The organism is Microbacterium hydrocarbonoxydans (assembly GCF_000956475.1).
In the GTDB taxonomy this organism is placed as follows: Bacteria; Actinomycetota; Actinomycetes; order Actinomycetales; family Microbacteriaceae; genus Microbacterium; species Microbacterium hydrocarbonoxydans_A.
This window is the reverse complement of record NZ_JYJB01000004.1, coordinates 110100-165858: the sequence shown is the minus strand read 5'-3', so window position 1 is coordinate 165858 and position 55759 is coordinate 110100. Positions and strand designations below refer to the sequence as shown.

The following is a 55759-nucleotide window of genomic DNA, read 5'->3' as shown; positions in this document are numbered from 1 at the left end:
GAGTTCGATGACGCGGCGCTGCATCGCATCGACGAACGCAGCTTCGTGCGTCGCCATCAGCACTGTCGTGCCTCCGGCATTGATCCGCGCGAGCAGCTGCATGATGTCGACCGAGGTGCCGGGGTCGAGGTTGCCGGTCGGCTCGTCGGCGAGCAGGACCTGCGGGCGGTTGACCAGGGCGCGGGCGATCGCCACACGCTGTTGCTCGCCGCCGGACAGCTCATGCGGCATCCGCTTCTGCTTGCCATCGAGACCGACCAGGGCGAGCGCCTCCGGCACGGCCTGCTGGATGAACCCTCTCGACGAGCCGGTCACCTGGAGTGTGAACGCCACGTTCTGGAACACCGTCTTCGACGGCAGCAGCCGGAAGTCCTGGAAGACCGACCCGATGTGGCGACGGAAGTAGGGGACCTTGCGATTGGCGAGCGAGCGCAGATCCCGGCCGAGAACCGCGACGCGTCCTGACGTCGGCACCTCCTCACGGAGGATCAGTCGCAGGCAGGTCGACTTGCCCGACCCGGAAGCCCCGACGAGGAAGACGAATTCTCCTCGCTGGACTTCGAAGTCGACGCCGGACAGCGCGGGCCTGGTGGTCCCGCGATAGCGTTTCGTGACGTTCTCGAACCGAATCATGGCGGTACGAGCCTAAGCTCCGCCTCTCCCCTGCCCGCGAGCGACACCCCGCTCACCTGCCTTGCGTCGAGCGTCACTGCTATACATGAACTGCTGATCCGCGCGATCGCGCGGGGACTATTCCGAGGGGGATGCTGATCATGACGACACCTGCTGGCTGGTACGACGACGGCTCAGGGCGGCAGCGCTGGTGGGACGGCACGCAGTGGACGGAGCACTTCGCCCCTGTCGCCGAACCCGAGGTGCCCGCCGCACAGGCTCCCGTGGCCGAGAGCGCAGACGCGAATCCGTTCCAGGCTCCCGAGGAGCAGGCGATCGCGCCCGTTCCGTCCTCACCGGAAGAGGGCGCCGCACCGAGCGCCGAGCCTGCCGCCGAGATCCCCGCTGTTCCCGAGATCCCCGCCGTTCCCGAGGGCTCGTCGTTCGAACAGCCGGGTGCCGACATGTGGGCGCCCGCCGAGGATCAGCCGACGACGCCGTTCGACGCAGCGGCTGCCGAGCAGCCCACGCAGCAGTACGACGCACCCGCCGAACAGCCCACCCAGCAGTACGACGCACCCGCCGAGCAGCCCACGCAGCAGTACGAGGCACCGGCCGAGCAGCCCACGCAGCAGTACGAGGCGCCTGCAGAGCAGCCCGCTCCCCAGTTCGAGGCTCCCGGAGGCGCAGCTCCGACCGCGCCCTTCCCCGGCGATGTTCCCCCGTACGCCGCGCCCGCTCCGACTCCTGGCTACGCCTCGGGCCCCGGATATCCGAGCGCCGCTCCCACGTACCCCGGTGTGCCCCAGGCCCCGGCCTACCCTGCCGCGCCCGGTGCGCAGAGCCCGGCAACCGGCTATCCCGCCGCTGGCGCCGCGCAGCCCCCGTACGGCACGGCCCAGCCCGCGTACGGCACCGCCCCGGGCGCGCCCGCGCCGATGTCGATCCTCGGCCTGATCGGTCTCGGCCTCGCCGCGCTCGGACTCATCCTCTCCTGCATCCCCGTCATGCCGGTGATGGTGGTCGGGTGGATCGCCCTGTTCGCAGGCCTTGTCGTCTCCGTGATCTCCCTGTTCCGAAAGGGTCGCAAGTGGCCCGGCATCACGGGCCTGATCGTGGGCGTGGTCGGCATCATCGTCGCCTTCGTCGTCGCGATCATCTTCTTCGCCACGATGGCATTCAATGAGGCGATCGACGATCTGCCCTCGTCGCCCCCGTCGAGCAGCTCTGAGGACACGCCCAGCGACGATCCGAGCGATGAGCCGACCGACGATGGCACGGCATCCGTCGGGCGCCCCACCGTCGACGAGCTCAAGGCGGGCCTCGCCATGGTCCTCGAGGAGTCGGGAAGCGAGCCTGGCGACTACACCGACGAGGAGATGACCTGCCTCGCGCAGGCCTTCGTGGATTCCGATCTCAGCGACGAGACGCTGCAGAAGATCGCCGGCGGAACGGGTGTCTTCGATGACGTCGAGGCGGCATCCGGCTTCCTCGAGGTCTACGCCGACAACCTCGGCACCTGCCTGCTGGGTTGATGACCCCGCGATGAGAGGACTGATCCTCTGAACGAGAAAGGCCCCGCGATCTCTCGCGGGGCCTTTCTCAATCGATCAGTCCTCTTCTTTGCGCTTGCGCCAGCGGATGCCGGCCGAGATGAAGCCGTCGAGATCGCCGTCGAACACGGCAGCCGGGTTGCCCGACTCGTGGCCGGTGCGCAGGTCTTTGACGAGCTGCTGCCCGTAGAGGAAGTAGGAGCGCATCTGGTCGCCCCAGCTCGCCGTGATGTTGCCGGCGAGTTCTTTCTTCTTCGCGGCTTCCTGCTCCTTCTGCAGCAGCAGCAGGCGCGTCTGGAGCACGCGCATCGCGGCCGCACGGTTCTGGATCTGCGACTTCTCGTTCTGCATCGAGACGACGATGCCGGTCGGAAGGTGCGTCAGGCGGACGGCGGAGTCGGTCGTGTTGACCGACTGACCGCCGGGGCCGGACGAGCGGAACACGTCGACGCGGATGTCGCTCTCGGGGATGTCGACCTCGGTCGCCTCCTCCATGAGCGGGATGACCTCGACGGCGGCGAAGGAGGTCTGCCGTTTGTCGGCGGAGCCGAAGGGGCTGATGCGCGCGAGTCGGTGCGTGCCCGCCTCGACCGAGATGGTGCCGAATGCGTAGGGCGCGTCGATCTCGAACGTGGCCGACTTGATGCCCGCGCCCTCGGCGTACGAGGTGTCCATCACCTTGACGGGGTACTTGTGGCGCTCCGCCCAGCGCAGGTACATGCGCATGAGCATCTCGGCGAAGTCTGTGGCGTCGTCGCCGCCCGCACCCGATCGGATCGTGATGATGGCGCTGCGCTCGTCGTACTCGCCGTCCATCAGCGTCTGCACTTCGAGCTGGTTGATCACGTCGGTCAGCGTGGCGAGCTCGACACGAGCCTCGTTCGCCGACTCCTCGTCGCCCATCTCGTTCGCGAGCTCGACGAGGACCTCCAGATCGTCGAGCCTGCTGCCGATCGCCTCGATGCGCGCGAGCGTCGACTGGCGGTGGCTCAGCGCGCTGGTCACCTTCTGAGCCCGCTCGGTGTCGTCCCAGAGATCTGGGGCACCGGCCTCTTCACTCAGGCGGGCGATTTCGGAACGGAGCGTCTCGACATCGATGACCTCGCGGATGTCACCGTAGGTGAGTCGCAGGGCCTGGATGTCGGCGGAGAGATCGAGTTCGAGCATGGCCTCCCCAGCCTACTCTGCCGAGTAGAGTCGCAGTGATGAGCAGTGCATCGGCGGTCCTGAAGAAGTTCGGGCCCATGGTGTACCTGCCGACCGTGATGTTCTCCCTCGGCGAGGGCGCGGTCATCCCGCTGATCCCGGTCGTGGCGTCGCGCATGGGCGCCGACATCGCTCTCGCCGCCCTGATCTCCTCGGCGCTCGTGGTCGGTCAGCTGTGCGGCAACCTGCCGGCGGGGTGGGCCGTGTCGCGCATCGGCGAGCGCTTCACGATGGTGATCGCGGGCATCGTCGCGATCGCCGCGGGAGTGGCGATGGTGTTCGCCGCGTCACCGGGCGTGCTCGCGGCATCCGTCTTCGTCCTGGGATTCTGCGCCGCGGCCTTCGGCCTCGCCCGGCATGCCTTCATGACGACCCGCGTGCCCCTCGTCTTCCGTGCCAGAGCACTGTCGCTGCTGGGCGGCAGCTTCCGCCTGGGCGTCTTCATCGGCCCGTTCGTGGCCGCGGGTCTGCTGCAGCTCTTCGGCTCGGAGTCGGCCGCGTTCTGGTTCTTCCTCGCGTGCCTGGTCGTGATGGTGCTGCTCGTGCTGTTCGGGCCCGACCCGGAGAAGACGGTCCCGGTCCCGGCTGCGGTCTGGCAGGCGGAGGACTCCGGTGAGGCCGTGAGCGGATCGATCCCGACGATCGAGCGGGCAGGCGTCTTGCGCACGATGTGGCTGCAGCGCGCGGTTCTCGGCCGCCTCGGCATCGCGGCCGCATCGCTGTCGGCGGTCCGCAGCGCCCGGCAGGTGCTGCTGCCGCTGTGGGGCATCTCCCTCGGGCTGGATGCCTCGACGATCGCTCTCGTGGTCGGCGTCTCCGGCGCGATCGACTTCGCGCTGTTCTACGCCAGCGGACAGGTCATGGACCGATTCGGGCGCCTCTGGGCCGCGATGCCCGCCATGGTGCTGATGGGCGGGGGCTTCCTCGCACTGTCGTTCACGCACGACGGCTCGGCCGCCGTGCTGTGGTTCGGCATGCTCGCCGCCGTGCTCGGCGTGGGCAACGGCCTGTCCAGCGGAATCCTGCTCACGCTCGGCGCCGACGTCGCCCCCAAGAGCGAGCCCGCGGCCTTCCTCGGGTCATGGCGGACGCTGACGGATGCCGGGGGCGCGATCGCTCCGCTGCTGATCTCGGGGGTGGTCGCCGCGGCATCGCTGCCCGTCGCCGCGGCGGTCATGGGCGTGGTGGGCGTCGCCGGCGCGGCCGGGTTCCTGCGGTGGATCCCCATGTTCGTGCCGATCGAGAAGAAGCCGGGCGATGACGCTCGCGGCTGATGTGCGGCGGCTCGTCGTGTCGTTCGCGCCCCGATCAGAGCACGATGAGGCAGCCGCGGCCGACTTCGCCGCCCACTTCCCCGATGACCACGGCCCCGTGTTCCGTGACGACGGGCCGAGTCATGCGACCGCCTCGGCCTTCGTCTTCGATGCGACGCTCACGCACACGCTGCTCGTCTTCCATGGGAAGGGGCGGTTCTGGGTGCAGCCCGGCGGTCACCTCGAAGACGCGGATACCTCGATTGCGAATGCCGCGCTGCGCGAACTCCGTGAGGAGACGGGGATCACGGCGTCCGTCACCGAGCCGCTCCTCTACGACCTCGACCACCACTCCCTGTCGTCGGCCTTCGGCCGGTGCGCCTCACATCTCGACATCGGGGTCGCCGTCGTCGTGCCGTTCTCCGACGCGCTCACGGTGAGCGACGAGTCGGAGGATGTGCGCTGGTGGCCGCTCGACGCGCTGCCCGGCGACGTGCCTGAGCAGTTCGATCGGCGCATCCGAGCGGTGCTCGAACGTCTCGGAAGCCGCCGGGCGAATGCGGCACTCAGCCCAGAATCACCTGAGCTTCACTGAAGAACTCGGCGACGGCGTCGTCGACGGTCTTGGTGCCGAGGCCCAGCTCCTTGCCGAGATCCCAGAACTTCTGCTCGAGCGAGCCGTAGCCGACGACGGCCGCCGGCGGAGCGTCGCCGATGCGGTCCTGGACGGACTCGATGTAGTCGGCGACCTGCTTGTCGGGTCCTTCGAGCGTCGTCCCGTCGAGCTTGCTGCTCGATGCGGGGAAACCCAGCGTCGTTCCGAAGATCTCCCCGGCCTCCGGGCTGTTGACGATGAAGTCGAGGAAGATCGCGGCGGCCTCCGGGTGCTCGGTGTTCGCAGAGATCGCGATCTGCAGACCGCCCTGTCGGTAGAGGTCCTTCGCGTCGGGGTCGTCGGTGGGCGGTGCCACGATCGAGATCGAGGAGGCCCCGGAGTCGGCGAGGTAGCCGCCGAGGAAATTGCTCCAGCTCATCTCGCTGGCCGTCTGGGCCGAGCCGAAGCCGGAGATCGGGCTGAGCTCCTCGAGCCGCTGCTGCGGGATCGTGATGCCGTCGCGCAGGTCTGCTCCCGAGTTCCAGAAGTCGGTCAGCTCCTTCTCTGTGAAGCCGAGCTCGCCATCCTCGGTGTAGAGGTTCTTGCCCTCGGCGCGCAGCTGGAGTTCGAAAAGCTGGATGCGCTGCGTGTAGTCGGTGCCTCCGAAGGGCGCTCCCCCGGTGGCATCCGTGACGGACGCCATCCAGTCGTTGAACTCCTCGTAGCTCTGACCGCCCTCCGGCGCCTCGATGCCCGCCTGCGCCAGGAGGTCGTCGTTGACGAAGTTCGCCCAGAGGCTGAAGCCGGTCGGCAGCGAGTACTGCGTGCCGTCGAGGCGGCCGGTCGCCAGAAGCGCGTCTTCGAACGTCGTGAAGTCGATGTGGTCCTTGACCGTGTCGAGGTCGAGGACGTTGCCCGTCTCGCCGTACTGGCGCAGGTAGCTGTCGGAGAACTGGAACACGTCGGGCAGGCTGCCGCTCGCGGCCTCGGTCTGGCGCTTCTCCCAGTAGCTCGGGAAGTCGGTGAAGCTCGAGTTGATCGTGATGTTCGGATACTCCTCGTTGAACTTCTCGATCAGCTGGTCGTATCGACTCGCCCTGTCGTCGTTGCCCCAGAACGCGAAGTCGAGGGTGACCTTCTCATCGGGGTCGAACGCGCTGGGCGACGCTGTCTCTGCGGCGGTACAGGAGGCCAGTACGAGCATGGATGCGGCGGCAAGGGCAGCCGTGGCGATGGTGCGCGTGCGGAACATCTTCGTCCTTCCCCGTCCGTGGGGACGAGATCAGTGCAGGGCGCGTCGGGAAAACGCTTCCCGCTCACCGTAGACGTGCTGCGGATTGGACCGCAAGACTTTTTTGAAACGATTCGGCGTTCGGCGGCCGGGACGGCTGCGTTCATCGCAGCGCCGTGCGGCTGGTCCCTCTGGCCTCCAGCGGCACACCATCGGGCACGAAGGGACTCAGCAGGGGCGGATGCCAGACACCGGCCACGACCACGCGCGCCGACACACCATCCGGAGTGCCCGCACTCACGAGTGTGGCGCCGGCGGGAAGCGCCTCGAGCAGCGCCTCCACCTGCTCGAGCACTCCCGCGTCGGTGAGCTCAGCCCGCGCCCCCGATCCGTCGATCGTGAGCGAGAAGCCGTCAGCCCCGGCGAGCGCCGCGGAGTCCGCGACGGAATCCAGACGTTTCTGGGTGATGTAGAGGTCGGTCGCGCAGACGCACACGAAGATCACCGCGATCGCAAGAAGCGCATACCCGAGCGCGAGCAGCAGCACGCTGCCCTCGTCATCGGGATCGCTGTCCGGCATCCTCTCCCCCATCTTCACCCTCCTCCCCACAGTCGCGAGATCTTCTGCACGGCAGACGCCTCGACGGGTATCGCCGTGGAGCGATCGAGCCCGAACAGGTCGGGCATCAGGGGCAGCGGGACTCGCGTCAGCACCGTGATAGTGACGGTGGCGCCCGCGGTCGGACAGTCCGACCGGGCAGGCGCGCACGACATAGTGATCTCGACGTCATCCGCATCGAGACCGTACTCGTCGACGATGCCAGCAAGCACCTGTTCGCTGCGCGCGAGAGCGGTCTCCGCATCCGGTGCCAGCGAGATCACTCGAGCGGTATGCCTGGCTGCGGCCTCGACGCCGAGGGTCTGCTCCTGGATGATACCCAGAGCCGAGATCAGATAAACCAGGGGCACGAGCAGGATCAGCCCGACCGTGATGAACTCGAGAGCCGCCGAGCCTTCGTCATCCGTCACCCAGCGATTCCACCGGCGCATGCGCTTCCACCTCCAACGCGTACGGCAGGCCGACGAGCCCGATGATCGGCAGGGTCGTGCGCACATGCACCTCGATGATCTGCTGGCCGTTCTCATCCGTCGTCGCCACGGTGACGTCTTCCGCGTACGACCCGCCCACCGCCCTCGTGATCGCCAGCCGTGTGCGCTCGGCCCCCTCTTCGGGCGCGGTGTCGGCGAGCGCGGCGTAGTACGCTCCTTCGACCGCCGCGTCGTGCACGACGTTGCGGACGTACGTGGCCAGAGCGAGCTGCAGCACCGCGAGCGTCAGCAGCGTGAGCAAGGTGCCCACGAGCACGAACTCCACAGGGCTCGAACCCCGCTCGTCCGCGAGCTCCCGACGCAGTCGCATGAGGCCTCAGAGTCCGGAGACCCGTTCGATGGCCTGCTGGAACAGTTCGCTGAGCGCCGGCCCGGCGACTGCCCAGATGACCACCACGAGGCCGGCGGTCATCAGAGTCACGAGAACCCAACCCGGCACGTCGCCGGCGTCATCGTCGGCGAGGTCGGCCACCCAGCCGGCGGTGTGCTTCCACCAGTGTCGGAGTGTCGTCATGGTCGTCCTTTCGTGAAGCGCTCAGCCGATGCCGAGTCGCAGGATGAAGAGTCCCGGCCAGACGGCGAACAGGACCGAGAGCGGCAGGATCAGGAAGACCAATGGCAGGAGCATGAAGATCTCCTTGCGTCCGGCCTGTTCGATCAGCGTGCGCTTCGCGTCTTCGCGCGCATCGCCGGCCTGCGCGTGCAGCACCCCGGCGAGCGGCGCTCCGTGCTCGAGTGCGGCGATCACCTGGTCGACCGCGCGCGAGAGGCCGGGCAGCTGCAGCCGGCCCGACATCTCCGAGAGCGCCTCGGCCAGGCCGGATCCGGTTCCGACGGCCAGCACCACCTGCCGCAGTTCGGCGGTGAGCTCTCCTGAGCCGATCGCAGCCACCCGGCGCAGTGCGTCGAGGAAACCCTCTCCCGCCGAGAGGCACAGGGCCAGGAACTCGAGCGTCGTCGGCAGCTCGTCGGTCAACCGCATCCGCCGGGCCTTCGCCCTCGCAGTGAGCTGCATGTCGTAGACGACCGCGCCTGCGGCGCCGCACAGCAGCGGAAGGAGCACGACGGGTGCCGACATGCGTCCGGCGATGACGAGAACCACCAGCAGGACAGCGCCCGCACCGATCCCGGCGAGCGCCCAGCCCAGCTGCCGGCCGCGGAACGCCGCCGCGTCCATCGCGACCCCGGCCTGCGAGAGACGGTGCCGCAACGCGTCCCCTCCCCCGAGCATCCGCTCGAAGGCGGCCTTGGCCCGCTGCCACAGAGTGCGCCCCGTGATGGGCAAGGTGCCGACGCGGGGAAGAGCCGATGCCGGCAGTCGCGCGTCATCGACGACATCGCGGACATACGGGGCGATGCGCGCTGTCAGAGAGATCGCGCGCCACCTCGGCAGGGCCGCGAGGATGCTGAGCACTCCGCCGGCGAACGCCCCGCCGATGAGGATCGCGATGGCGATATGCGTGATTCCGCTCATCCGAACCACCGCCCCGGCTCCGGCAGCCGCCCGATGCGGATCATCACCCGGTAGGCGATCACCGAGACGGCTGCGCCGATACAGATCACCAAAACGCCTTCGGGCGTGCCGTACGCATCGGCGCCTTCGGGCCTCATCACCAGCAGACCGAGGATCACCCAGGGAGCGACGGCTCCGAGCACGGCCGCTCCCCTGATCCAGGACTGCCGCGCCTCGACCTCGCCGCGCAGCGCCGCGTCGGCTCTCACTGACGACGACAGCGCCCGCAGCACATTCGTGAGCTCAGTCCCTCCGACCTGGCGAGCCATCCGCAGAGTCTCGATCATGCGATCGGCGATCGGGTCGGCGAGTGTCGTCTTCAGCCGGTCGAGGCTCGAGTCGAAGCGCCCCGTCGAATGCAGATCGCGAGCGAACACGATGAACGCCGGGCGCAGCATCGACGGCGCGGAATCGGCGAGCCCTGCGACGGCGTCGGGCAGTGACAGTCCGACGCGGATGGACGCGATGAGCAGATCGCACACGTCGGGCCAGAGCTGCCTGCGGGCCTTCCGCAGCCGCAGCCGTCTCGATCGCAGGTAGAGAATCGGCGCCCACCCGCCGGAGAGCCCGGCGAGCACTGCGAGTGCCGGCAGCCCGGTCAGCAGCCACACGACGGATGCCGCGGTGAGCGCGGCCACGACGATCACGACCACGATCGTGCGAGGAGCGACGGAGGGGAGCCCTGCTTCCTCGATCAGTCTGACCAGACGGCCTCGGGGCCCCGCGCTCGCGGTTCGCTCACGACGGGGCCATAGCCAGGGCGACAGGCACAGCAGGATTCCCGCGGCAAGCATCGCGCCGAGCAGAGTGCTCATCACCCCACCTCCATCTGGCGGAGATCGCCCCGCGTGAGTGAATCGTCATGAAGGTAGATCGGCCGCGTGACGATCCGCCCATCGACGACCTCCCCTGTGGGTGCGATCACCTCGTGCACGCGTCGGGTGCCGTCGGCGTCGCGACCGCAGTGCACGACCAGGTCGATCGACGACGCAAGGGCGGGGGCGATGAAGGAGCGGTCGATGTTCCGGCCGGCGAGGAGGGGAAGCAGAGCCAGCTTCTCGAGCGCCTCCGCCGCCGAGTTCGCGTGCACCGTGGCCGCCCCGGGCACGCCCGTGTTGAGCGCCAGCACGAGATCGAGGGCCTCGGCGTCGCGGACCTCTCCGACGACGAGGCGGTCGGGCCGCATACGCAGCGCCTCCTTCACCAGACGACGCAGGGTGATCTCCCCAGAACCCTCGAGGCTCGCCTGCCGTCCCTGGAGCGCGACGAGGTCGGGGCCGTCGACAGCGAGCTCGAACGTCTCCTCCACTGTGATGATGCGCTGCTGATCTGCGCATCCGTGCAGCAGCGCTCCGAGCAGAGTCGTCTTACCCGCGTGGGTGGCGCCGGAGACGATCACGCTCCGCCCCTCGCGCATCGCCCGCCGAAGCGTGGTCGCCAGCGCTTCAGGCATCGCCCCCTGCACCGTCAGCGCCTCCAGAGTCCGGTACATCGGCAGGAACTTGCGGATGTTGACGGCCCAGGAGCCCCGCACGACGTCGGCGATCGCGACATGCAGCCGCGAACCGTCCGGCAGCGAGGCATCGACGAACGGCTGGCTGATGTCGACCCGCCGGCCTGTGGTCTGCAGCATCCGCTCGACCAGATCGCGCAGCATCGCGTCGGTCATGCGCAGGTCGATGCGCTGGGCGACGCCGCCGCGGGCGATGTGCACACGATCGGGCCCGTTCAGCCACACCTCCTCGATGGTCGGGTCGTCGAGCAGCGGCTGCAGCACTCCGAAGCCGCTCACCGCGGCGAGCACGTCGCGCACGCAGCCGATCTCGTCGTCGATCATCGGCTCTCCGCGAGACAGCGCCGCGTCGTTGAAGCGGCGCACCTCGGCGAGCGCGACGTGCCGGGCGGCATCGGCATCCACCGAAGGATCGGTCCCCTCCGCGCGCAGTCGCAGCCGCACGCGCTCGGCGACCACGATGGACGGATGACTCACCGGAGCATCATCGCAAGAATCGCCGCACGGCCTCGGAAGTTATCCACAGGCGCTGATCAGGCGGATGCTCAGGATCGTCATCGTCGCCGATCAGTAGACTGAATCCACCGCGCGGGAGTGGTGAAATTGGCAGACACGCAGGATTTAGGTTCCTGTGCCCCAGGGCGTGTGGGTTCAAGTCCCACCTTCCGCACAGTTCGGTCGCGCAACCAGTGCACCGACCTCTGACCGCCGCACACCTTTCTACGACGGGACACCATGCACCACGCCGCCCTCATCCCCTGGCTCGACCCCGCCACCATCATCGGCAACGCCGGGCCGTGGGCGCTCCTCGTGGTGTGCTTCATCATCTTCGCTGAGACCGGTCTGCTCGTGGGCTTCCTGCTGCCGGGCGACACGCTGCTCGTGATCTCGGGGCTCTTGTCGCACACATCCGCCGCGCTGCCGCACGGTGTCTTCGGCATCAACGTCTGGATCGTGGCGCTGCTCATCGGGCTCTCGGCGTTCGTGGGCGGTGAAGTGGGCTACCTCATCGGGCACAAGGGCGGTCCGGCCGTGTTCGAGAGCAAGGAGTCCGGGCTCTTCAGCAAGAAGAACGTCGAGCGCACGAACGCTTTCTTCGAGCGCTTCGGCGGTCTCACCGTGATCCTCGCCCGCTTCGTGCCTATCGTGCGCACCTTCGCCCCGGTCGCCGCCGGCGTCGGCCACATGCCGTGGCGCCGCTATACGCTGTACAACCTGATCGGCGCGATCCTCTGGGGCTTCGGGCTGACGATGTTCGGCTACGTGATCGGGTTCATCCCCTGGCTCGCTCATTTCGTCGAGAGCTACATCGACCTGATCCTGCTCGCCGCCGTCGGCGGCACCGCCCTCGTCACGCTCTGGCACTACCTCTCCGAGCGCTACAAGGCCAAGAAGGCCCAGGCTGCGGGCGAAGACGTGGTCACCGACGCGGCCGAGGCGAACGCTCTGGCTCTCGACCTCGACGGCGACGACACGAAGAAGTGAGGCCGGTCGGCTCAGCCGGCTTTCTTCTTCGTCGACCGCTTCTTGGGCTTCTCCTCGGCTTCGGCTCCGCCTGAGCGCGACTCCTTCGAGCGCGCGACGCTGGCCCGCAGGGCCTCCATGAGGTCGATGACCTCGCCGCCCTCGGCTCCGGCATCCGCTTCTGCGAAGGTCTCGGCCGCGTCGAACGTGTCGCCCGCCTCGATCTTGGCGTCGATGAGGGTCCGCAGCTCCTTCTGGTACTCGTCGACGTACTCCTCCGGGTCGAAGTCGCTGGAATAGCTGTCGACCAGAGACGACGACAGCTCCAGCTCCTTCTTCGAGATCCGCACGTCTTCGTCGAGCACCGGGAACTCGGCCTCGCGCACCTCGTCCGCCCACAGCAGCGTCTGCAGCACGAGAACCTTGCCGCGCACGCGGAGCGCCGCGAGCCGGGTCTTCTGCCGCAGCGTGAACCGCACGATCGCGGTGCGGTCGGTCTGCTCGAGCGTCTTGCGCAACAGCACGTACGCCTTCGGCGACTTCGAATCCGGCTCGAGATAGTACGGCTTGTCGAGGGTCAGCAGATCGACCTGCTCGCTGGGTACGAACTCGACGACGTCGATCTCGCGGCTCTTCTCCGCAGGAAGGGACGCGAGGTCATCCTTCGTGAGAACGACGGTCTGCTCGCCGTCGACGTAGGCGCGGTCGATGTCGGCGTAGGCCACGGTCTCGCCGCAGACCTCACAGGTGCGCTGATAGCGGATGCGCCCGCCGTCCTTCTCGTGCACCTGATGCAGCGGCACATCGTGATCCTCGGTGGCGGAGTACACCTTCACCGGCACGTTCACGAGACCGAAGGTCAGCGCGCCCTTCCAGATCGTTCTCATCACACAAGTAGACACCAGTCACACCCGTCACGACCAGCCCCTTGACTACGCTGTGGTCATGGTCGCAGACGGTCAGGTGGTTCAGGTCGGAGGGCGCCGCCTGCGCGTGACCAATCTCGAGAAGGTCGTCTATCCCGAGACGGGCACGACCAAGGGCGAGATCATCGGCTACTACTCGCAGATCGCTCCGCTCCTGCTGCCGCTTCTCGCCGGTCGCCCTGTCACGCGCAAACGCTGGGTCGACGGCGTCGGGACGACGGATGCTCCGGCCGAGGCGTTCTTCACGAAGCAGCTCGAACGAGGTGCGCCGTCATGGGTGCCACGCCAGGAGATCATGCACTCCGACGGGCCCAAGGAGTATCCGCTCGTGGACGACGTGCCCACCCTGGTCTGGCTCGCGCAGATCGCCGCGATCGAGCTGCACGTCCCGCAGTGGCGCTTCGATGCCGACGGTCTGCCGGGCAAGCCGGATCGGCTCGTGCTCGACCTCGACCCCGGGCCCGGCGTCGGTCTCGCCCAGTGCGCCGAGGTCGCGAGGATCGCCCGTGGCATCCTGACCGGCATGGGCCTCGATCCCGTCCCTGTGACGAGCGGAAGCAAGGGGATCCACCTGTACGCGGCGCTCCCCGGCGCGCAGACGAGCGCGGAGATCTCGGCGGTCGTGAAGGAGCTCGCCCGCATGATCGAGTCCGACCATCCCGATCTCGCGACGAGCGTGATGGCGAAGGTGCAGCGCGGTGGAAAGGTCTTCCTCGACTGGAGCCAGAACAACGGCAAGAAGACGACGATCTCCCCGTACTCCCTGCGCGGCCGCGCGCACCCCTGGGTCGCGGCTCCGCGCACCTGGGAAGAGCTCGACGATCCGGCTCTGCGTCAGCTCTCGATGCACGAGGTGCTCGAGCGGATGGCCGACGGCATCGATCCGATGTCCGCACTTCATCCCCGCGACGATCAGCTGCTCGATGCGTACCGCAGCAAGAGAGACGCAGAGCGCACGCCCGAGCCGATGCCCGAGCGGGCGGCCCCCTCCTCAGCCGGCGAGACGCGACGCTTCGTCATCCAGGAGCATCACGCGCGTCGCCTGCACTACGACCTTCGCATCGAGGACCGCGGGGTCCTCGTGAGCTGGGCGGTTCCCAAGGGCGTGCCCGAGACCAGCGGCCGCAACCACCTCGCGGTGATGACCGAGCCGCACCCGATGGAGTACCTGACCTTCGCGGGCACGATTCCCGCGGGCGAGTACGGCGCGGGCGAGATGACGGTGTGGGACACCGGAGTCGTCGAACTCGAGAAGTGGCGCGACGACGAGGTGATCGGCACCTTCGTCGGACGCGAGGGCGGACCGTTGGGCAGCGCCCGCCTCGCGCTGATCCGCACCGAAGGCGAGGGCGAGAAGTCCTCGTGGCTGCTTCACCGGATGAAGGACGGCTCCGACCGGCGCCAGCGGCGCCCTCATCCGAAGCCGTCACCGGCATCCGCCTCCTCGGCCGAGCCGACGCTGAGCCCGATGCTCGCCGAGAACGGCACCCCGGCCCGCGCCAAGTCCGTCAACGCGAAGCCGTGGGTCGAGGTGAAGTGGGACGGAATCCGCGCGATCGGCACGTGGGCAAACGGACGGATGCTGCTGCATGCCCGCAGCGGCACCGACATCACCGCCCGGTACCCCGAGCTGACGGCCGACGGGGCGCCGCACCTCCCGGCGGACGAGGCGGTCATCGACGGCGAGATCGTCGCCTTCGACGACCGCGGCCGCCCCAGCTTCTCGCGGCTCCAGAACCGCATGCACCTGACCAAGCCGCGCGAGATCGAACGCGAGGTGGTGCGCACGCCCGTCGTCTACATCGCGTTCGATCTGCTGCGCCTCAACGGGCACGACCTCACCGGTCTGCCGCTCGAACAGCGGCGCTCGCTGCTCGAAGACGTGACGGCCGGCCTGGACGCTCCTGTCCAGACGCCGCCCGTGTTCGACGACGTCGATGCGGCCCTCGCCGCGAGCAGCGAGTTCGGCCTCGAAGGCGTGGTCGTGAAGGACCGTTCGTCGCGCTACCGCCCGGGGCAGCGGTCGCCCGCATGGGTGAAGCTCAAGAACACCCTGATGCAGGAGGTCGTGATCGTCGGCATCCGGCCAGGCAAGGGTGACCGAGAGGGAACGATCGGTTCGCTGCTCCTCGCCGTTCCGTCCCCCGCCGGCCTCCGCTATGTCGGACGGGTCGGCACGGGTTTCACCGATCGGATGCTGCGCGACCTGCTCGCACAATTGTCGCCGCTGCGGGTTCCGAAGGCGCCGCTCGACGGCGTGCCCGCGCTCGACGCCTCGGACGCGCAATGGGTGCGGCCCGAGCTCGTCGGTGAGGTCGAGTTCGGCAACTGGACGCCGGACGGCATCCTCCGGCACTCCCGCTGGCGGGGGCTGCGGCCCGACAAGACGCCGGCCGAGGTCGCCGTCGAGTCCTAGGCGCGGGTCAGTCGACGATCGCACCCGCGGTGAGGTTCGCGATCACTCCGGTCATCGAGCGGGCCCGGTCCGACGCCGCGAATGCCAGATACTCAGCGACCTCGTCGAGCACCGGGAGCCTACCCAGCGCCGTTGCGCCTGCGAGTCCGTCCAGCCAGTCGCTCAGCGGCAGACCGCCCGCTTCGGCCACGCGGCCGAACATCCGCCCGGTGTACGACGTCGCGACCGCGTCGGACATCGCGTGCGGACGCACGCACACCACCCTGACCCCGTCGGGACCGAGCTCTCCGGCGAGCGCCCGCGAGAAGCCCTCCAGGCCGGCGGACTGGGCAGCGTTCCCGATGAGCCCTCGTCCCGACAGCCGCGCACCGGGCGTCGAGATCGTCAGCAGCACGCCGGACCTCTGCGCGATCATGTGCCGTGAGGCGGCCTTCGCGGTGATGAAGTTCGTCTGCAGGTAGCGGGCGACCGGGAACAGGAAGTCGTCCACGGCGGTGTCCGTGATCGCCAGCCCTTGCACGTGATCGAACCCCACCGCGTTGAGGGCGATGTCGACGCTGCCGGCCGTCGCGGCCACGTCGTCGATGTGCCGGTCGACCGCCTCCTGATCCATCGCGTCGACCACATCGACCGAGACCTCGGCTCCTTGCCGCCGCGCACCCTCGGCCGCCGATTCGAGTCGTGGCAGCGAACGCCCGGCGAGGAAGACGCGGGCGCCCTCTCGCGCGAACACGCGCGCCGCCGCTGCCCCGATCGAGCCGCCTCCGCCGTGGATCACGGCCACCTTGTTCTCCAGCAACATGTCTTTCCTCCGAGCGTCATCGAGTAGTGCAACCCCATAGTTGCACTACTCGATGATCAGATGCAACCCGGAGATTGCATTATGGAGTCAGGCGTGATGCGGCTCACAGTCCGACTGCTCGGCCGGCTCGATCTGGAACGTCGAGTGCTCCACGTCGAAGTGCTCTGCGAGGCACGACTGCATGTCGGCGAGCAGCCTCGCCGAACGCCCGCTCTCGAACAGCTGCGGCGCCACGCTCACGTGCGCCGTGAAGACCGGGGCGCCGCGAGTGAGCTGCCACACGTGGACATCGTGCACGCCGACGACGCCCTCATAGCCCAGCAGGTGCGCGCGGATCTCACTCACCGCCGTGCCCTTCGGGGCCGACTCCGCCAGCACGGAGAACACCTCTCGCAGCAGCGAGATCGCCCGCGGGATGATCATGACCGCGATGAGCATCGACGCGATCGCATCCGCCGGCATCCATCCGGTCGCCACGATCACGATGGCCGCGACGATCACCATCGCCGAGCCGATCAGATCGCCCATCACCTCGAGATAGGCACCCCGCACGTTCATGCTCGTGCGCTGCGCGCGGCTGAGCAGCCACATCGAGACGCCGTTGGCGACGAGTCCGACCGCCGCGACGACGAGCATGAGCCCGCCCGCCACCTCGGTCTCCCCGGGGTTCACGAGCCGCAGAACCGCCTCGACGCCGACCCATCCGGCGAGCGCGATCAGGATCACGGCATTGATCAGCGCGCCGAACACCTCGGCGCGCTGATAGCCGAAGGTGCGACGATCGTCTGCGGGGCGTGCGGCCACGGAGGCCGCGATCAGAGCGATCACGAGCGCCGAGGCGTCGGTGAACATGTGTGCGGCGTCGGCCAGCAGCGCCAGCGAACCGGTGAGAACGGCCCCCACGACCTGCACGACCATGATGGCCGCTGTGAGGCACAGCGAGATCGCCAGCAGGCGACGGTGGCCTGCCGCGCGGATGCCGCCTGATGCGGGCGCGTGATCGTGCATATGACCAGGCTAGACCGGCCCCCGGCCGCCATAGGGCCGTTTGGCCTAGTCGGGAAGGGTAACGATTCTCAGTAGCGGCTACAGGGTCGCGAGCAGCGGCACGAGCTCGGCGAACGCCCGCGCGCGATGCGACTGGGACTGCTTCTCCTCGGCGGTGAAATCGCCCACAGTGCGCTCCTGCCCTGCGGACTGTCCCTCGGGGATGAAGATCGGGTCGTAACCGAATCCCCCGCCGCCGGACGCCTGGTGCGCCAGACGACCGGGCCACTTCCCGACGACCACGTGCTCCGCGCCGCCGGGCGTCACCAGTGCGATCGTCGAGTTGAAGTGCGCCGCACGATGCGGGTCGGCGATGTCGCGCAGCTGGTCGAGCAGCAGCTCGAGGTTGGCTGCGGCATCCTTGCGCTGTCCCGCCCAGTACGCCGAGAACACTCCGGGCGATCCCCCGAGCACGTCGACACAGATGCCGGAGTCGTCGGCGAGGGCAGCGAGCCCCGTGTGCGCAGCCGCGGCACGTGCCTTGATGAGGGCGTTCTCCGCGAAGGTCACGCCGTCCTCGACCGGCTCCGGCCCGTCGTAGCCGACGATCTCGAGGTCCGGCCGCACCTGGGCGACGATCTGCTGGAACTCCGCCACCTTGTGCGGGTTGTGCGTGGCGAGGACCACTTTCATCGCTGGATCCCTGAGCCCGTGGAAGGGTCGAGGGCCTTGAGCTGGAGGTCCTTCAGGTCGGCGCAGCCGGCGACGCCGAGGTCGAGCAGGGCGTCGAGCTCGCGCTTGTCGAAGGGCGCGCCCTCTGCGGTTCCCTGCACCTCGACGAAGAGACCGCGACCGGTGACGACGACGTTCATGTCGGTCTCGGCGCGCACGTCCTCGACGTATGCCAGATCGAGCATGGGCTCGCCGTCGATGATGCCGACGGAGACCGCGGCGACGGAGTCGAGCAGCGGCTTCGAGTTCTTCCCGATGAACTTCTTCTCGCGCCCCCACTCGATCGCATCCGCCAGCGCGACGTAGGCGCCCGTGATCGCCGCGGTGCGGGTTCCGCCATCGGCCTGCAGCACGTCGCAGTCGATCACGATCGTGTTCTCGCCGAGTGCCTTGGTGTCGACCACGGCGCGCAGAGCACGGCCGATCAGACGCGAGATCTCGTGCGTGCGGCCGCCGATGCGGCCTTTCACGCTCTCACGGTCGTTGCGGCTGTTCGTCGCGCGGGGCAGCATGGCGTACTCGGCGGTGACCCAGCCCTTGCCCTTGCCGGTGAGCCAGCGGGGAACGCCGTTCGTGAAGGATGCCGTGCACAGCACCTTCGTGCCGCCGAAGCTGATCAGGGCAGAGCCCTCGGCGTGCGCGCTCCAGCCGCGTTCGATCGTGATCTCGCGGAGCTGGTCGGTGGCGCGGCCGTCGGCGCGGACGATGGATGACATGGGCTTCCTTCTGTTGGGGTGGGGGTCAGAGAGCGTCGATGACGGATGCCGGCAGGTCGATGACCCCGGTCTGCACGAGCTGCACGTCGCGCACCTCGTGGCCCATCAGGCGGTTGGCGAGAGCCGTGAACTCGGCGGTCGAGTCGCCGGTCGCCTCGTAGACGTACGTCGCGTTCGCGTCGGGAGAGGCGAGCTGATCGGCGCGCACGAGCTGGCGGTACACGTCGCCCGCGGTCTCGTCGTCGCTCGAGACGAGCGTTACGCCCTCCCCCATCACGTAGCTGATCGCTCCGCGCAGGAACGGGTAGTGCGTGCATCCGAGCACGAGCGTGTCGACGCCGGCATCGCGCAGCGGCGCCAGATACTCCTCTGCCACGGCCAGCACCTCGGGCGTCCCGGTGATCCCCGCCTCGACGAACTCGACGAAACGCGGGCAGGCCGCGGTGAAGACCTCGAGCCGCTCGTTCACCTCGAGCATGTCCTGGTAGGCGCGCGACCCGATCGTGCCGACCGTGCCGATCACGCCGACCCGCCCGTTGCGCGTGGTGGACACGGCCCGGCGCACGGCCGGCCCGATCACCTCGACGACCGGGACGTCGTACCGCTCACGCGCATCGCGGAGCATGGCGGCGGATGCCGTGTTGCATGCGATCACGAGCATCTTGACGCCCTGGTCGACCAGCGTGTCGAGCACCTCGAGCGAATAGCGCCGCACGTCGGCGATGGGCTTGGGACCATAGGGCGAATGCGCGGTGTCGCCGATGTAGACGAACGACTCGCGGGGCAGCTGGGCGCGGATGGCCCTCGCCACCGTCAGCCCGCCGACACCGGAGTCGAAGATTCCGATCGGGGCGTCGTTCATGACTACCCAGCCTACCCGCGACCGCCCTTCGACAGGCTCAGGGACCCAGCAGGCTCAGCGACCCTTCGACACGCTCAGGGTCCCACGCGGATCAGTAGGCTGTGCTCATGACGACGTCGACGGCGCTTCTCACCGACCGCTACGAACTTACCATGCTCGCCGCTGCCCTCCGCGACGGCACCGCATCGCGACCCAGCGTGTTCGAGCTGTTCTCGCGCCGCCTCTCCGGCGGCAGGCGTTTCGGCGTCGTGGCGGGAACAGGCAGGCTCCTGACGCTGCTGCGCGACTTCCGCTTCGGCGAGGAGGAGCTGCGGTTCCTGCGCGACGAGAACATGGTGGATGCCGCGTCGCTCGCCTACCTCGAGAACTACCGCTTCACCGGGTCCATCCGCGGCTATCGCGAGGGCGAGCTGTACTTCCCCGGCTCCCCCATCCTCACCGTCGAGGGCACCTTCGCCGACGCCGTCGTGCTCGAGACCCTCGCCCTCAGCATCCTGAACCACGACTCCGCCGTCGCCACGGCCGCCGCCCGCATGAGCATCGCGGCCGGCGAGCGGCCGCTCGCGGAGATGGGGTCGCGTCGAGCCGCCGAGCACTCCGCCGTCGCCGCGGCTCGCGCGGCGTACATCGCGGGCTTCAGCGCGACGAGCAACCTCGAGGCGGGGCGGCGCTGGGGCATCCCGACCATGGGCACAGCCGCACACTCCTGGACGCTGCTGCACGACAGCGAGGAAGACGCATTCAGGGCGCAGATCGACAGCCTCGGCACCGCTACGACGCTGCTCGTGGACACCTATGACATCCGCACGGGCGTGGAGACGGCGATCCGCGTCGCCGGCACATCGCTCGGCGGTGTGCGCATCGACTCCGGCGACCTGCCGATCGTCGCGGCCGAGGTGCGCGCCCAGCTCGACGAGCTCGGCGCGACGGCGACGAAGATCACGGTGACCAGCGACCTCGACGAGTACGCGATCGCGGCCCTCGCGGCGTCGCCCGTGGATGCGTACGGCGTCGGCACGTCCGTCGTCACGGGCTCCGGCTATCCGACCGCGAGCATGGTCTACAAGCTCGTGGCACGGCAGGACTCCGACGGGGCATGGATCTCGGTGGCGAAGGCATCCGCCGACAAGGCCTCGCACGGCGGCCGCAAGGCCGCCTTCCGCACCATCGCGGATGGCGTGGCCGTCGCGGAGACCGTCGTGGTCTCAGACGGCTTCGAGCCGCTCGACTCGGCGGTCGAGCACCCGGATGGGCGCGCGCTTCAGGTGACCTTCGTGGAGTCCGGCGAGATCGACCGCTCGTACGAAGGCGTCGAGGGGACGGCATCCGCTCGCGAGCACTACCTGAGGGTGCGCGAAGAGCTGCCGGTACGCGCTCTGGCGCTCAGCAAGTCCGACCCGGCGATTCCGACGGAGTTCGTCGATGCCCGTTAGGACCGCTCGGTCACTGAGCGAGGAGCGCAGCGACGAGTCGAAGAGCGTCGATGCGGGTCAGCCGACCATCGACTCGTAGATCTCCTTGCACGTGGGGCAGATCGGGAACTTCTCGGGGTCGCGCCCCGGAGTCCACTTCTTGCCGCACAGCGCGCGCACGGGCTTGCCGGTGATCGCCGACTCGAGGATCTTGTCCTTCTTCACATAGTGCGAGAAACGCTCGTGGTCGCCCGGCTCGAGATTCTCTTCTCGGAGAAGCTCTTCCAGTTCGCGATCAAGCGTTGTCACGCCGCCCTGATCGGGGCTGTCCAGCGGAGTACTCATCCCGCGAGTCTAGTCGCGTCAGGCCGTCTGCGGGCGGCCGCTCAGGCCGTCTCGACGAACTCCATCAGTCGCTCGCCGTCGCGCTCGAACACCTTCCCGCCGACCGCGGTGCCGACCAGAAGCGCGCCGACGCCCGTGGCCACCCCTGCCCACAACGTCGCGGGCGCGTACTGCGATCCCTCGACGATCGTGAGCACGAACAGCCAGATCGTCGGGACGCTCAACACGATGGCGCCGAGGAACGCGGATGCCGGGCCGAACGCGCCGCGCGAGGTCGGCCGCTGCGGCTGCTGGAACGGGCTGTCGCCCGGGCGCGAGACCGCGTACGGCGCGATCACCGAGACGACGCTCGAGATGCCGAGGCCCGACAGGAGCAGGCTCGCAGCGAGTCCTGTCAGCGGGAAGAGCAGCCGCCAGTCGGCGATCCACAGCAGGGTCAGCGGCACGGTGATCGCGAGGACGGGCACCGCTACGAGCATCACGGGAACAAGACGCCCCAGACGATCGGGAAGTCCGCGCACGCCGCTGGCGATGTGCGTCCACAGTGCGGTCGAGTCGTAGGCGACGTCGTTGTGCGGGAGCCATCCGAAGAAGAGGGCCATCACCGGGACCGGCACGAGTGCGGCGATCTCCAGCGGCACGCCCGCGACGAGGAGGGGGAACACACTGAGAACGCCCGCCACGGGGACCACGATGATGTTGACGATGTAGCGACGGTCGCGGAACCAGTAGACCAGGCTGCGCGCGGCGATCGCTCCGAACGCGTTCGACGGCAGAAGACCGAACCAGCCGAGCCCGGTGCGCTCTCGGGAGGCGAAAGGACGCGCCGTCGTGGTGAGCAGACGGCGCACGAGCCACGTCCACGCGCCCCAGCAGACGATCGCGGTCGCCACGGCGATGATGCCGCTCGCCCAGGCGCCCGCGGTGTCGTCGAGAGCCACCGCGAACAGGAACCCGGAGGGGGCGGCGAACGGAGTGAGCCCGACCGTGCCGGTCACCGAGGCCACGGTCGCGGGCACGTGACCGTCCCAGCGCAGCGATGCGAGGAAGACGGCGACGGGGAAGGCGATCACGATCACGGCGAGCGCGAACAGGGAGGTGAGTTCGCGCGAGCGGCGCTCTGGCAGCAGCAGTGCGTTGATCGCCATTCCTATCCGCGCCGCGAGCAGGGTCGTCACGACGCCGACGAACGTCATCAGCACTGCCACGAGCCACGGCGTGCCGAGCTGGATCGCGACGATGCACACGCACACGTTCACCGCGAGCACAGCGAAGCTGGGCACGCTGACGAACGCCGCCAGAGCGAGGATCCACGGCATCCGCCGCTCGTCGACGCCGAACACCGCGAATCTGCGCGGGTCGAGCTGATCGGTCGCGCCGACCAGGATCGGGCCGATCAGGAAGCCGAGGAGGATCGCCGCGCCGCCGAGCACGACGACGGTGCGCGCGACGGCCACCGGCGCCTCGTCGAGGCTGAGCACGGCGGCGCACACGACGACGGTGAGCGCCGCGACGATCACGAGCGCGCCGATCGTGCGCAGACGGCGCTCGCCGCGCAGCGCTCCGATCAGCAGAGCAGCTCTCAGTCGGAGAACGTGTGCAGCCATTCGAGCCCCTCCACCTCGCCGCTGGATCCTGCGAGCTCCACGAACCGCGACTCGAGGGTCTGCCCGGCCCTGACCTCGTCGATCGTCCCCTCCGCGAGCACGTCGCCCGCGACGATGATCGCGACGCGAGAGCACACCCGCTCGACCAGGTCCATGCCGTGGCTGGAGAGGATCACGGTGCCGCCGTGGGCGACATAGGCACGCAGGATGTCGAGGATGACCGCGGAGGAGACCGGATCGACGGCCTCGAACGGCTCATCGAGCACGAGCACCCGGGGCGAGTGGATCATGGCTCCGGCCAGCATGATCTTCTTCGTCATACCGGCCGAATAGTCGGACACGACGCGGCTGAGCGCATCCCCCAGGTCGAATGCGCGGGCGAGGTCCGCCACGCGCTTCTCGATCACGTTCGACGACAACCCGCGCAGCAGGCCGTAGTAGTGGAGCAGCTGTCGGCCGGTGAGGCGGTCGAAGGTGCGCAGCCGGTCGGGCAGCACACCCATCACTCGCTTAGCGGCGAGAGGCTTCGCCGACTGGTCGATGCCGCAGATCATGATCTCGCCGGAGTCTGCGCGCAGCAGCCCCGCGACGATCGACAGGGTGGTCGTCTTGCCCGCGCCATTCGGCCCCACGATGCCGTAGAACGAGCCGGCAGGGACGCTCAGGTCGATGCCGTTGACCGCGACGTGATCGCCGAAGGTCTTCACCAGACGGCGGATCCGAATGGCCTCGGCGCCCGCGTTCGCCGGTGGAACGGACGGAGCGGATGCTGCGACGAGCGGCTCCGTGCCCTCCGTCACGTCGGCAGAGCGGAGCAGGTTCGGCTCGGGCGTCGCGGGCACGTCGTCGACCGGCGTCTCGGGCGCCGCCTGCTCGGGAGCATCGACGGGATCTACCTCGACTGGTGCGTCCTCGACAGGTGCGTCCTCGACAGGCGCCGCCTCTACGCGAGCATCCTCGACGGAAGAGGCCTCCACGACGAAAGCGTCCTCTACGGGAGCATCGTCGACAACAGGAATCTCCTCAACAGGAGCCTCCCCAACAGGAGCCTCCTCAACAGGAGCCTCCTCAACCGGAGCTTCCTCGACGGGAGCCTCCTCAGCGGGAGCCTCCTCGACGATCGGAGCGTCCTCGACCGGGGCCTCGGCTGCGAGCGGCGCGGCATCGACAGGAGCGGCTTCGACGGCGGGCTCATCAGCGGATGCATCCACAGGCGCGGGAGCCGCTCCCCCGCTGGCGTCCTGCACCGCGGGGGCGGCCTCGGCAGCCAGGGCTTCCTTCGCGGCCGCCGCTTCCTCGGCAGCCTTCGCTTCCTCCGCAGCCTTCGCCGCGGCAGCCTTCTTGGCCGCCGCCGTCTTGGCAGCAGTGACCGCGGCAGCCGTCTTGGCCGTGTTGCGCTTCGCCGCGGCGGTTCGTGCGGTGCTCTTCGCGGCAGCCGAGCGCTCTGCCGCTGCCTTGGCCGCGGCCGTCTTCGACGCGGCCGAGGGACGCTTCGCCGCGGCCTTCGTCGTGTCGGCCCCGGACTTCGGCGCCGCGGATCGCGCTGCCGAGTTCTTGGCAGCGGCGGCGCGGGCGGCAGCCGCAGTCGGCTTCTTCACCGCACCGCTGTTCGCCGCGCCGCTTGTGTCGGCGCCGGTGTTCCCCGCATCCGATCTGACCGGGGGCTCCGACACCGCCTCGAGCGACGCCGTCGCGTTCTGCGCCGCCTTCTGCGAGGGCGCGCGCTTCGCCGGGGGCTTGCGGGCTGGCGTCTTGCGGGCCGGCTTCTTCACCTCTTCTCGCTCCGCTCGCTCAGCCTCTCGCTTCGCGGGCGTGCTCGCGGCGTCAGCCACCTCGGGGGTGCGGTCGTCGGGGGAAGCAGTCACCGTCCGAGGGTATCAACCGCACCTGACGATACCCGGCTCGACGCAGCTTTTCCGGCGGGATTTCTGCGTGTAATCTGGCCATCGAGGCACACACCCCGAATCTGAGTGTTCCGTGTGTACTCGGTCACGAAATGGCAACAGGGGGCTCCTCCCCCCGAGGTTCCCAGGGTCGGTCGCTACCATGAAAAACGGCACGACGAAGTGTCTGGTCGGTGAACCGACCGTGAACACACTCTTCCCTTAGGAGCTCTCGTGACTCTTCAGACCGTCATCCTCGCAGCCGGCATGGGCTCGCGCCTGGGCCGTGCGCTGCCGAAGCCGCTCACCGAGCTCAGCGACGGACGCACGATCATGCGTCAGCAGCACGACAACATCCGGGCCGCCTTCGGCGACGACGCCCGCATCACCACGGTCGTCGGCTATCGCGCCGAGACCATCATCGAGGCCTTCCCGAACGTGAACTACGTGCACAACGAGCGCTACGACGAGACCAACACCTCGAAGAGCCTCCTGCGCGCGCTGGGCGCCACCGGCAAGTCGGGCGTTCTGTGGATGAACGGCGATGTCGTCTTCGACCCGATGATCCTGGGCCGCGCGGCCGCCTACATCGAGCGCGACCAGTCGTTCGTCACGGTCAACACCTCCAAGGTCAGCGATGAAGAGGTGAAGTACACGGTCACGGCCGAGGGCTTCATCAAGGAGCTGTCGAAGACCGTCAAGGGCGGCCTCGGCGAAGCCGTGGGAATCAACTACATCTCGTCGACGCACAAGAAGGCGTTCATGCGTCAGTTGCAGCGCGTCGAAGACCAGGACTACTTCGAGCGCGGCCTCGAGCTCGCGATCGCCGAGGACGGCGTGCTTCTCGAGCCGATGGACGTCTCCGACCTCTACGCGGTCGAGGTCGACTTCGCCGAAGATCTCGAGCGGGCGAACCTGTTCGTCTGATCTTCGCCTCACGGCAGCTAGATCTGTCGCACGAATGCCCGCTCCCCGCAAGGGGGTCGGGCATTCGGCGTTTTCGCGGCCACCGTCCTTAGGATCGGACACATGGGGAAAAAGGTGCACAAGATCCACTCCCTGCCCGACGGCTCTCCGTGGGACAAGGGAGTGCCACCGGTGGGCTCCACTGAGCATCCGCTCATGGTCCGAGGCCTTGACCGTGTGCTGTCGATCCAGCGTCCGCTCGTGCTCGCGCATATCCGCAGCATCCGACTGAGGCATCCGCAGGCCACGCCGGCCGAGATCATCCGCATCCTCGAGAAGCGGTACCTGTCGGCCGTCACGACGGGCGGCGCGGCTGTGGGCGCGACCGCCGTGATCCCCGGGATCGGCACCGGTGTCACGCTGGCACTGTCGGGGGTCGAGACGGTCGGCTTCGTCGAATCCACGGCCCTATTCGCGCAGTCGGTCGCCGAGGTCCACGGCATCGCGATCTCCAACCCCGATCGCGCGCGAGCGCTCGTGATGACGCTCATGCTCGGCAAGGAGGGCGTGGCTCTCGTCGGTCAGCTCGCGGGCCAGGCCACGGGTCGCGGCGGATCGCGATCGGCCTACTGGGGAGAGCTCGTGACGAAGTCGCTCCCCCGCGCCGCCGTCGGACCGATGGTCGATCGCCTCAAGAGCATGTTCCTCAAGCAGTTCGCCGCCAAGGGCGGCGCCTCCTTCTTGGGGAAGGCCATGCCGTTCGGAGTCGGAGCGGTGATCGGCGGAACAGGCAACCACATCCTGGGTCGACGAGTTCTCACGACCTCGCACCACGCGTTCGGCGCACCGCCCCTGACGCTGCCCGCCGAGCTCGAACCCGTCGAAGGTGCAGAGAAGGTGGAGCTGCGGATGCTGCACGGCGCCCAGTATGTCGGCAACGCCGTCGCCGGAGCGGCCGGCACTGCGGCGCGCGGCGTGACCTGGGCAGGACGCAAGGCGCTCTCCGTCGGTCGCCGAGAGAGAGTCGAGCCTCCCTCCACATCCGACCCCGAGTAGCGGCTTCCTCACAGCCCGCGTGACGGGTGCCCGCCCCGGCCCGCCGCCGTCGGATGCCGCTCTTAGCGTGTCGGCCATGTTGAGACCCGTCGACCCCTCAGATGTCCCTCCTCCCGTCGCCTACCGGGTGCCATGGCACGTGTCGCGCGACGACCCCGCGCATCCTGTCGTGACGAACCGCAGCCCGGAGGCGGCGGACTTCGTGCGAGTCTTCCGCGGCGATCGCGGAGGCAATGAGACGACACAGCTGTGGGGTCAGGTGCTGCCTGCCGAGCGGATGGAGCTGTGCCTGTGCTCGGCCGATCTCGACGAAGTGGTCGTGACCCTCGCCTGGTTCCGTCAGACCGATGGGCTGGAGTACGTGTGGCGATTCGTCGTGTGACGCCCCGCCCGAGGCGAGGCGCACCATGCCGTGGTGGCGCGCCAAAGGATCACCAGAGGCGTTGTGGCGAGCATCCAACGGACGGCGTGGACGCCGCGCTAGGGTGGAATCCGTGACGGAACAGCCCGAACTCTTGACCACCGCCGGACGCATCGCAGACCTTCGCGCGCGCTACGACGAGGCCGTCGTCCACGCGGAGAAGATCGCGCAGGAGAAGCAGCACGCCAAAGGCAAGATGACTGCCCGCGAGCGCATCGAGCTTCTCGTGGACCCTGGCAGCTTCGTCGAATTCGATGAGTACGTGCGCCACCGCACGACCGCCTTCGGCATGGACCGCAACCGTCCGTACGGCGACTCGGTGGTCACCGGCATCGGCACCATCCACGGCCGCACGGTCGCGGTCTACTCTCAGGATTTCACCACGTTCGGCGGATCGCTGGGCGAGGTCTCCGGCGACAAGATCATCAAGATCATGGAGTTCGCGCTCACCAGCGGCATTCCGATCATCGGCATCCTCGATTCCGGTGGCGCGCGAATCCAGGAGGGTGTCCTCGCCCTCAGCAAGTACGGCGAGATCTTCCGGCTCAACACCCGGTCCTCGGGTGTCATCCCGCAGATCTCCATCATCATGGGCCCGGCGGCCGGTGGCGCGGTCTATGGTCCGGCCCTGACCGACTTCGTGATCATGGTCGACAAGACCAGCCAGATGTTCGTGACCGGCCCCGACGTCATCAAGACCGTCACGGGCGAAGACGTCGGCATGGAAGAGCTCGGCGGTGCGCTCACCCACAACACCCGTTCCGGTGTCGCGCACTATCTCGCCGAAGACGAAGACGACGCGATCGACTACGCGCGCACGCTCCTCAGCTTCCTGCCAGACAACAACATGGCCGAGATCCCGAGCTACGAGAGCGGCTTCGAGTGGGAGACGACGGATGCCGATCGCACGCTGAACGCGATCATCCCCGACTCCCCCAACCAGCCCTACGACATCCACACGGTGATCGAGCACGTCGTCGATGCGGCCGACTTCATCGAAGTGCAGCCGCTGTTCGCCCCGAACATCGTGATCGGCTTCGGGCGTGTGGAAGGCCGCTCGGTCGGCATCATCGCCAACCAGCCCTCGCAGATGGCCGGAACCCTGAACATCGAGGCGGGCGAGAAGGCCAGCCGCTTCGTGCGGTTCTGCGACGCGTTCTCGATCCCGATCGTGACGCTCGTCGACGTGCCGGGGTACCTCCCTGGCACCGACCAGGAATGGACCGGCGTGATCCGCCGTGGGGCGAAGCTCATCTACGCCTACGCCGAGGCCACCGTGCCCCTGGTCACCGTGATCCTTCGCAAGGCCTACGGCGGAGCCTACATCGTGATGGGGTCGAAGCAGCTGGGCGCCGATGTCAACCTCGCCTGGCCGACGGCCGAGATCGCCGTGATGGGCGGCCAGGGCGCCGTGAACATCCTCTACCGCGGCGAGATCAAGAAGGCCGAGGAGGCGGGCGAAGACGTCGCCGCTGTGCGCACGCGCCTCGCGAACGAGTACACCTACAGCGTGACCAGCCCGTTCCTCGCCGCGGAGCGCGGTGAGATCGACGGCATCATCGAGCCCGCGAACACGCGGGTCTCGATCGCCAAGGCGCTGCGGGCGCTGCGCGGCAAGCGCGCCGAGCTGCCGCCGAAGAAGCACGGGAACATCCCGCTGTGATCACCGAGCGACCAGAAGACCAGCCGCCGGCGATCGAGATCCTGCGCGGCAACGCCACGGAAGAAGAGCTGGCAGCCCTCATCGCGGTGGTCAGCAGCGCCTACGCGGAAGAGGAGGCAGGCGCGGTGGCTGTCGAACGACGGCCCTCCGCGTGGCAGCGCACCCAGCGGCCGCTGCGCACTCCCCTGCGGCGCGACATCCCTTGGGGCCGCTTCGCCGGCTGACCCCGGCAGGCCAGAGTCTGCGGATCCGTGAGCCCCCCAGCTCACGGATCACGCAGACAGACTGTGCCGAAATCGATGCGGGTCACATTGCCTCGCGCATCGCCCCAGATCGGCGTAAAAACAATACTACATCGATTAGAGTTATTGTTTCAAGCCTCATCTCGGAAGTCTTTCCGCGACAGAGATCAGTCTTCGAGGTAGAGGTCCGACGCGCGCGGGGTGAGCACCGAGTCCAGGACCACACAGGCCGCGCCCACGGCTCCCACGTCATCACCGACCACTGTGCCGTCGACGGGGAGCGGGCGCACGGCGCGGGTCGCGCTGCGGCGGTCGAGAGCGGGCGGGATCTCCTCGAGGTACACCGAGGCGAGACGCGACCAGAAGGGCCCGCCGAGCACGACGCGGTCCACGTCGAACGCGTTGGTGAGCACGGAGATGAGGACGGTCAGGTGAGCGGCTCCTCGCCGCAGCACCTGAAGTGCCGATGCGTCTCCGGCAGCCGCACGGGCGCAGAGCTGCGTGAATCGCACCTCGACGGCCTCGACGTCGTTTCCTTCTCGATCGTCGGGGAAGACCCCCGCACTCTCCGCCTGCTCGACCATCGCCTGAGGGGTGCACACCACGTCGACGCATCCGCGCAAGCCGCACCCGCACGACGGACCATCGGGGTCGACGACGATGTGGCCGATCTCTCCGAAGTTCCGAGAGGCGCCTCGCTCCGCCTCGCCGTCGCGCACCAGCGCCGCGCCGATGCCTGTCCCGAGATAGACGAAGACGAAGGAGTCATCGGCAGGCCCGTTGCCGGTCCAGAGCTCTCCCACTGCCGCGGCAGTGGTGTCCTTCTCCAGCGCGACGGCGAACCCCGTCGCTTCGGCGAGCACGGCCCGCAGCGGGACGCGGTGCCATCCCTGCAGCTTGGGCGGGTCGATCACCGTGCCGCGTGCAGCGTCCAGCGGACCGGGCGCCGCGACGCCGACCCCCGCCACGGCAGCCCGATCGATGCCGGCATCCGCGATCATGGCCTCGATCGCCTGAGCCATCACATCGACGATGCGCCGAGGATCCTTGGCCGGCGTGCGGACGACGCGACGCCTGACCACGGCGCCGGACAGATCGAGCAGCACGAGCGTGATCACCGCGGGGTCGAGATGCACGCCGATGGAGAACCGGCTGTCGGGGACCAGCCGCAGGATCACCCGCGGCTTGCCGGGTCCGTTGATGGTTCTGCCGGCCTCCGCGATCAGCTCGTCATCAAGAAGGCGCCGCGTGATGTTCGTCACCGTCTGAGCCGACAGCCCGGTGGCAGCGGCCAGCTCGATGCGGCTCACACCGTCGACGGAGCGGCGAATCGCCTCGAGGATCACCGCCTGGTTGAAATCACCCATGCGGGGAAGATTCGTGCCGCGACGCATACCCATCGTCCTATCCTCCCCCATCCGCTCTCAGACTAATGGCCAGAATTTGTCCCCCAAAATACCTACAGACAACGCTTGCCAGAAGCGTGAGACTTAGTGAGACGCTTCGCGTTCGGCTGGTCTCTCTGTCCCAGGGTAGACAGACGATGATCGGCCACCAGCGGACAGTTTTCGGGTAACTGGGCCGCAACGGCGAGGGGCGGGCGGCTTCGCCGCCCCTCGCCTTCTCCTACTGACCTCGGTTCTGACCACCTCCCCCGATCAGAGCCGAGGCGGGCCGGATCTCAGCGTTCGGCGTGCCGCGGGATCTCGTGCCAGAGGTCCACTGCGTCATCGTCGCGCGATGATCCCGCGCTGGCGCGACCGACCACGGTCACGGCGACGCGCTCATCTCTCGCAGCGCGGATGATGAGGCGATCGGCTCGCGCATCCGCCAGGACGCCGGCGAGCTCGTCGCGGATCTGCGCCCGCCGCTCCTCCGCGAGCTCGTCCAACCCGCCCTCGTCGAACACCGTGACGGCGACGCCTCGGCGCCGGGCCTCGGCGATCGCGTCGCGCACGGCATCGTTCAGCAGGCTCGCGCCTCTCAGCTCATCGCGCAGCCGCCCCTCGGCGAGGCGCGCCTCCAGTCGCTCATCCTCGTCGAGGACGCCATGCGCGGCGACCACACGGCTGAGCACCGGGCCGGCGACCGCCAGAGCGAACTGCGTCCGAAGGCGACGCTCGCGCTGCCGCACCTGCTGCGTGGCGTGCCATGCCGACACTGCCTGCTGGATGTCCGCGAGTCGCTCGGTGTCGCGGATCGCACGGTCCCAGAACATCACGAGAAGCCAGGCGACCGCGACCCACATGATCGAGCCGACGAGCCCCAGCGACAGCGCGCTCAGGATCCCCAGATGGATCCAACAGGTCGCCACGAGGCCCGCCAGGCTCAGTGCGGCGATCAGAAAGCGCCGGCGCACGACGAGCACGACACCGAGCAGCCCGATCGCGCCGATGTACCAGGTCGCGAACGGCGCCGTGCGATGCATCACCGCGAGCGAATGCGTGGCGAGGCTCGGGATCGCGACGCTGGAGATGCCCGCGAGAATCGCGACCCACAGGGGCATCCGCACCGAGACGGCCGACTCCCACAGAATCGCCATGTTGACGACCACGAGATACGCCACGACCGCCAGCAGCATCAGAAGCGGAGCATCGGGCTGCTCGATCCACCACACGCCGCGGGCGGCGAAATACATCGCGAATCCGATGCTGAGCAGGGTCGCGACGCTGCGCACCGTACGATTCACGAGCGCTCCCAGCCGAGGGTCACGACCGTGCCGGACGCATCCGACTCGATCGCGGCCGTGCCTGCGACGCCTGCCATGCGCGCGAAGATCGATGCGCGGATGCCGAGACGATCAGCTCCGATCTCTTCCAGGACGAAGCCCGGCCCGTGGTCGCTGATCACGACCGAGATCGCGTCGCCGCCGTGCCCGTCGACGACGATGTGGAGTCCGCGACCGCCGGCATGGGCGACCGAGTTCCCGAGCGCCTGGCGCGCCGCGAGCACGAGCGCTCGGGCGACGCGGCCAGGGATCGTTCCCATGACGCCTCGCTCCTCGACGATGGCGTCCGCGCCCAGCTCCGACAGCGCCCGCCGCAGCTCGAGGACGATCTGTCCGGCTGTCACAGGCTCGTCGCTGCCCTCTTCCGCGACCGCCGCCTCGGTGTTGGCGAGCCGGGTGAGAGCCTCACGGGCCATCGCCACGGCGAGATCGCGAGCGCGCTGCCCCTCGGCGCGCTCCGCCGCGATGAGGGCCGCGAGCACGCTGTCGTGCATCAGCGCAGACATCGTCACGCGCTCCTCCTCCGCGGCAGCGGCAGCTGCGGCCGCGGCGTAAGACGCCACGGCTCGACCGCGCACGTCGTCGACGCCGGCGGCCACTGAACGGAACATCCATCCCAGCGAGATGATCACAAGGCCGAGGATGAGCGTGAACGACACGTCGAACGCGGTGGTGACCCAGAACGCGCTCGAGAACTCTCCCTGCACCAGGCGGACGTAGCCGTAGACGAAGGGCATCCCTGCCGCCCACACGAATTGCAGCCACAGCGGGAACGCGAGCATGGCCGCGACGACGCCCACGTTCACGAGGAAGAAGATCCAGGGCTGCTGCGTCGCATCCCTGTGAAGAGGATCCACGACGCTGGGCCATGCGGCGAGCGCGACAGCGTAGGCGATGGCGAAGATGCCGGAGGTCGAGCGGACGCCGCGCCCGATCACGCACGCCAGAAGCATGGCCACCAGTGGGACGAACACGACCAGCAGCATGCCGATCTGCGCGGAGTCGGCTCGTGACAGCGTCGTGAGCGCGGCGATCAGCGCCTGCGCGCCCAGCACTGCGGAGCCGATCGCGACGACGGTCGAGAGAATGCGCTCCATGCGCTTGCCCGTGAACCGTTCGAATCCCGTCTCGACGCTCCCGGGTGAGGGGATCTTGCTCCAGGCGTCGCGGATGCTGACCGGCTCGGCCGTCACGCTAGGCTCCGTCGGGCGCGTAGATACCGTCTTCCATGGCCCTGCGCATCAGATCCACCTTCGTGGACGCCGACCGGCCGACGCTGACGTATTTCACGCGGACGCGCGAGATGTTCTCCTTGGCCGTCGAGTAAGCGACGCCCAGCCGATCGGCCACGGCCTTGAGCGGCAGCCCCGTGGCGTACAGACGCAGCACGTCGCGCTCCCTCGTCGACAGCTGCGCGTCGGCGAACTCCCGGTCGCCGTCGACGGCGCTCGCCCATTCGACGTTGTTGAGCGCCTCGCCCTGTGCCACCGTGCGGATCGCGTCGAGCACATCGTCGAGCGCCGAGGACTTGCTCACGACGCCCGCGGCCCCGGCCACCAGCGCCTCGCGCACGGCAGCAGGACGGTCGGCCACGCTGTGGATGACCACGCTCGCCCCGTCTGCGACGATCGACGCGACATTCTCGGTGACGGTGGTGCCGTCGCCGAGAGTGAGATCGAGTACGACGACGTCGGCGGGCGCCTGGCCCGATGCCTTGCGCCAGCCGAGATACGACGCGACCGTGCTGCCGGAGAACACCACGATCTGCTCGCCGTCGCGCGCGCACGCGGCCTCGAGCCCGAGGCGGACGGACTCGTGATCATCGATGAGGGCGACCCTGCTCATCGCACCAGCCTACTGAGTTCGTCCATTTGGTTTACCCCCCGGGTTCGTCAGCGCGTCAGCAGCGCGACGACCTCGAAGTGGTGCGAATGCGGGAACAGATCGAACGCCCGCATGCGCGGCACCTGCCAGCCGAGCGAGCGGAAGGTGCCGAGGTCTCGGGCCAGTGCGACCGGATCGCAGGCGACGTACGCGATGGCCTCCGGCGACATCGCGTGCAGAGCCTCCACGACCGCCCGGCCCGCGCCTGCGCGCGGCGGGTCCAGAACCACGGTTCCGGCGCCGGTTCGACGGACCGTCGACAGGAACTTGTCCACACGCGCAGTGACCGCATTCACCTCGAGCGGGGCGAGATTGGTCTTCGCATGCTCGGTCGCCCTCGCGCTCGACTCGACGGTCACGATGTTCGTGGCGCCCAGGTCGGCGAGGGTTGCAGCGAACAGCCCCACGCCGCCGTACAGGTCGTAGTGCGTCGCCGCCTCGTCGACGTGGTCTTCGAGCAGCCCGTAGACGGCGGCGTCGAGGACGGATGCCGCCCTCGGGTGGACCTGCCAGAAGCCGTCCGCGTCGACCTGGAATCGCCGGTCGCCCACCTGCTCGTGAACCGTCTCGTGCGTGCGACGGGGCGGGCGTCCTCGGCCGTGACGTCGTTCGACGTCCTTTCGGCGGACGTCGTCCTCCCGGCGGATGACTCGCACGCGGCCGTCGGCCGGCTCGACGAGCTCGATGCGCCCCGGTCCGCCGCCTGCGAGCGCTGCTGCGGCGTCGGCGATCGCAGGGCGGGCCAGGGGATGCGCGCCGACATCGATCACCCGATGACTGCGCGCAGCGTAGGGACCCACGCGCCCCTCGCCGTCGACATGCAGGGTGACGCGCGTACGCCAGCCCGTGCCGTCGCTCGAATCGACCGGCTCGACCTCGGGTGCGTCCAGCCCGGTCCCGGCGAATCTGTCGAGCGCTTCAGACAGGACCTGACGCTTGAGCGTGCGCTGGTGCGCGAGCTCGATGTGCCCGAGGTCGGCGCCGCCCGGGCGCTGCGAAGGGTCGCGTGAGACGTCGGCTTCCGCCCAGACGTGCGGGCGCCGGTGCTCCGAGGCGTCGAGGACGTCGACCGTCTCCGCACGCCAGAAGCTCTTCGAATCGTCCGTCGACGAATCGTCGAGGCGGGCGCGAACCCGCTCTCCCGGGATCGCATCGGAGACGAAGACCACCCGTCCTTCGTGGCGTGCGACGAAAGTGCCGCCGTGCGCGATGCCGGTGATGTCCAGATCGAGCGTCCGGGCTGAGGAAGAGGTCATCCCTCCAGGATACGGCGGGCCGCTACGGTGGAGAGCATGCGCGTGTGCCTCGCCTCCACCTCTCCCGCTCGCCTCATGCTGCTGCGTCAGGCCGGCATCGAACCTCTCACGCTGTCGCCCGGAGTCGATGAGGACGCAGTGGCCGCAGCCGCGGCGTCGGAGCGCGACGCGGAACTCGCGCCCGATGAGCTCGTCCTGCTGCTCGCCCGTGCGAAGGCGCGCGACGTGGCCGAGCGCCTCGCCGCGTCCGGCGATTTCGACGGCATCGTGATCGGCGGCGACTCCATGTTCGAGGTGGGCGGACGGGTCTACGGCAAGCCGTACACGACCGAGGAGGCGACACGACGCTGGCACGAGATGCGCGGAGCGACCGGCATCCTGCACTCGGGCCACTCCGTGTTCCGGATCTCGCCTGGCGCGACTCCGGTCGAGGCCACTGCGGTGGCCGCGGCATCCGTCACCTTCGCGGCGGACATCACGGACGCGGAGATCGCCGCGTACGTCGCCTCGGGCGAGCCGCTGCATGTTGCGGGCGCCTTCACGGTCGACAGCCTCGGCGGAGCCTTCATCACGCGCGTCGACGGCGATCCCTCCACCGTGGTCGGCATGTCGCTGTCCACGGTGCGGAGCCTCGCAGCCGAGCTCGGCGTGACCTGGACCGACCTCTGGTCGTAGCCTCCCGACACGTTTCCAGAGCTTTCTTGTGGAGAGTCGTCAAAGAGATCGGGGGCGTTCTCGATAGGCTGACAGTCATGCCCATCGAGAAGGTTCTTATCGCCAACCGGGGCGAGATCGCCGTCCGCATCATCCGCGCCGCCCGTGACTCGGGCATCGCCTCGGTCGCCGTCTACGCCGATCAGGACAGGGACGCGCTGCACACCCGTCTTGCAGACGAGGCGTACGCCCTCGGCGGCGCGACCAGCGCCGAGACCTACCTGCAGATCGAGAAGATCCTCTCGGTGGCGCGTCGCGCCGGAGCGGATGCCGTGCACCCCGGCTACGGATTCCTCGCCGAGAACGCAGAGTTCGCCCGTGCCGTCATCGGCGCCGGCATGATCTGGATCGGACCGTCCCCCGAGGCCATCGAGGCGCTCGGAGACAAGGTCACCGCACGCCACGTCGCCGAGAAGGTGGGGGCGCCTCTCGCCCCCGGCACTCCCGGGCCCGTGGCCGGGGCCGACGAGGTCATCGCCTTCGCCGAGGAGCACGGACTCCCCATCGCGATCAAAGCGGCGTACGGCGGTGGCGGACGCGGCCTCAAGGTCGCCCGCGAGCTCGACGAGGTCGCAGAGCTCTTCGAATCGGCGACGCGCGAGGCCGTCGCGGCATTCGGGCGCGGCGAGTGCTTCGTCGAGAAGTACCTCGACAAGCCGAGGCACGTCGAGACGCAGTGCCTGGCGGATGCCGAGGGCAATGTGGTCGTCATCTCGACGCGCGACTGCTCGCTGCAGCGCCGTCATCAGAAGCTCGTCGAGGAAGCGCCTGCGCCCTTCCTCACCGACGAGCAGAACGCCCAGCTCTACTCGGCGTCCAAGGCCATCCTCAAGGAGGTCGGCTACGTCGGCGCCGGAACCTGCGAGTTCCTGATCGGCGCTGACGGCACCGTCTCCTTCCTCGAGGTGAACACCCGGCTCCAGGTCGAGCACCCCGTGTCCGAAGAGGTCACGGGCATCGACCTGGTGCGCGAGCAGTTCCGCATCGCGGCCGGCGGCGTCATCGACTACTCCGACCCCGAGCCCCAGGGACATTCGATCGAGTTCCGCATCAACGGCGAGGACCCTGGTCGAGGATTCCTCCCCCAGCCGGGCCCCATCCACGTCTTCAAGACCTTCGGCGGCCCCGGCATTCGCCTTGACTCGGGCGTCACCGCAGGCGACTCCGTCTCGGGCGCGTTCGACTCGCTTCTGGCGAAGATCATCGTCACCGGCAAGGACCGCGCCGAGGCTCTCGAGCGGTCCCGTCGCGCCCTCGACGAGTTCGAGGTCTCGGGAATGCCGACGGTGCTGCCGTTCCACCGCAAGGTGGTGCGCGACCCCGCGTTCACGGCGGAGAACGGCGAGTTCGGCATCTTCACCCGCTGGATCGAGACCGAGTTCGTCAACGACATCCCCGCGTGGGACGGTGAGCTGGAGGCTCCGGCGGAGCAGGCCGGCCGCCACACGGTCGTCGTCGAGGTGGGAGGCAAGCGCCTCGAGGTCAGCCTGCCGGACCGCGTCGCGGCATCCGTGAGCGCCGTCGGCCGCCCGGCCGCCGTGCCGCCGTCACGGCGCAGCCACGCCACCAGCGTCAGCGCCGGCGCCTCCGGCGATGCCGTGAAGTCGCCCATGCAGGCCACCGTCGTCAAGATCGCCGTCGAAGACGGCCAGCAGGTCGTCAAGGGCGACCTGGTCGTCGTGCTCGAAGCCATGAAGATGGAGCAGCCGCTGCAGGCGCACAAGGACGGCGTGGTGGGCAACATCAGCGCGGATGCCGGAGCGACGGTCTCCGCAGGGCATCAGCTGCTCACGATCAGCTGATCGCCGCATTCCAGCGCTCGACGCGGCGCTGACCGAAGGTCGTACCCAGTTCGGCCCGGTCGGCGGGGTGATCGAGATAGTGCGAGAGCGCCGCCAGCACCACCCACGGATGCACATCCGTGCCCGCGGGCGTCAGCGTCAGCACCTCGGTCTCCTCGCCGCGCAGGCGCACTTCGATGAGAGGCAGGGGCGGCGTGTACCGCCTGTGCCCTCCCATCGAGAGAGCGGTGACCGAGACCACGGAGCTCCAGGGCACGTACAGCGGATCGCCGACGCGGATCATCGCGATGCCGGAGCGGCCGATCGTGAGCCCGACAGGGCGCCGCCCGAACGAGCCGAGACGGAACTCCGCGATCGACTGATGCACGGCCGTCCACACCATGACCACGGCCGCAGGCAGCGCGATCACCAGCCCCAGCAGCGCCTGCGGCCGGCCGCTGGTGCCGATGAGGATCGCCGCGACGACGAGAACGGCGGGCACGACGGCGAACGACCATAGCGCCAGCGTCGTCAGCAGTCCGGCGCGCCGCTGCCGGATGAAGTGCACCCAGGAGTCAGGCGGCATCGACTCTGCGTTCGTCAGCGCCACGGAGTCGACGAACTCCGGCGCCTTCTTTCCGAACGGCTGACGAAGCCCCAGCAGCGACGCTCCAGCGCCCAGTACGACGAGGCTCACCGGGGCCAGCACCGCGGCCCCCTCGCGTGCTGCTGCCGGGATCATCGCCGCGAAGACGAGAGCGGTGGCTGCACCGCCGATGACGATGAAGAGCGGCCGTGATCTCCGGCTCGGCCCCCAGCGCCGCGGCCAGCTCACCGGGATCCGCTCCGTGCGGTCATCCCCCTCTGCGACCACGAGTCGTCTGCCGCGTCCGGGACTCAGCCCGAGACGACCTTGTGCATCGCGCGCGACGCGTCCGTGATGCTCGACGAGAGCGACGGGTACGCGGCGAACACGCGGGAGACCTGGTCGACCGTCAGGCGGCGCTCGACGGCGACCGCGATCGGATAGATCAGCTCCGACGCCTTCGGGGCCACGATCACGCCGCCGATCACGGTGCCCGACCCCTTGCGGGCGATCAGCTTCACGAAGCCGTCCTTGATGCCCATCATCTTCGCGCGAGGGTTCGCCGCCAGGGGGAGCTTGTAGACGAGGCCGTCGGCGATGCCGTCCTCCACGTCCTGCTCGCTGAACCCGACCGTCGCGATCTCCGGGGCCGTGAAGATGTTCGAGGTGATCTTGCGCAGCTCGAGCGGGATCACGATGTCACCCAGTGCGTGGAACACGGCGGTGCGCCCCTGCATGGATGCGACGGATGCCAGAGGGAAGAAGTTCGTGCAGTCGCCGGCCGCGTAGATGTTGGGCACCGAGGTGCGGGCGACCTTGTTCACGCGGATGTGCCCCGAGTCGGTCAGCTCGACTCCGGCATCCTCCAGCCCGATTCCGGCCGTGTTCGGGATCGAGCCGACCGCCATCAGGCAGTGCGAGCCCGCGACCGTCGTGCCGTCCGACAGCGTCGCGACGACCCCGTCCTTGGTGACCTCGACCTTGTCGGCGCGGGACTTCGACAGAACCTGCATGCCCCCGCGCTTGAACACCTTCTCCAGCACGCGGGCCGCATCCTGGTCGGAGCCGGGCAGCACCTGATCGCGGCTCGAGATCAGCGTGACCTTGGCACCGAGGTTCATGTACGCCGAGGCGAACTCCGCGCCGGTGACTCCGGAGCCCACCACGATGAGGTGCTCGGGGAGCGCCTTCATGTCGTACAGCTGCGTCCAGGTGAGGATGCGCTTGCCGTCGGGCTTGGCAGAGTCCAGTTCGCGCGGCGACGCGCCGACGGCGACGACGATCGTGTCTGCTTCGATGCGATCGAAGTCGGTGCCGTCGACCCCGGTCGACACGACGATCGCGTTCGCGCCCTCGAGCCTGCCGTGGCCGGAGAGCACCCGCACGCCGGCGTCGAGGACGGCAGCCCGCATGTCTTCCGACTGCTGACCGGCCAGCGCGATGAGCCGCTTGTTCACTGCGGCGAGATTGATCGCGATCTCCGGCTTGAGCGGCTTGCCGCTCTCGCTCTTGGCGTAGAAGTTCACGCCGAGGTCACTGGCCTCGGAGATCGCGACGGCCGCATCGGCTGTGGCGATCAGGCTCTTGGAGGGCACGACGTCGGTGAGCACGGCCGACCCTCCGATGCCGACGCGCTCGACCAGGGTCACCTCGGCTCCGAGCTGGGCGGCCGCCAGAGCTGCTTCGTAACCGCCGGGACCGCCGCCGAGGACGGCGACGCGCTGGGTGCGCTCAAAAGGGGTGAAAGACATGCCTTCCATTCTTCCGCAATCCTGGCGGGTGAGCCGCCACGTTCATAGAGTGGACGCATGCCCGTTAACCACAGCAATCCGCTTGATGACCCGTCCGTGAACCCGTTCGAGATCGCCGCCACTGCCGCGGCGGACATCGCTCGGCTCTCGGGAGTCGACAAGCACGACATCGCCCTCACGCTCGGCTCCGGCTGGGGCAAGGCGGCCGACATCATCGGCGAGACCGTCGCGACGATCCCCGCGACCGAGGTCACCGGCTTCTCCAAGCCCGCGCTGGAGGGCCACGTCGGCACCCTGCGCAGCATCCGCACCCCCGACGGCAAGAACGTCCTCGTGATCGGCGCGCGCACGCACTACTACGAAGACCACGGCGTCCGACGCGTCGTCCACTCGGTCCGCACGGCCGCGGCCACGGGGGCGAAGATCATGGTCCTCACCAACGGCGCCGGCGGCATCCGCGAGACCTGGAAGCCGGGCCAGCCCGTCCTGATCAGCGACCACATCAACCTCACCGCCGACTCCCCCCTCGAAGGGGCGACGTTCGTCGACCTGACCGACCTCTACTCGAAGCGGCTGCGCGACATCGCGCGCACGATCGACCCGACGCTCGACGAGGGTGTCTACACGCAGTTCCGCGGTCCGCACTACGAGACGCCGGCCGAGGTCCAGATGGCGAAGATCATCGGCGGCCACATCGTCGGCATGTCCACCGCCCTGGAAGCCATCGCGGCACGGGAGGCGGGCATGGAGATCCTCGGCTTCTCGCTCATCACGAACCTCGCCGCCGGCATCCAGCAGACCCCGCTCAGCCACGCCGAGGTCATCGAGGCCGGACAGCACGCCGAACCGGTGATCACCAAGCTGCTCGCCCGCGTCATCGAGGCGCTGTGAACGACGCGCTTCTCGCCACAGCGCGCGCCTGGCTGCGGCAGGATCCCGACCATCAGACCCGCGATGAGCTGGCCGGCGTGATCACGCGCGCCTCGGCCGGAGACGACGCGGCCGTGGCGGACCTCGCCGATCGCTTCGATTCCCGTCTCGCCTTCGGAACGGCGGGCCTGCGCGGCGAGCTCGGCGCAGGCAGCAACCGGATGAACCGCGTGCTGGTCGCCCAGGCCGCCGCAGGATTCGCCGCCTATCTGCTCGAGAAGGCCGCAGGGCGCATCCCGACCGTCGTGATCGGCTACGACGGCCGGCGCAACTCCCGGGTCTTCGCGACCGACTCGGCCGAGCTGTTCGCCGGTGCGGGGATGCGGGCGATCCTCCTCCCTCGCCTGCTGCCGACGCCCGTGCTCGCGTTCGCAGTGCGCCATTTCGGCGCCGACGCCGGGGTCATGGTCACGGCGAGTCACAATCCGCCGAACGACAACGGCTACAAGGTCTACCTCGGCGGCGCAGACGAAGGATCGCAGATCGTGGCACCCGCGGATGCCGAGATCGCCGCGCACATCCAGCGGGTGGCGGATGCCGGCGACGTCGGCGTGCTTCCGCGCTCCCGCGCATACGAGACCGCGGGTGAGGACGTCGTCGACGCCTATGTCGCGGCCACCGCCGAGGTCGCTCCGGCGCCCGAAGCCGCCGCAGGGCTCCGCTGGGTCTACACCGCGATGCACGGCGTCGGCTGGGAGACGTTCTCACGCATCGTCACAGCTGCGGGTTACCCGCAGCCGCTCGTCGTCGACGAGCAGCTGCGCCCGGATGCCACGTTCCGCACCGTCTCGTTCCCGAACCCCGAGGAGCCCGGCGCGATGGATCTCGCATTCGCGAGGGCCCGCCGGGTGGAGGCGGACTTCATCCTCGCGAATGACCCCGACGCCGACCGGCTCGCCGTGGCGATCCCTGACGCCTCGGCCGACGGCGGCTGGCGCCGCCTCACCGGCAACGAGGTCGGGCTGCTGCTCGGTGCGCGCGCTGCGCGCGCCGCGCAGGGCACGCCGGGCGCCTCCCTGGCATGCTCGCTGGTCTCCTCCCCCGGTCTCGGCGCGATCGCCGCGCACCATGGACTGGACTTCCACGAGACGCTCACCGGCTTCAAGTGGATCTCCCGCGCCCCCGGCATCGTGTTCGGCTTCGAGGAGGCGCTGGGCTACCTGGTCAACCCTGCGACCGTGCGCGACAAGGACGGCATCTCGGCCGCCGTCGCCATTCTGGGTCTCGCCGCCGAGGCCCGTGAGCGCGACCTCACCATCGCCGACCTCCTCGCCGAACTCGGCGAGGCGTACGGCCACTTCGCCAGCGGTCAGGTCTCGGTGCGCGTCGACGACCTGTCGATCATCGGCCGGGTCATGCTGTCGCTGCGGACGCTTCCGCCTGCGCACATCGGGGCGCAGGCCATCGCGTCGGCCGAGGATCTGCTCCAGGCGCCGGCCGGTGCGCCCTCCGGCGATGTGCTGCGCTACCGCCTGGCAGACGGCTCGCGCGTGATCGTTCGTCCGAGCGGCACCGAGCCCAAGCTCAAGGTGTACATCGACGCCAGGTCCGACTCGACCGACGGCGCGAGGCAGGCGGTCGCCGATCTCGAGGCCGGCGTGCGCGCTCTCCTCGAGGAGCGCTCCTGAGCGAGACCGGCATGGCGACGCGACGGGTCACGATCACCGCTCTGAACGGCGGCCATGCGCGACCCGTCGCGGAGCTCGTCCGCCTGGCGATGGATCATGACGATCCGGTCGTCGTGCGCAAGGACACAGGTGCAGAGGCCGATCTCCGCAGCGTTCTCGCGGTGATGATGCTCGACCTCGCGGAGGGCGATGTGGTCACTTTGGAGACGGCGGATGCTCCGGCATCCGCCGCTCTGCTCGACGCGCTCTCGGCGGTGCTCGACCCGAAGGGCTGATCAGCCGTCGATCACGGCGACCAGCTCGTCGAGGAACATCTCGAAGCTCGTCCCACGACGCACGATGCGCTGCACGCTGTCGCGTTCGCTGAACACCTCGACGAGCTGCTCGAACACGGTCTGGAACGCGGCCCGGTCGCTCTCGCTGAATGCGGCGAGGGCGACCACCTGCACCCTTCCGTCGCCCCACGCCACCGATCCGTCGGCGACGCCGATCGCGATCGCGGTGCGCGACGCCGTCATCTGCAGCGCATGCGGCACCGCGAGCGCGTCGGTGAATGCGGTCGACGACATCTGCTCGCGCACGATCGTGTTCTCGACGTAGTCGGTGCCGATCAGACCCCGGCTCACCAGCAGGCCGCCGAGACGGCGGATGATGCCCTCTTCGCCCTCATCGGGAAGGGGGTGCACGAAAGCCTCTGCGTCGAAGTATCGCGACAGCTCCTCACGCAGCCGGTTCAGCCTGCGCGCCCGGCGGAGCCGCGCAGCGGCCTGCTGCACCCGTTCGGCATCCGTGTCCGAGAAGAACGGGTGGATCCTGATCACGCGGTCGTCACCGACCGCAGGGTCGATCGTCGACAGCACCAGATCGGTGTTGAAGGATGACCAGTCCGGATCGACGCTGGTCACCACTCCCGTCACCTCGATCGCCGACCCGAGGGAGCGGTCGACGCTCGAGCGCAGCAGCTCGTGCAGCTCGTAGTACCCGGGGCACACGATCGTGGCGGTGAGGATCGATGCCGCGGCGCGACTGCGTTCGAGCCGCCCGCCGACGTGCATCGCGATGTACGCGATCTCGTCGTCGTGAATGGGTGAGCCCAGCCGGTCATGGAGTCCGCTGGCGATCGACACGGCGACCTCGAAGATCATCGGATACGTCGACTTCAGCGACCGCGTCAGCGGATTCCGCGACAGCGCCCTGCTCTCTGCACGCCGAAGCAGATTCTGGATGTGCAGGGACAGCCTCAGCACGAAGGTGTCGTCGACGAGGTCGAGCCGGTAATCAGCCGCCGCCCGCTGGAGCTCGCCTCGCACCGCCTGCTCGACCCGCGGTTCGACGCCGCTGCGCGCCGCGTCCTGCGTGGCGCTGTCCCCCGGCGCGACGACCCTGGTCAGCACGAGCGAGGCGAGATGCGCCACGTCGCCTTCGCCGAGACGCACGCCGAAATGCTCGCGGGCGAGCCTCGCGACGACCGCCCCGACCCTGGGGATCTCCTCGCGAGTGGCTGTCTCCGCCGCGTCGAGCGCGTGACCCGCGGCGACCCGGTCGGCGGCGATCGCGATGTGCAGCAGCACGTCGGAGATCGCGAGCTCGTTGACGTAGTAGCCGAGAGCCCCCAGCTCTTCGACGAGGGCGGTCTTGAACGGGCCGACGGCGCTCGTGTCGACCGCGTTCCCGACGAGCGCGGTGCGGAATGCCTCGGGGTGGAAGGACGCGGTGTCCGATTCGTCGTGCGCCAGACCGCTGATCAGCCGGCGCCGCGCCTCCTCAGAGCCCCTCAGGCGCACCAGTTCGCGATCGCGCTCGAGGACGAGCCCGGTGTCGCCGAGCAGGCCACGCACGCGAGTGAGATCGGCTTCCAGGGTCGCCTCGCTCACATGCAGGCGTGCGGCGGCCTCGAACACGTCGATGCCCTCGGCGTCGTCGAGCAGCATGCGCACCACGGCGTGGAGGCGATGGCGCGGCGTGCTCTCCCCCGTGCGTGTGCGAAGCGCATCGCGTGCGGCGGGGCCGGCGCGGTATCCGGCCGGACCGGATTCGACGGCGTCCGCGTCGGTGACCCGCGCGTTCAGCGAGGCCACATAGGAGCGGATGCTGCGCGGTGTCACACCGAGAAGGTCGGCGAGGCTCGCGGCGGTCACCCACGTGTCCTGGCGCAGCAGGGCGGCGAGGAGCTGATCCTGACGCTGACGCGACATGTGCCTCCGACTCCTCCGCGCGGGCGACGCCTGTGTCCCGCGTCTCCATGATGTCAGCATCCGCGCGTGCGAGGCCGGAAGACGACGTTCCGCGGGGGCGGAAATCTTCTTGTTGGCAGATGCACCCCTCGGCTCACAGACTGTTCTCAGAAAGGCGGAATCGATGAAGATCCTGGTCATCTGCGGCGCAGGCGCGTCGAGCACGTTCGTGGCCCAGCGGCTGCGCCGCGCGGCCGAATCGGCAGGTCTTGACTGGGAGACGTCCGCTGGAACGGCCCAGTCGGTGACCGAGTCCAGCGCGGATCTGATCCTCGTCGGCCCCCACCTGAAGGAGCGGGCCGTCGATCTGCGGGAGGTCCTCCCGATGCCGATCGCCGTGCTCCCCGACGACATCTTCGACGATCGCGACGGGCGACGAACACTCGCCCTCGCCCGCGCCGCCCTCGCAGAACCCCGCACCACATCGGAAGGAAGATCATGACCGTCACACGTACCGTCCGGATCGGATCGTCGCACGGGCTGCACGCCCGCCCCGCGAAGCTGTTCGCTCAGGCTGCGAAGGACTCCGGCATCCCGGTGACCATCGCGAAGGACGCCGGATCTCCTGTCAACGCCGCCAGCATTCTCGGCGTCATCGGACTGGCCATCGAATTCGGCGACTACGTGACGCTCACGGCGGACGGCGACGGCGCGGATGCCGTGCTCGACACGCTCACCGAGCTGCTCACCACCGACCACGATGCGGAGAGTGCCTGATGAGCGAGCTGCGCGGAGTGGGGATCGGCCTCGGCATCGCCCAGGGGCCGGTGATCCGGATGACGGAGGCGCTTCCCGCGCCTGAGAAGACGTCCAGCACGATCGGAGCGGATGCCGAGCGCGCACGTGCTCGCGAGGCCATCTCGGCCGTGGCCGCCGAGCTCACCGAACGCGGTGATCTCGCGGGGGGCGCGGCCCAAGAGGTCCTCGAGGCCCAGGCCATGATCGCCGAGGACCCGACCCTGCAGGACGAGGTCGACACCCGCATCGACGCGGGAACCACCGCCGAGTGGGCGGTGCACGACGCGTTCGCCGGCTTCCGGGCGACGCTCGAGGCCGTCGGGGGCTACCTCGGCGAGCGGGCGGCCGATCTCGAGGACATCGCACAGCGGGTGCTCGCGCACCTGCGCGGCGTCGCCGCCCCCGGCGTCCCCGACCCCGGGCATCCCTTCGTCCTGGTCGCCCGTGACCTCGCTCCTGCGGACACGGCCCTGCTGAAGCTCGACCAGGTGCTCGCTCTTGTCACCACCGACGGGGGTCCGACCTCGCACACGGCGATCCTCGCCCGTGAGAAGGGGATCGTCGCCATCGTGGGCGCGGCCGAGGCCGCCGGCCTCCGCGACGGCGAGACCGTGATCGTGGATGCGTCGAGCGGCGTGGTCGTGACCGACCCGTCTGCCGAGGAGCTCGAACGCGCCGCGCAGCGCGCCGCCGACCGGCTCTCGGCTGTGGCCGCCCCGCTCACACCCGGAGCGCTCGCCGACGGCACCGCGATCCCGCTGCTGGCGAACCTCGGAAAGCCCGCGGATGCCGCTGATGCGGTCGCTCGGGGCGCCGAGGGCGTCGGCCTGTTCCGCACCGAGTTCCTGTTCCTCTCATCCGCGCAGGCGCCGACCGTGGAGCAGCAGCGCGAGTCGTATCGCGAGCTGCTCGCGGCGTTCCCCGGCAAGAAGGTGGTCGTGCGTATGCTCGACGCCGGCGCCGACAAGCCGCTGGCGTTCCTCAACGACGCGCACGAGGAGAACCCGGCGCTCGGCCTCCGCGGCCTCCGGGCGCTCCGCGCCAGCGAGGACATCCTGCGCGAGCAGCTGACCGCGCTCGCCGAAGCGGATGCCGCGACCGAGGCCGATCTGTGGGTCATGGCACCCATGGTGGCCACCGTCGAGGAGACGAAGTACTTCACCGCCCTCGCGCGCGAGTACGGCCTGAAGACTCCCGGAGTCATGGTCGAGGTGCCGGCCGCGGCGCTCCTGGCCGACCGCGTGCTCGCACACGCGGACTTCGCCTCGATCGGCACCAACGACCTGACGCAGTACACCATGGCCGCCGACCGCATGCTCGGCTCCGTCGCCGACTTCCAGGATCCGTGGCACCCGGCGGTGCTGCGCCTGGTGCGCGAGGTGGGCGCCGCCGGCGCCCGGCTCGGCAAGCCCGTCGGCATCTGCGGAGAGGCCGCTGCCGACCCGCTGCTGGCCGTCGTCCTCGTCGGTCTCGGCGCGACCAGCCTCTCGATGGCGCCGGCCGCACTCGCCGACGTCCGGCAGATGCTTCTCGGCCGCACCCTCGACGAGGCGAAGCAGCTCGCCGAGGCGGCCCTCGCCGCAGATGACGCGGCATCCGCCCGCACCGCCGCGGCCCAGCTCGCGGCATCCCTCCCCCAGCACTGATCTCCCCCTCACCAGAAAGAAGCGACATCATGACGACGACGTCATCCGCCACCAAGCCCGGTGGCCTCCGCGTGGGCGTGCAGCGTTTCGGCACGTTCCTCTCGGGCATGATCATGCCTAACATCCCCGCGCTGATCGCGTGGGGCATCATCACCGCTTTGTTCATCGACGTCGGTTGGACGCCGAACGCGCAGCTGGCGACGATCGTCGGGCCGATGATCCACTACCTGCTGCCGATCATCATCGCCTACACCGGCGGCACGATCGTCTACAAGACGCGTGGTGGCGTCGTCGCGGCGATCGCCGTGATGGGCGTCATCGCCGGATCCGACTTCCTGATCGCTCAGTACAACGAGCAGCTGCTCGCAGCCGACCCCGACGCGAAGACCCTCGGCCAGATCCACATGTTCATCGGCGCGATGATCATGGCGCCGCTTGCGGCATACACCATGAAGTGGCTGGACTCCCTCTGGGAAGGCAAGATCAAGGCCGGCTTCGAGATGCTCGTGAACATGTTCTCGGCGGGCATCTGGGGCTTCGTGATGGTGATCGTCGGCTTCTATCCGGTCGCCTGGCTCGTCAACGGCATCATGAACGTGCTGTCCTCGGTCGTGAACTGGCTGGTCGACACGAACCTGCTTCCGCTCACGAGCATCATCATTGAGCCCGCGAAAGTGTTCTTCCTCAACAACGCCATCAACCACGGCGTGCTCACCCCGCTCGGCACCCAGCAGGCCACCGAAAGCGGCAAGTCGATCCTGTTCCTTCTCGAGGCCAACCCCGGGCCCGGTGTCGGTCTGCTCCTGGCGTTCACGCTGTTCGGCATCGGTGCAGCGCGCGCGTCCGCGCCGGGTGCCGCGGTGATCCAGTTCTTCGGCGGCATCCATGAGGTGTACTTCCCGTACGCGCTGATGAAGCCCGTTCTGATCCTCGCCCTGATCGCCGGTGGCATGACCGGCGTGACCACGAACATGCTGTTCGGCACGGGACTCGTCGCCCCTGCGGCGCCGGGGAGCATCATCGCCGTGCTCGGCCAGACGTACCGCACCGACTACGTGGGCGTGATCCTCTCGGTCATCCTCTCCGCCGCAGTCACGTTCATCATCGCCACGGTGATCCTCCGCGCCAGCCGCAAGAAGGATCTCGAGAAGGAGGACGCCTTCGCCGCAGCCGTCGCACAGACCGAGGCCAACAAGGGCAAGTCCTCCGAGGCACTGAGCGGTCTGGTGTCGAAGTCCGCCGCCCCCACCGCGGTCTCCACCGCCCCGATCGAGAGCATCGTGTTCGCGTGCGACGCCGGCATGGGCTCGTCGGCCATGGGCGCGAGCGTGCTGCGCAACAAGTTCAAGAAGGCGGGCATCGAGGATCTGAAGATCGTCAATCAGGCCATCGCCAACCTCGACGGCACTGCCGACGTCGTGATCACCCAGCAGCAGCTGACCGATCGCGCGAAGGCGCAGTCGCCGAACTCGATCCACATCTCGGTCGACAACTTCATGAACTCTCCGAAGTACGAAGAGGTCGTCCAGATGGTTCAGGACCAGCGAAAGGAAGCATGATGAGCGTTCTCACACTCGGCCAGATCCGCATCCACGCGGGCTCCGTCTCGCAGGAGGCGGCCCTGCAGGAGGCCACCGACATCCTCGTGGCCGCCGGGGCGGTCACGCCCGCCTACCTCGACGCCATGCGTCAGCGCGAGGAGACCGTGTCGACCTACATGGGCAACGGCCTGGCGATCCCGCACGGCACGAACGAGATGAAGGACACGATCCTGGCATCCGCTCTCTCCGTCGTGCGGTACGACGGCGGCGTGGACTGGGCGGGCGAGCAGGCGAACTTCGTGATCGGCATCGCCGGCCGCGGAGACGAGCACCTCGAGATCCTCTCGCAGATCGCGATCCTGTTCTCCGATGAGGACGATGTGGCGAGGCTCAACGCAGCGGCGACTCCGGAAGATCTGTATGCCCTGCTGTCGGCGGTGAACGAGGGATGAAGGCCGTCCACTTCGGCGCGGGGAACATCGGCCGCGGGTTCGTCGGCCTGCTGCTCCACGAGGGCGGCTATGAGGTCGTCTTCTCCGACGTGGCCGACGCGCTGGTCGATGCGATCAACGCGGCGTCCGAGTACACCGTGCGCGAGGCCGGTCCTGGCGGAGTGAACCGGGTCGTCACCGGGTTCCGGGCGGTCAACAGCCGTCTGGCCCCTGACGGTCTGGCCGAGGAGATCGCGACGGCCGACGTGGTGACCACAGCGGTGGGCCCGACCGTGCTGCGCTTCGTCGCACCGGCGATCGTCGAGGGTCTTCGCCGCCGGAGCCCTGACGCCGCTCCCCTCCAGGTCATGGCCTGCGAGAACGCGATCGGCGCGACGGATCAGCTGCGCGACGAGGTGGTGACCGCTGCGGGAGCGGATGCCGACGCCCTCACCGCGGGCGCCGTCTTCGCGAACACCGCGGTCGACCGGATCGTGCCCGCGCAGCCTGCGGGAGCCGGGGTCGACGTGACCGTCGAGCCGTACTTCGAGTGGGCGATCGAATCCGGTCCCTTCGACGGAGCGCTTCCGTCGATCCCCGGCGCGCACTTCGTCGACGACCTCGCTCCGTACATCGAGCGCAAGCTGTTCACCGTCAACACGGGGCACGCCGCCACGGCGTACTTCGGCGCGCGGGCCGGGATCGAGCGGATCTCGGATGCGCTCGCCGACCCGAAGATCGCGGCGCAGGTCTCAGCAGCACTGGAAGAGACCTCGGCTGTCCTGGTCGAGGAGCATGGGCTGGATCCGGCCGAGCTGGCGGAGTACCGCGCGAAGATCCTCGACCGCTTCCGCAATCCCGAGCTCGTCGACACGGTGCAGCGCGTCGGCCGCCAGCCGCTGCGCAAGATCTCGCGGAACGAGAGGTTCATCGGCCCCGCGGCGATGGCCGCCGAGCGCGGCCTGTCGTCGAGCGCTCTCACAGCGGCGGTCGCCGCCGCGCTCGAGTTCGACGACCCGGCCGACGAGCAGTCGGTCGAGCTGCAGGAGCGGCTGCGCAACGAGGATGCCGAATCGTTCACGGCTTCCGCGACGGGCCTCGACCCCGAGCATCCGCTGTTCGCGGCGATCCGAGATGCCGTGATCGCGCGCCAGGAGGCCATCATGGTGTGATGAGCACCTACGCGATCATCGGGGCGGGCCCTTCGGGGCTCGCCTCTGCGCGTGCGCTGAGCCGGCGCAGCATCCGCGTCGAGGGATACGAAGCCTCGCACGGCGTCGGCGGGCTCTGGGACATCACGAACCCGCGCAGCACCGTGTACGAATCCGCGCATCTGATCTCTTCGCGCACGACCACCGAGTTCGCAGAGTTCCCGATGCGCACGACCGTCGACTATCCCGGTCACCGCGTGCTGCTCGACTACTTTCGCGACTATGCGGAGCACTTCGGTCTGAACTCCCTGTTCCGCTTCGGCACGACGGTGACCAGGCTCGAGCCCTGTGACGACGGCTGGGACCTCACGAGCACCGGCCCCGAAGGCGAGCAGACCCGCCGTTACGACGGCGTGGTTCTGGCGAACGGCACGCTGGCGCATCCGAACATCCCGACCTTCCCCGGCGAGTTCACGGGCGAGGTCATGCACACGTCGTCGTACAAGAGCGCGGCCCAGCTCACCGGTAAGAGGGTGCTGCTGATCGGCGCGGGGAACTCGGGCTGCGACATCGCGGTGGATGCCGTGCATCGCGCGGCGTCGATCGACATGAGCGTGCGGCGGGGGTACTACTTCGTTCCGCGATATCTCTTCGGCCGCCCGAGCGACACTCTCAACCAGGGCAGGCCACTGCCTGCGCGTCTCAAGCAGGCCGTCGACAGCAGGGTGCTTCGGGCATTCACAGGCGACCCCGTGCGATTCGGATTCCCGAAGCCCGACTACCGCATCTACGAATCGCACCCGATCGTGAACACGCTCGTCCTGCACCATCTCGGTCAGGGAGATCTGCGAATCCGGCCCGACATCGAGCGGTTCGACGGCGACACCGTGCATTTCAGCGACGGCACCTCCGGCGAGTACGACCTCATCATCCTCGCGACCGGATACCGGCTCGACTACCCCTTCGTCGACCGCGCGCACCTGCAGTGGCAAGGCGCTGCGCCCCGGCTCTTCCTCAACATGTTCCCCGCGTCGTTCAACGGGCTCTACGTGGTGGGCATGATCGAGGCCTCCGGGATCGGCTGGCAGGGCCGCTACGAGCAGGCCGAGCTGCTGGCGGCGTACCTCGACGCCTCCGCCGCGACGGCAACGGCATTCCGTGACCGCGTCACCGGCGATCCCTGGCCCGACGTCACCGGCGGTTATCACTATCTCGGTCTCGACCGCATGGCCTACTACGTCAATAAAGACGCCTACCGCGCGGCTGTCCGGCGAGAGAGAGCGGCACTGGACGCCTGAACCGGCACCGCTACCGGGTCGCCGAGCCCGTCGACGCGCAACGCAAGGTGACGGCCCTTCGACAGGCTCAGGGTCAGGAACCCAGGACCTGGTCGAGCAGCGGATGCAGGTGCCGAGTGCCGAGCACGGAGGATGCCGACCGGGCTCCTGCGGCGAGGGCATCGGGCACCGATGCCCTCGCGAGGGATGCGTCGAGCACTCCGGCGAGGAATGCGTCACCCGCACCGTTCGTGTCGACGACCTCGACGGGCACGGCGCCGACGCGGTGCACGGCTCCCCCGGCATCCACCGCGACAGCGCCCTCCGCGCCCAGGGTGCACACGGCCAGCGTCGCGCCTGCGGCGATCGTCGACTGCAGGAAAGCCACCGGATCCTCGAGCCGGTCGGCGTTGCAGAACACGGCATCCGCGGCCTCCAGGAACGGCCGATGAAACTCCGCCTCTCCGTCGTAGTCGTGCACGTCGACCCAGATCGGCCGGCCGGTCTCTCTTGCGAGCGGCAGAAGTCGCAGCGGCTCGGCGGCGAGATCCAGCACGATCGCATCGGCATCCGCCATCGCCGCGCGCAGCTCCTCGTCCTCGGCGCCGTCGGTCGCCGATGGAGAGGCCAGATACAGCGACACCCGTCCGCCCTGCCGCGTCATCAGGTTCACGTGCCGCTCTGTGGCTTCGGCGGGTCCCCAGTGGGTCGGCACCCCGGCATCCGCCAACGCCGCCTGCACCCGGACGGCGTGCTCATCATCAGCGGCCAAGGCGTACAGCAGCACCGAACGACCAAGGCCGGTCAGGCTCAGGGCCTTGCCTGCGCTGGTTCCGCCGACCGTGTCCCAGCTGTCCTCGGCGAACTGCATGTGCGGCACCGGCTCGGGCAATCGGTCGAGCACGACGATCGAGTTCCAAGAGGCGGGACCGGTGATGAAGACAGAGGCAGCAGGCATGTCACCATCCTGCCGTGCGAGCCTGCTCAGCCGATGCGCTTGATCAGCGCGTCGACCGTCATTCCGTAGTCGATGCGCACGACCGGCAGCGCGAGCTTGTCGGTGCCGATCGTCACCAGCCCCGGTTCGATCGTGCGAGCCATCTCGTATCCGGCCTGCGCGACTCCCTGCTTGGCGGTGTCGTTGTAGTGGCCATACGGGTACGCCATCACCTGACGCACGCCGAGGATGTCGCCCGAGGTGTTCAGGTCGGCGGCGATCTGATCGGCTGTCCAGTTGACCATCCGCCCCTTCCCGTTGTCGCCGGCCTGGTGCATGTCGTGGGTGTGCGAACGACGCTGCACGTAGATGGAGGGCGGGGGATCCTGCCGATACGCCGTGATCATGAACGAGGTCGACAGCAGCTTGTACTTGTCGATGACCGGCACGGCGAGATCGAACCAGCTCTGATCCGCATCGTCGTCGGTGATGATGACCGAATGCGCCGGAAGATACAGCCGGCCGTCGATGAACGCGCTCAGCTCGTCCCACGTGGGCATGTAGAACCCGCTCGACGCGATGTGACTCATCTGCGCATCGAAGTCGCCTATGTAGGCGTAGTTGCCGCGCAGCCAGCCCGACTCCCCTTCGGGCTTGGCCGTGAACTGGTGATACATCAGGATCGGGATCTGCGCGTTCTCGGCGACGTTCTGCTCTGGCGTCATCCACGCCCCGTACAGCTGCACCTGCTGGTCCTGGCACACCACGGCGTCCGCACCATTGACCCTGGCCGTCTGATCGAACGCGGCGGCGCTCTCAGCCGTCGGGTACCAGCCGCCGAACACGCGCCCGTCCTGCGACGGGATCGGCAGATCCTGATAGAGGGCGTCCTGATGCTGCAGCATGGGCTCCGCCGGCGCACCGTCTCCGGTGAAGCTCACGGCGCACGCGAGCGGGTCGTCCGCATCGCGCAACAGCCGCTGCACAGGGCTCAACGGCGGATGCTCGATGGCTCCCGCCTCCGCGCGCGGAACTGCCGGCTCTCGCGCCGCAGCCGTCCACGCGAACACACCTGCCGCACCGCCTCCCAGAAGCACGACAGCACAGATGATCATCGCGACGGCCTTCCGCCGTCGCCTCCCCCCGGTCGCCACGGCTTAGACGTCGAAGCCTTCGGCGATGATCTCGACCAGCTCCTCGCGCTCCTCGACCGGCAGGAAGGCTGCGGCCGCCGCGTTGAACTGGAAGGTCTCGAGGTCATCGAGGTCGTATTCGAACGCCTCGACGAGGAGCGCGAGCTCGCGCGTGAGCGAGGTGGCACTCATGGTGCGGTTGTCGACGTTCACTGTGACCGCGAAGCCGAGCTGGTAGAGCAGATCGAACGGGTGGTCAGCGAGCGTCTTGCCCCACTTGGCGATCGCTCCGGTCTGCAGGTTCGACGAGGGCGACAGCTCGAGCGGGATCTCCCGGTCGCGCACCCAGCGAGCGAGGTCGCCGAACCGCACCTGCACCTCGTCGCCCTCCTCCGTGATCACCTCGAGGTCTTCGGCGATCCGCACGCCGTGGCCGAGGCGCAGGGCGCGGCCGTCGATCAGCGCGGAGCGGATCGACGCCAGCCCCGCGGCTTCGCCCGCGTGCACGGTCACCGGGAAGAAGTTCTCGGCGAGATAGTCGAACGCCGCGCGGTGGTTCGAGGCGGGGAAGCCGTCTTCGGCACCCGCGATGTCGAATCCCACGGCGCCGCGGCCTCGGAAGGAGACCGCCAGCTCGGCGATCTCGCGAGAGCGATCCGCGTGGCGCATCGCGGTGATCAGCTGGCCGACGCGGATGCTGCTGCCTGAGCGATCCGCGGCGTCTTCGCCCTCTTCGATCCCCTGCTGGACGGCGTCGACGGCCTGCTCGAGAGTCAGGCCGCGACCGAGGTGCTGCTCCGGCGCCCAGCGCACCTCGCCGTAGATCACGCCGTCCGCTGCGAGATCTTCCACGAACTCTCGCGCGACCCGCGTGAGACCCTCGCGGGTCTGCATGACGGCCGTCGTGAGATCGAAGGTCTTGAGGTACTCGACGAGCGAGCCCGAATCGCTCTGGGTGGCGAACCACGTGCCGAGCGCGGCCGGGTCCTGCTCGGGCACGTCGAGACCGATGGCATCGGCCAGCTCGATGATCGTGGACGGGCGAAGCGCGCCGTCGAGGTGGTCGTGCAGCGACACCTTCGGAAGGCTGCGCAGCGACGCACCCTGGATGGTGACGTCGCCGCTCTGGTCGATCGACATGGGATTCCTCTCGGTCGCGGGTTCGCTCAGTTCAGGCTAGCGGTCGGGCTCACGCCGTGATGCGCTCGCGCACGATCGGGCCGCGTTCGAACCCGGTCGCCGAACCCGTCGCCGCATCCCCGATGGCCCACGATCCCTCGAGCGCCTCGAGCGCGCGCGGGAAGCGGGCCTCATCCGCCGCAGACAGCGTGAACAAGGGCTGACCGGCGACCACGCGGTCTCCCGGCTTCGCGTGCAGGTCGATGCCCGCTTCGAAGATCACCGGATCCTCGGCGCGGGCGCGTCCCGCTCCGAGCCGCCATGCGGCGATGCCGAACGGCAGCGCCTCCATGCGTGTGACGACGCCGTCGTTCGGTGCGGTGACGATGTGCGTCTCGCGGGCGGTGGGCAGCGGAGCATCCGGGTCCCCGTCCTGCGCGCGGATCATCGCCTTCCAGCTGTCCATCGCACGGCCGTCGTCCAGCGCCTTCTCGACGTCGGCATCGGGCTGACCGGCCAGCGCCAGCATCTCTCGGGCGAGCGCGATCGTGAGCTCCCGGACGTCTGCCGGGCCCCCGCCGGCCAGGACCTCCACCGACTCGCGGACCTCGTTGGCATTGCCGATCGCGAGTCCGAGAGGCACGTTCATGTCGGTGAGCAGCGCGGTCGTCGCAACGCCGGAGTCGGTGCCGAGGGCGACCATGGTGCGGGCGAGCTCGCGGGCGCGATCGATGTCCTGCATGAAGGCGCCCGAGCCGAACTTCACATCGAGCACGAGCGCATCGGTGCCCTCGGCGATCTTCTTCGACATGATGCTCGACGCGATCAGCGGGATCGCCTCGACCGTGCCCGTGACGTCACGCAGGGCGTACAGCTTCTTGTCGGCCGGAGCGAGCCCGGAGCCGGCGGCGCAGATGACTGCTCCGACATCCGACTGCATCTGGGCGAACATCTCCTCGTTGCTGAGCGCCGCGCGCCAGCCGGGGATCGACTCGAGCTTGTCGAGCGTGCCGCCCGTGTGACCCAGGCCCCGGCCGGACAGCTGGGGCACCGCGACCCCGAACACGGCCACGAGGGGTGCGAGTGGCAGCGTGATCTTGTCTCCCACGCCGCCTGTGGAGTGCTTGTCGACGGTCTTCTTGCCCAGGCTCGCGAAGCTCATCCGCTCCCCCGACGCGATCATGGCGTCCGTGAGCACGCGGATCTCGTCTCGTTGCATGCCGCGCTGGAACACGGCCATCGCGAACGACGCCATCTGGGCGTCGGAG

Annotated in this window: 54 protein-coding genes and 1 tRNA gene (2 of these 55 only partly in view); 24 read left to right on the top strand and 31 right to left on the bottom strand. The window is 68.8% G+C overall.

Annotated elements, in window-relative coordinates:
• On the bottom strand, positions 1-633 hold the 5' portion of the coding sequence (gene ftsE, locus RS84_RS02025) for a cell division ATP-binding protein FtsE (protein ID WP_045256079.1). Its footprint begins 420 nt before the window's first position; 633 of the gene's 1053 nt are visible here — the first part of the coding sequence; its start codon is at positions 631-633; its stop codon lies beyond the left edge, outside the window.
• A gap of 140 nt (positions 634-773) precedes the next feature.
• On the opposite strand from ftsE, the gene RS84_RS19535 reads away from it, so the two are divergent.
• Entirely contained in the window at positions 774-2147 is a 1374-nt protein-coding gene (locus RS84_RS19535) for a DUF2510 domain-containing protein (protein ID WP_235281361.1), read from the top strand.
• A gap of 75 nt (positions 2148-2222) precedes the next feature.
• Here RS84_RS19535 and prfB read toward each other — a convergent pair whose 3' ends face one another.
• Complete coding sequence (gene prfB / locus RS84_RS02015; protein ID WP_045256078.1) at positions 2223-3332, bottom strand: peptide chain release factor 2; 1110 nt, start codon at positions 3330-3332, stop codon at positions 2223-2225.
• A gap of 38 nt (positions 3333-3370) precedes the next feature.
• Here prfB and RS84_RS02010 point away from each other — a divergent pair, with 38 nt between their 5' ends.
• Together RS84_RS02010 and RS84_RS02005 are read left to right on the top strand one after the other, a co-directional pair.
• A complete protein-coding gene (locus RS84_RS02010) occupies positions 3371-4645 on the top strand; it encodes an MFS transporter (RefSeq protein WP_045256077.1) in 1275 nt (424 codons plus the stop codon).
• Positions 4629-5219 (top strand): NUDIX hydrolase, encoded by a 591-nt coding sequence (locus tag RS84_RS02005; RefSeq protein WP_045256076.1) that lies wholly within the window; start codon positions 4629-4631, stop codon positions 5217-5219. The genes RS84_RS02010 and RS84_RS02005 overlap by 17 nt, the downstream gene beginning before the upstream one ends.
• Here the strand turns inward: RS84_RS02005 and RS84_RS02000 are convergent.
• From RS84_RS02000 to RS84_RS01965, 8 genes are all read right to left on the bottom strand, one after another.
• Positions 5191-6471 (bottom strand): ABC transporter substrate-binding protein, encoded by a 1281-nt coding sequence (locus RS84_RS02000; RefSeq protein WP_045256075.1) that lies wholly within the window; start codon positions 6469-6471, stop codon positions 5191-5193. The two genes, RS84_RS02005 and RS84_RS02000, sit on opposite strands and share 29 nt — an antisense overlap.
• A gap of 142 nt (positions 6472-6613) precedes the next feature.
• On the bottom strand, positions 6614-7042 hold the full coding sequence (locus tag RS84_RS01995; protein WP_045256074.1) for a pilus assembly protein TadG-related protein: 429 nt from the start codon (positions 7040-7042) through the stop codon (positions 6614-6616).
• Between the two features lie 2 nt (positions 7043-7044).
• The gene (locus tag RS84_RS01990) at positions 7045-7500 is read right to left on the bottom strand and encodes a hypothetical protein (RefSeq protein ID WP_045256073.1); all 456 of its coding nucleotides are present in this window, start codon (positions 7498-7500) and stop codon (positions 7045-7047) included.
• Entirely contained in the window at positions 7469-7870 is a 402-nt protein-coding gene (locus RS84_RS01985; RefSeq protein ID WP_045256072.1) for a TadE/TadG family type IV pilus assembly protein, read from the bottom strand. The genes RS84_RS01990 and RS84_RS01985 overlap by 32 nt, the downstream gene beginning before the upstream one ends.
• Positions 7871-7876: 6 nt before the next feature.
• Positions 7877-8074 (bottom strand): hypothetical protein, encoded by a 198-nt coding sequence (locus RS84_RS01980; protein ID WP_045256071.1) that lies wholly within the window; start codon positions 8072-8074, stop codon positions 7877-7879.
• Between the two features lie 21 nt (positions 8075-8095).
• Positions 8096-9034: a type II secretion system F family protein gene (locus RS84_RS01975; protein WP_045256070.1), complete on the bottom strand. Its 939-nt coding sequence runs from the start codon at positions 9032-9034 to the stop codon at positions 8096-8098.
• Positions 9031-9888: a type II secretion system F family protein gene (locus tag RS84_RS01970; protein WP_045256069.1), complete on the bottom strand. Its 858-nt coding sequence runs from the start codon at positions 9886-9888 to the stop codon at positions 9031-9033. Before RS84_RS01970 ends, RS84_RS01975 begins: the two co-directional genes overlap by 4 nt.
• Positions 9888-11063 (bottom strand): CpaF family protein, encoded by a 1176-nt coding sequence (locus RS84_RS01965; protein WP_045256068.1) that lies wholly within the window; start codon positions 11061-11063, stop codon positions 9888-9890. The genes RS84_RS01970 and RS84_RS01965 overlap by 1 nt, the downstream gene beginning before the upstream one ends.
• A 111-nt stretch (positions 11064-11174) precedes the next feature.
• Between RS84_RS01965 and RS84_RS01960 the strand changes: the two genes are divergently transcribed.
• Together RS84_RS01960 and RS84_RS01955 are read left to right on the top strand one after the other, a co-directional pair.
• A tRNA-Leu gene (locus RS84_RS01960) sits at positions 11175-11256 on the top strand.
• A gap of 65 nt (positions 11257-11321) precedes the next feature.
• A complete protein-coding gene (locus RS84_RS01955; protein WP_045256067.1) occupies positions 11322-12071 on the top strand; it encodes a DedA family protein in 750 nt (249 codons plus the stop codon).
• Between the two features lie 11 nt (positions 12072-12082).
• Here RS84_RS01955 and RS84_RS01950 read toward each other — a convergent pair whose 3' ends face one another.
• Entirely contained in the window at positions 12083-12937 is an 855-nt protein-coding gene (locus RS84_RS01950) for a Ku protein (RefSeq protein WP_045256066.1), read from the bottom strand.
• 58 nt (positions 12938-12995) lie between these two features.
• Here RS84_RS01950 and RS84_RS01945 point away from each other — a divergent pair, with 58 nt between their 5' ends.
• Positions 12996-15392 (top strand): ATP-dependent DNA ligase, encoded by a 2397-nt coding sequence (locus RS84_RS01945; protein WP_045256065.1) that lies wholly within the window; start codon positions 12996-12998, stop codon positions 15390-15392.
• Positions 15393-15399: 7 nt separating this feature from the next.
• On the opposite strand, the gene RS84_RS01940 is transcribed toward RS84_RS01945, so the two are convergent.
• The 5 genes from RS84_RS01940 to murI all read right to left on the bottom strand — a co-directional run bounded on the left by RS84_RS01940 (position 15400) and on the right by murI (position 19491).
• Complete coding sequence (locus RS84_RS01940) at positions 15400-16194, bottom strand: SDR family NAD(P)-dependent oxidoreductase (RefSeq protein ID WP_045256064.1); 795 nt, start codon at positions 16192-16194, stop codon at positions 15400-15402.
• An 87-nt stretch (positions 16195-16281) separates the two neighbouring features.
• Entirely contained in the window at positions 16282-17202 is a 921-nt protein-coding gene (locus RS84_RS01935) for a cation diffusion facilitator family transporter (protein WP_045256063.1), read from the bottom strand.
• Positions 17203-17280: 78 nt separating this feature from the next.
• Entirely contained in the window at positions 17281-17874 is a 594-nt protein-coding gene (rdgB, locus tag RS84_RS01930; protein WP_045256062.1) for an RdgB/HAM1 family non-canonical purine NTP pyrophosphatase, read from the bottom strand.
• A complete protein-coding gene (rph, locus tag RS84_RS01925; RefSeq protein ID WP_045256061.1) occupies positions 17871-18629 on the bottom strand; it encodes a ribonuclease PH in 759 nt (252 codons plus the stop codon). The genes rdgB and rph overlap by 4 nt, the downstream gene beginning before the upstream one ends.
• Before the next feature lie 25 nt (positions 18630-18654).
• Positions 18655-19491 (bottom strand): glutamate racemase, encoded by an 837-nt coding sequence (gene murI / locus RS84_RS01920; RefSeq protein WP_045256060.1) that lies wholly within the window; start codon positions 19489-19491, stop codon positions 18655-18657.
• Between the two features lie 107 nt (positions 19492-19598).
• Between murI and RS84_RS01915 the strand changes: the two genes are divergently transcribed.
• On the top strand, positions 19599-20924 hold the full coding sequence (locus tag RS84_RS01915) for a nicotinate phosphoribosyltransferase (protein ID WP_045256148.1): 1326 nt from the start codon (positions 19599-19601) through the stop codon (positions 20922-20924).
• Between the two features lie 57 nt (positions 20925-20981).
• Here the strand turns inward: RS84_RS01915 and RS84_RS01910 are convergent, their stop codons facing one another.
• The 3 genes from RS84_RS01910 to RS84_RS19530 are packed head-to-tail and all read right to left on the bottom strand — an operon-like array spanning position 20982 to position 24720.
• Positions 20982-21248, bottom strand: a complete 267-nt coding sequence (locus RS84_RS01910) for a DUF3039 domain-containing protein (RefSeq protein ID WP_045256059.1) — start codon at positions 21246-21248, stop codon at positions 20982-20984.
• A 41-nt stretch (positions 21249-21289) separates the two neighbouring features.
• Positions 21290-22855: a hypothetical protein gene (locus tag RS84_RS01905; protein WP_045256058.1), complete on the bottom strand. Its 1566-nt coding sequence runs from the start codon at positions 22853-22855 to the stop codon at positions 21290-21292.
• Positions 22831-24720, bottom strand: coding sequence for an ATP-binding cassette domain-containing protein (locus RS84_RS19530; protein WP_235281360.1), 1890 nt, complete (start codon positions 24718-24720; stop codon positions 22831-22833). The genes RS84_RS01905 and RS84_RS19530 overlap by 25 nt, the downstream gene beginning before the upstream one ends.
• A gap of 252 nt (positions 24721-24972) precedes the next feature.
• Here RS84_RS19530 and RS84_RS01890 point away from each other — a divergent pair, with 252 nt between their 5' ends.
• The 5 genes from RS84_RS01890 (at position 24973) to RS84_RS01870 (ending at position 29008) form a co-directional block, all read left to right on the top strand.
• Complete coding sequence (locus RS84_RS01890; protein WP_045256057.1) at positions 24973-25665, top strand: NTP transferase domain-containing protein; 693 nt, start codon at positions 24973-24975, stop codon at positions 25663-25665.
• Between the two features lie 102 nt (positions 25666-25767).
• Complete coding sequence (locus tag RS84_RS01885; RefSeq protein WP_045256056.1) at positions 25768-26700, top strand: hypothetical protein; 933 nt, start codon at positions 25768-25770, stop codon at positions 26698-26700.
• Positions 26701-26776: 76 nt separating this feature from the next.
• Complete coding sequence (locus RS84_RS01880; protein ID WP_045256055.1) at positions 26777-27082, top strand: hypothetical protein; 306 nt, start codon at positions 26777-26779, stop codon at positions 27080-27082.
• Between the two features lie 112 nt (positions 27083-27194).
• Entirely contained in the window at positions 27195-28784 is a 1590-nt protein-coding gene (locus tag RS84_RS01875) for an acyl-CoA carboxylase subunit beta (protein WP_045256054.1), read from the top strand.
• Positions 28781-29008 carry an acyl-CoA carboxylase subunit epsilon gene (locus tag RS84_RS01870; protein WP_082061994.1) on the top strand — a complete coding sequence of 76 codons (228 nt, stop codon included), beginning with the start codon at positions 28781-28783 and terminating at the stop codon, positions 29006-29008. Before RS84_RS01875 ends, RS84_RS01870 begins: the two co-directional genes overlap by 4 nt.
• Before the next feature lie 185 nt (positions 29009-29193).
• Here the strand turns inward: RS84_RS01870 and RS84_RS01865 are convergent, their stop codons facing one another.
• The 5 genes from RS84_RS01865 to RS84_RS01845 form a co-directional block, all read right to left on the bottom strand.
• Positions 29194-30393 carry an ROK family transcriptional regulator gene (locus RS84_RS01865; RefSeq protein ID WP_045256144.1) on the bottom strand — a complete coding sequence of 400 codons (1200 nt, stop codon included), beginning with the start codon at positions 30391-30393 and terminating at the stop codon, positions 29194-29196.
• A 314-nt stretch (positions 30394-30707) separates the two neighbouring features.
• Positions 30708-31715: a hypothetical protein gene (locus RS84_RS01860; protein ID WP_045256053.1), complete on the bottom strand. Its 1008-nt coding sequence runs from the start codon at positions 31713-31715 to the stop codon at positions 30708-30710.
• Positions 31712-32947 carry an ATP-binding protein gene (locus RS84_RS01855; protein WP_045256052.1) on the bottom strand — a complete coding sequence of 412 codons (1236 nt, stop codon included), beginning with the start codon at positions 32945-32947 and terminating at the stop codon, positions 31712-31714. The genes RS84_RS01860 and RS84_RS01855 overlap by 4 nt, the downstream gene beginning before the upstream one ends.
• Before the next feature lies 1 nt (position 32948).
• Entirely contained in the window at positions 32949-33599 is a 651-nt protein-coding gene (locus RS84_RS01850; protein WP_045256051.1) for a response regulator transcription factor, read from the bottom strand.
• A 47-nt stretch (positions 33600-33646) separates the two neighbouring features.
• Positions 33647-34894 (bottom strand): class I SAM-dependent RNA methyltransferase, encoded by a 1248-nt coding sequence (locus RS84_RS01845; RefSeq protein WP_045256050.1) that lies wholly within the window; start codon positions 34892-34894, stop codon positions 33647-33649.
• A 36-nt stretch (positions 34895-34930) separates the two neighbouring features.
• Between RS84_RS01845 and RS84_RS01840 the strand changes: the two genes are divergently transcribed.
• Together RS84_RS01840 and RS84_RS01835 are read left to right on the top strand one after the other, a co-directional pair.
• Entirely contained in the window at positions 34931-35569 is a 639-nt protein-coding gene (locus RS84_RS01840; protein WP_045256143.1) for a Maf family protein, read from the top strand.
• A 77-nt stretch (positions 35570-35646) separates the two neighbouring features.
• Positions 35647-37410, top strand: a complete 1764-nt coding sequence (locus RS84_RS01835) for an acetyl/propionyl/methylcrotonyl-CoA carboxylase subunit alpha (protein WP_045256049.1) — start codon at positions 35647-35649, stop codon at positions 37408-37410.
• Here RS84_RS01835 and RS84_RS01830 read toward each other — a convergent pair.
• On the bottom strand, positions 37403-38224 hold the full coding sequence (locus tag RS84_RS01830) for a hypothetical protein (protein WP_152641727.1): 822 nt from the start codon (positions 38222-38224) through the stop codon (positions 37403-37405). The two genes, RS84_RS01835 and RS84_RS01830, sit on opposite strands and share 8 nt — an antisense overlap.
• Before the next feature lie 62 nt (positions 38225-38286).
• Positions 38287-39735 (bottom strand): NAD(P)H-quinone dehydrogenase, encoded by a 1449-nt coding sequence (locus RS84_RS01825; RefSeq protein ID WP_414738808.1) that lies wholly within the window; start codon positions 39733-39735, stop codon positions 38287-38289.
• Between the two features lie 48 nt (positions 39736-39783).
• Here RS84_RS01825 and RS84_RS01820 point away from each other — a divergent pair, with 48 nt between their 5' ends.
• The 3 genes from RS84_RS01820 to RS84_RS01810 are packed head-to-tail and all read left to right on the top strand — an operon-like array spanning position 39784 to position 42559.
• On the top strand, positions 39784-40617 hold the full coding sequence (locus tag RS84_RS01820) for a purine-nucleoside phosphorylase (protein ID WP_045256047.1): 834 nt from the start codon (positions 39784-39786) through the stop codon (positions 40615-40617).
• Positions 40614-42284, top strand: coding sequence for a phospho-sugar mutase (locus RS84_RS01815; protein ID WP_045256046.1), 1671 nt, complete (start codon positions 40614-40616; stop codon positions 42282-42284). Before RS84_RS01820 ends, RS84_RS01815 begins: the two co-directional genes overlap by 4 nt.
• An 11-nt stretch (positions 42285-42295) precedes the next feature.
• The gene (locus RS84_RS01810; protein ID WP_045256045.1) at positions 42296-42559 is read left to right on the top strand and encodes an HPr family phosphocarrier protein; all 264 of its coding nucleotides are present in this window, start codon (positions 42296-42298) and stop codon (positions 42557-42559) included.
• Here the strand turns inward: RS84_RS01810 and RS84_RS01805 are convergent, their stop codons facing one another.
• The gene (locus RS84_RS01805) at positions 42560-44479 is read right to left on the bottom strand and encodes a BglG family transcription antiterminator (RefSeq protein WP_045256044.1); all 1920 of its coding nucleotides are present in this window, start codon (positions 44477-44479) and stop codon (positions 42560-42562) included. It abuts the gene before it with no gap.
• Positions 44480-44642: 163 nt separating this feature from the next.
• Here RS84_RS01805 and RS84_RS01800 point away from each other — a divergent pair, with 163 nt between their 5' ends.
• The 7 genes from RS84_RS01800 to RS84_RS01770 are packed head-to-tail and all read left to right on the top strand — an operon-like array spanning position 44643 to position 51323.
• Positions 44643-44960 (top strand): PTS sugar transporter subunit IIB, encoded by a 318-nt coding sequence (locus RS84_RS01800; protein ID WP_045256043.1) that lies wholly within the window; start codon positions 44643-44645, stop codon positions 44958-44960.
• Positions 44957-45235, top strand: coding sequence for an HPr family phosphocarrier protein (locus RS84_RS01795; protein ID WP_045256042.1), 279 nt, complete (start codon positions 44957-44959; stop codon positions 45233-45235). The genes RS84_RS01800 and RS84_RS01795 overlap by 4 nt, the downstream gene beginning before the upstream one ends.
• On the top strand, positions 45235-46902 hold the full coding sequence (ptsP, locus tag RS84_RS01790) for a phosphoenolpyruvate--protein phosphotransferase (RefSeq protein WP_082061993.1): 1668 nt from the start codon (positions 45235-45237) through the stop codon (positions 46900-46902). Before RS84_RS01795 ends, ptsP begins: the two co-directional genes overlap by 1 nt.
• 29 nt (positions 46903-46931) lie before the next feature.
• On the top strand, positions 46932-48461 hold the full coding sequence (locus RS84_RS01785; protein WP_045256041.1) for a PTS mannitol transporter subunit IICB: 1530 nt from the start codon (positions 46932-46934) through the stop codon (positions 48459-48461).
• Complete coding sequence (locus tag RS84_RS01780) at positions 48461-48895, top strand: PTS sugar transporter subunit IIA (RefSeq protein ID WP_045256040.1); 435 nt, start codon at positions 48461-48463, stop codon at positions 48893-48895. Before RS84_RS01785 ends, RS84_RS01780 begins: the two co-directional genes overlap by 1 nt.
• Positions 48892-50046, top strand: coding sequence for a mannitol-1-phosphate 5-dehydrogenase (locus RS84_RS01775; RefSeq protein WP_045256039.1), 1155 nt, complete (start codon positions 48892-48894; stop codon positions 50044-50046). Before RS84_RS01780 ends, RS84_RS01775 begins: the two co-directional genes overlap by 4 nt.
• The gene (locus RS84_RS01770; protein WP_045256038.1) at positions 50046-51323 is read left to right on the top strand and encodes a flavin-containing monooxygenase; all 1278 of its coding nucleotides are present in this window, start codon (positions 50046-50048) and stop codon (positions 51321-51323) included. The genes RS84_RS01775 and RS84_RS01770 overlap by 1 nt, the downstream gene beginning before the upstream one ends.
• A 73-nt stretch (positions 51324-51396) precedes the next feature.
• Here the strand turns inward: RS84_RS01770 and RS84_RS01765 are convergent, their stop codons facing one another.
• The 4 genes in view from RS84_RS01765 to RS84_RS01750 are tightly spaced (at most 49 nt apart) and all read right to left on the bottom strand, a layout consistent with a single transcriptional unit that may run on beyond the window.
• Positions 51397-52260 carry a carbohydrate kinase family protein gene (locus tag RS84_RS01765; RefSeq protein WP_045256037.1) on the bottom strand — a complete coding sequence of 288 codons (864 nt, stop codon included), beginning with the start codon at positions 52258-52260 and terminating at the stop codon, positions 51397-51399.
• A gap of 26 nt (positions 52261-52286) precedes the next feature.
• Positions 52287-53354, bottom strand: a complete 1068-nt coding sequence (locus RS84_RS01760) for a polysaccharide deacetylase family protein (protein ID WP_045256036.1) — start codon at positions 53352-53354, stop codon at positions 52287-52289.
• 42 nt (positions 53355-53396) lie between these two features.
• Positions 53397-54512, bottom strand: a complete 1116-nt coding sequence (locus RS84_RS01755) for an adenosine deaminase (RefSeq protein ID WP_045256035.1) — start codon at positions 54510-54512, stop codon at positions 53397-53399.
• Positions 54513-54561: 49 nt separating this feature from the next.
• Positions 54562-55759, bottom strand: partial view of a thymidine phosphorylase gene (locus RS84_RS01750; RefSeq protein WP_045256034.1) — the 3' portion only. 113 nt of this gene lie beyond the right edge of the window; 1198 of the gene's 1311 nt are visible here — the last part of the coding sequence; its start codon lies beyond the right edge, outside the window; the stop codon is at positions 54562-54564.

Excerpts from the sequence above, each read along its gene's own strand:
- RS84_RS01770 (WP_045256038.1), top strand. The coding sequence starts at position 50,046 with ATGAGCACCTACGCGATCATCGGGGCGGGCCCTTCGGGGCTCGCCTCT.
- RS84_RS01910 (WP_045256059.1), bottom strand. The coding sequence starts at position 21,248 with ATGAGTACTCCGCTGGACAGCCCCGATCAGGGCGGCGTGACAACGCTT.
- RS84_RS01940 (WP_045256064.1), bottom strand. The coding sequence starts at position 16,194 with ATGTTGCTGGAGAACAAGGTGGCCGTGATCCACGGCGGAGGCGGCTCG.
- RS84_RS01765 (WP_045256037.1), bottom strand. The coding sequence starts at position 52,260 with ATGCCTGCTGCCTCTGTCTTCATCACCGGTCCCGCCTCTTGGAACTCG.
- RS84_RS01970 (WP_045256069.1), bottom strand. The coding sequence starts at position 9,888 with ATGAGCACTCTGCTCGGCGCGATGCTTGCCGCGGGAATCCTGCTGTGC.
- RS84_RS01755 (WP_045256035.1), bottom strand. The coding sequence starts at position 54,512 with ATGTCGATCGACCAGAGCGGCGACGTCACCATCCAGGGTGCGTCGCTG.
- RS84_RS01945 (WP_045256065.1), top strand. The coding sequence starts at position 12,996 with ATGGTCGCAGACGGTCAGGTGGTTCAGGTCGGAGGGCGCCGCCTGCGC.
- RS84_RS01760 (WP_045256036.1), bottom strand. The coding sequence starts at position 53,354 with ATGATCATCTGTGCTGTCGTGCTTCTGGGAGGCGGTGCGGCAGGTGTG.
- RS84_RS01885 (WP_045256056.1), top strand. The coding sequence starts at position 25,768 with ATGGGGAAAAAGGTGCACAAGATCCACTCCCTGCCCGACGGCTCTCCG.
- RS84_RS02010 (WP_045256077.1), top strand. The coding sequence starts at position 3,371 with ATGAGCAGTGCATCGGCGGTCCTGAAGAAGTTCGGGCCCATGGTGTAC.
- murI (WP_045256060.1), bottom strand. The coding sequence starts at position 19,491 with ATGAACGACGCCCCGATCGGAATCTTCGACTCCGGTGTCGGCGGGCTG.
- RS84_RS01935 (WP_045256063.1), bottom strand. The coding sequence starts at position 17,202 with ATGCACGATCACGCGCCCGCATCAGGCGGCATCCGCGCGGCAGGCCAC.
- RS84_RS01825 (WP_414738808.1), bottom strand. The coding sequence starts at position 39,735 with ATGGAAGGCATGTCTTTCACCCCTTTTGAGCGCACCCAGCGCGTCGCC.
- RS84_RS01810 (WP_045256045.1), top strand. The coding sequence starts at position 42,296 with ATGGCGACGCGACGGGTCACGATCACCGCTCTGAACGGCGGCCATGCG.
- RS84_RS01795 (WP_045256042.1), top strand. The coding sequence starts at position 44,957 with ATGACCGTCACACGTACCGTCCGGATCGGATCGTCGCACGGGCTGCAC.
- RS84_RS01845 (WP_045256050.1), bottom strand. The coding sequence starts at position 34,894 with ATGACCTCTTCCTCAGCCCGGACGCTCGATCTGGACATCACCGGCATC.
- prfB (WP_045256078.1), bottom strand. The coding sequence starts at position 3,332 with ATGCTCGAACTCGATCTCTCCGCCGACATCCAGGCCCTGCGACTCACC.
- RS84_RS02005 (WP_045256076.1), top strand. The coding sequence starts at position 4,629 with ATGACGCTCGCGGCTGATGTGCGGCGGCTCGTCGTGTCGTTCGCGCCC.
- RS84_RS01975 (WP_045256070.1), bottom strand. The coding sequence starts at position 9,034 with ATGAGCGGAATCACGCATATCGCCATCGCGATCCTCATCGGCGGGGCG.
- RS84_RS01835 (WP_045256049.1), top strand. The coding sequence starts at position 35,647 with ATGCCCATCGAGAAGGTTCTTATCGCCAACCGGGGCGAGATCGCCGTC.
- RS84_RS01820 (WP_045256047.1), top strand. The coding sequence starts at position 39,784 with ATGCCCGTTAACCACAGCAATCCGCTTGATGACCCGTCCGTGAACCCG.
- RS84_RS01915 (WP_045256148.1), top strand. The coding sequence starts at position 19,599 with ATGACGACGTCGACGGCGCTTCTCACCGACCGCTACGAACTTACCATG.
- RS84_RS19535 (WP_235281361.1), top strand. The coding sequence starts at position 774 with ATGACGACACCTGCTGGCTGGTACGACGACGGCTCAGGGCGGCAGCGC.
- RS84_RS01840 (WP_045256143.1), top strand. The coding sequence starts at position 34,931 with ATGCGCGTGTGCCTCGCCTCCACCTCTCCCGCTCGCCTCATGCTGCTG.
- RS84_RS01995 (WP_045256074.1), bottom strand. The coding sequence starts at position 7,042 with ATGGGGGAGAGGATGCCGGACAGCGATCCCGATGACGAGGGCAGCGTG.
- RS84_RS02000 (WP_045256075.1), bottom strand. The coding sequence starts at position 6,471 with ATGTTCCGCACGCGCACCATCGCCACGGCTGCCCTTGCCGCCGCATCC.
- RS84_RS01955 (WP_045256067.1), top strand. The coding sequence starts at position 11,322 with ATGCACCACGCCGCCCTCATCCCCTGGCTCGACCCCGCCACCATCATC.
- RS84_RS01905 (WP_045256058.1), bottom strand. The coding sequence starts at position 22,855 with ATGGCTGCACACGTTCTCCGACTGAGAGCTGCTCTGCTGATCGGAGCG.
- RS84_RS01985 (WP_045256072.1), bottom strand. The coding sequence starts at position 7,870 with ATGCGACTGCGTCGGGAGCTCGCGGACGAGCGGGGTTCGAGCCCTGTG.
- RS84_RS01950 (WP_045256066.1), bottom strand. The coding sequence starts at position 12,937 with ATGAGAACGATCTGGAAGGGCGCGCTGACCTTCGGTCTCGTGAACGTG.
- RS84_RS01775 (WP_045256039.1), top strand. The coding sequence starts at position 48,892 with ATGAAGGCCGTCCACTTCGGCGCGGGGAACATCGGCCGCGGGTTCGTC.
- rph (WP_045256061.1), bottom strand. The coding sequence starts at position 18,629 with ATGTCATCCATCGTCCGCGCCGACGGCCGCGCCACCGACCAGCTCCGC.
- RS84_RS01850 (WP_045256051.1), bottom strand. The coding sequence starts at position 33,599 with ATGAGCAGGGTCGCCCTCATCGATGATCACGAGTCCGTCCGCCTCGGG.
- ptsP (WP_082061993.1), top strand. The coding sequence starts at position 45,235 with ATGAGCGAGCTGCGCGGAGTGGGGATCGGCCTCGGCATCGCCCAGGGG.
- RS84_RS01785 (WP_045256041.1), top strand. The coding sequence starts at position 46,932 with ATGACGACGACGTCATCCGCCACCAAGCCCGGTGGCCTCCGCGTGGGC.
- RS84_RS01805 (WP_045256044.1), bottom strand. The coding sequence starts at position 44,479 with ATGTCGCGTCAGCGTCAGGATCAGCTCCTCGCCGCCCTGCTGCGCCAG.
- RS84_RS01865 (WP_045256144.1), bottom strand. The coding sequence starts at position 30,393 with ATGGGTGATTTCAACCAGGCGGTGATCCTCGAGGCGATTCGCCGCTCC.
- rdgB (WP_045256062.1), bottom strand. The coding sequence starts at position 17,874 with ATGAAAGTGGTCCTCGCCACGCACAACCCGCACAAGGTGGCGGAGTTC.
- RS84_RS01780 (WP_045256040.1), top strand. The coding sequence starts at position 48,461 with ATGAGCGTTCTCACACTCGGCCAGATCCGCATCCACGCGGGCTCCGTC.
- RS84_RS01800 (WP_045256043.1), top strand. The coding sequence starts at position 44,643 with ATGAAGATCCTGGTCATCTGCGGCGCAGGCGCGTCGAGCACGTTCGTG.
- RS84_RS01980 (WP_045256071.1), bottom strand. The coding sequence starts at position 8,074 with ATGACGACACTCCGACACTGGTGGAAGCACACCGCCGGCTGGGTGGCC.
- RS84_RS01880 (WP_045256055.1), top strand. The coding sequence starts at position 26,777 with ATGTTGAGACCCGTCGACCCCTCAGATGTCCCTCCTCCCGTCGCCTAC.
- RS84_RS01990 (WP_045256073.1), bottom strand. The coding sequence starts at position 7,500 with ATGCGCCGGTGGAATCGCTGGGTGACGGATGACGAAGGCTCGGCGGCT.